Here is a 57671-nt window from a genome sequence, read left to right as displayed (position 1 = left end):
ATGATGGAAGAGATTTCGCGCGATGGCGAGAGATCCGAGCCGTCTTCACTCGAACGAGCGATCGGTTCGGTCAGGGCGGTCACGGTGACCAGGCCGGTGATGTCCGTCCCCGAGTTGGTGATGAAGCACTTCGTGCCGTTGATCACCCACTCGTCGGTGGCCTCGTCGTACCGGGCGGTGGTACGGGTCGCGCCGGCGTCCGATCCGCCCTCGGGCTCGGTCAGGCCGAAGGCGCCCAGCATCTCGCCCGAGGTCAGCCGGGGCAGCCACTCGCGCTTCTGCTCCTCCGTGCCGAAGCGGTAGATCGGCATCGCGCCCAGCGACACGGCCGCCTCGAGTGTGATGGCGACCGAGGAGTCGACCCGCGCCAGCTCCTCCAGCACGAGGCCGAGGGCGAAGTAGTCGCCGCCCATGCCGCCGTACTCCTCGGGGAAGGGCAGCCCGAAGAGGCCCATCCGGGCCATCTCGCGGACGATCTCGTACGGGAACTCCCCGTGCTCGTAGAACTCGCCGATCTTCGGGGCGACCAGGTCCTGGGCGAACTCGGCCACCGTGCGGCGAAGTTCCTCGTACTCGTGGTCCAGTCGGTGGTCGAGCATGGTGATCCTCCTGGATCGCGGCCCGGAAGGCCGGTGTTGTCGATGGGAAGGGCGAGGCCCTGAAGGATGGGGAAGGGCGGGGCCCTCGAGTGAGCAGGGCCCCCAAGTGAGCGGGGCCGTGGAGTGAGCGGCCCGAAGGAACCTGAAGGAAGCGGTCAGGCCGGGTGGCTGTACAGCGCCTGGACGGCCCTGGAGGGGCTGGGACGGCCGAGCTGCTGAGCCATCCACCCGCTGGCCGCGACCAGCGCGCGCAGGTCCACGCCGGTCTCGATGCCGAGGCCGTGCAGCATCCAGACGAGGTCCTCGGTGGCCAGATTGCCGGTGGCGCTCTTGGCGTACGGGCAGCCGCCCAGGCCGCCCGCAGAGGCGTCCACCGTGGTCACCCCGCTGCGCAGCGCGGCGAGGGTGTTGGCCAGCGCCTGGCCGTACGTGTCGTGGAAGTGGACGGCGATCCGCTCGGTCGGTACCCCGGCCCGGGCGAAGCCTTCCAGCAGCGCGGTGACCTGGCCCGGAGTGGCCACGCCGATGGTGTCGCCGAGGCTCAGCTCGGTGCACCCAAGCTCCAGCAGCCGCACGCCGAAGTCGATCACCTGCGCCTGCGGGACCGGGCCCTCCCACGGGTCGCCGAAGCACATCGACAGGTAGCCGCGCGTCGGGACACCCGCCTCGGCCGCCCGCTCCACGACCGGGCGGAACATCGTCAGCACCTCGTCCGCAGAGCGGTTGAGGTTTCGCCGGGCGAAGGTCTCGGTCGCGCTGGCGAAGACCGCGATGTCGGTGACGTGGTGCGCGAGAGCACGGTCGAGACCGCGTTCGTTCGGCACCAGGACCGGCAGTCGCAGGCCGGGGTGACGGCCCGGCAGCTCGCCCAGCTGCGGCATCAGGTCCTCCGCGTCGGCCAGCTGGGGGACCCACTTCGGGTGGACGAAGCTGGTGGCCTCGACGGTACGCAGCCCGGTGGCCGCCAGCCGGGTGATGAACTCGGCCTTCACCTCGACCGGGACGAGCGAGCTCTCGTTCTGCAGCCCGTCGCGCGGCCCCACCTCGTGGATCCGTACCCGGGCGGGCAGGCCCGGCTCGCGCACGGGGGCGGGCAGACCGAGTTCGAGGGCGTCGGGCTCGTGCGAGCCGGCCTGCGGTGCGCCGTTTCGCGCTGCGCTGATCTGTTCTGCGGGGGTGGTCATGATGCAGCCTCGCCGGAGAGGTCCTCGTCGGGGGTCACGACGGCCAGCAGCTCCTCCATGGCGACGGTGGCGCCGGCGGTGGCCCGCAGTTCGGTGACGGTGCCGTCGTGCGGCGCCGAGATCACGTGTTCCATCTTCATGGCCTCCAGGACCATCAGTGGTTGCCCGCGCCGGACCTGCTCGCCGAGGGTGGCCTTGACCACCGTGACGGTGCCTGGCATCGGGGCCGTGAGCGCGCCGTGGTGGGCGGCCGCGGCTCCGGTCCGGTCGGCGACCGGGTCGTACGGGTGCACCGCCCAGGCGTCGCCGTCGACACCGAGCCAGGTCACCGGGCCGACGGTGGTGGCGGGGCCGTTGTCGGTGGCGTGTGCAAACGTGGTCTGCAGACCGTCGACGGTGAGATGCAGCCGGCCGACGGTCCGGGTGGCCCGGGCCTGCCGGATCGGCCCGTCACCAAGACGAACCTGCAGTTCAGGGGTGCTGTCTGAGGAATTGTCAGTGGCCTCGGATACGTTGCGGCCGGCAACGGGTCGTACGAGGACGGAGACCGGGTCGTGTCCCGGGAGGCGGAGCCGGTGGGTGGTCCAGGCCGGTTCGCCGCCCAGGCGCCAGCCGGACGGGACGGAGAAGGGATCGCTCCAGCCGTTGGAGGCGGTGGCCGGAGCGAGCGCCAGGTGCCGGGTCAGCGCGGCCGCGTAGTACAGCGTTTCCACGGCGGAGACGGAAGGAGGCGAAACCTCGGTGCCGCCCTGCTCGGAGGGCGCCGCCCCCGGTGCCGGCAGTTCTGTCGGATGATCGGAAACGGTTCGGGTGTACGGCGAGGCCAGCAGCTCGGGGTGCTGCTCCGCGGTCCGCTCGACCAGGCCGGTGTCGAGTCGGCCGGCTGCGACGTCGGGGTGGGCGAGCAGCCGCCGCAGGTAACCGGAGTTGGTGGTCACTCCGAGGATCCGGGTGTCCGCGAGCGCCGCGCGGAGCCGGCGGAGAGCGGTCGGGCGGTCGGGCCCGTACGCGATGACCTTGGCCAGCATCGGGTCGTAGAGGCTGCTGATCTCGGTGCCCGGGCCGACACCGGAGTCCACCCGGATGCCGGTGCCCCGCGGTTCGTCGAGGACCAGGATCTGGCCGCCGGTGGGCAGGAAGTCGCGGTCCGGGTCCTCGGCGCAGATCCGGGCCTCGATCGCGTGGCCCTGGAAGGAGATGTCCGACTGGGTGAAGGGCAGGTCCTCGCCGGCGGCGATCCTGAGCTGCCACTCGACCAGGTCGAGCCGCTGCGGGTGCGGGGTGTCGGCGCCCACCGCGATGGCCAGCTCGGTGACGGGGTGCTCCACCTGGAGACGGGTGTTCATCTCCATGAAGAAGAAGTCCAGCACGCCCTCGGGGGCCGGCCCGTCGGGGTCGATGCCGGGCACGATGAACTCCACAGTGCCCGCACCGGTGTAGCCGCAGGCCTCGGCCGCGCGGACGGCTGCCGCGCCCATGGCGGCCCGGGTCTCCGGGTTCAACAGGACGGAGGGTGCCTCTTCGATCAGCTTCTGGTGTCGGCGTTGCAGACTGCACTCGCGTTCGCCGAGGTGCACGGTCCTGCCGTGGGTGTCGGCAAGGACCTGGACCTCGATGTGCCGGGGCCGGTCGACCCAGCGTTCGAGCAGCAGGGTGTCGTCCCCGAAGGCCGTACGGGCGACCCGGCGGGCGGCGGTCAGTTCACCGGCGAGGTCCGCCGGGTCCCGGACGAGCCGCATGCCCTTGCCGCCGCCGCCGGCGGACGGCTTGAGCAGCACCGGGTAGCCGATCTCGGCGGCTGCCGCGGTGAGTTCCGCGTCGGTCGGGGCGCCGCCCTGGCTGCCGGGGACCACCGGTACGCCTGCGGCGCGTACGGCCTCCTTCGCATTGATCTTGTCCCCCATCAGCTCCACCGCACCCGGCGGCGGACCGATGAAGACCAGACCGGCCTCCGCACAGGCGCGGGCGAAGGCCGAGTTCTCGGCGAGGAAGCCGTAGCCCGGGTGGACGGCCTGGGCGCCGGTACGGCGGGCCGCCGCCAGGATCTGGTCGGTCCGCAGGTAGGTCTCGACCGCAGAGCTGTCGCTGCGGTCGGCCGGACCGAGCCGGACCGCCAGGTCGGCCTCGCGGACGTGCGGCGCATCGGCGTCGGCGTCGCTGAAGACGGCGACCGACCGCACTCCGAGCTGCCGGAGGGTGCGGATCACCCGAACGGCGATCTCGCCTCGGTTGGCGACCAGAACAGTGTCGAACATGGGAGGCGATCCTCCGGGTCGAGGGGAGCCGTGGGGAAGGGAAGAGAGCGGCGGTGCCGGGACCGACCGGGCGGGGGAGCAGCTGGAACATCGCTGCCCGGCCACCCGGCCGGCCGGGCTCACATCCGGAATACGCCGTACGGGCGCGGTGCGGCCAGCGGGGCGTTCGAGCAGGCGGTGAGCGCAAGTCCGAGCACGGTGCGGGTGTCCATCGGGTCGATCACGCCGTCGTCCCAGAGCCGAGCCGTGGCGTAGTACGCGTTGCCCTGCCGCTCGTACTGCTCCCGGACGGGGCGCTTGAACTCCTCCTCCGCCTCGGTGGGCCACTCCTCGCCGTGAGCTTCCAGCTGGTCCCGGCGGACGGTGGCGAGGACGGAGGCCGCCTGCTCACCGCCCATCACCGAGATCTTCGCGCCGGGCCACATCCACAGGAAGCGAGGTGAGTACGCCCGCCCGCACATCGAGTAGTTGCCGGCCCCGTACGAGCCGCCGATCACCACCGTCAGCTTCGGCACCCGGGTGCAGGCGACGGCTGTGACCATCTTGGCGCCGTGCTTGGCGATGCCGCCCGCCTCGTACTGCCGCCCGACCATGAAGCCGGTGATGTTCTGCAGGAAGAGGAGGGGGATGCCGCGCTGGTCGCACAGCTCGATGAAGTGGGCTCCCTTGAGGGCCGACTCGGCGAACAGCACACCGTTGTTGGCCACGATGCCGACCGGGTGGCCGTGAATCTTGGCGAAGCCGGTGACCAGGGTGGCGCCGTACTCCGCCTTGAACTCGGCGAACCGGCTGCCGTCCACCAGTCGGGCGATCACCTCGCGGACGTCGTACGGCGTGCGCGGGTCGACGGGCACCGCGCCGTAGAGCCCCGCCGGGTCGACCGCCGGGGGCTCCGCCGGGGTGAGTGGCCAGGGCTTGGCAGGGGCTGCGCCCAGCCCGGCGACGATCGTCCGGACGATGGACAGCGCATGGGCGTCGTCCTCGGCCAGATGGTCGGTCACGCCCGAGGTCCGGGAGTGGAGGTCACCTCCGCCCAGCTCCTCGGCGGTGACGACCTCGCCGGTCGCCGCCTTCACCAGCGGAGGCCCGCCCAGGAAGATGGTGCCCTGGTTGCGGACGATCACGGCTTGGTCGCTCATCGCAGGGACGTACGCGCCGCCCGCGGTGCACGAGCCGAGCACCGCCGCGATCTGCGGGATCCCGGCGGCGGAGAGGCGCGCCTGGTTGTAGAAGATCCGCCCGAAGTGGTCGCGGTCCGGGAAGACCTCGTCCTGCATGGGAAGGAACGCGCCGCCGGAGTCCACCAGGTAGAGGCAGGGCAGCCGGTTCTCCAGCGCCACCTCCTGGGCACGGAGGTGCTTCTTGACCGTCATCGGGTAGTAGGTGCCGCCCTTGACGGTTGCATCGTTGGCAACCACCACGACCTCGCGGCCGGCCACCCGCCCGATGCCGGCGATCACGCCTGCTGCGGGGGCCGCACCGTCGTAGAGCCCGTCGGCCGCCAGTGGGCTGAGCTCGAGGAAGGGGGAGGCCGGGTCCAGCAGGGTGTCGACGCGCTCGCGTGGCAGCAGCTTGCCGCGGGCGGTGTGCCGGGCGCGGGCCTTGGCGCCGCCACCCAGGGCCGCAGCCGCGAGCTTCTCGCGCAGCTCGGCGACCAGCGCCTGATGCGCGGCGGTGTTCGCGCGGTACGCCGCCGAGCCGGGGTCGGCCGCGCTCTCCAGTCGGGGAGCGGGCGCGGCGGCTGCGCCGGTGGCGCCCGCGTTGTGAGCGGGCGGACCGGCGAACGGATCCGCGATCGTACCGGCTGCTGGGTCGGTAGCCGATCCGACGGTTGAGAGGACCATCCCAAGAGCTCCCTTGCCCTCGGAGCCAGGCGGGCACGCGGACAGGTAGGTCCGCCGCCCCAAGTTAATGAGCGTTAACTCTTGCGGCCAGGTTAACCGCCGATAACCCGACTGTCTACGATGGGCAGCATGCCGAACGTCCAAGCTGCCTCCGCGCTCCCACGCCGCGACCAGATCCGGAAGGAGGCTGCCCGGCTGTTCGCCGCCCGCGGCTTCCTGGGGGTCGGTGTCGACGAGATCGGCAAGGCCGTCGGGATCAGTGGGCCGGGCCTGTACCGGCACTTCTCCGGCAAGGACGCGATGCTCGCCGACCTCCTGGTCGGCATCAGTGAGCGACTGCTCGAGGAGGGGCGCCGCCGGGCGGGTGACGCCGCGGGCGCGGCCGGCGCGCTGGACGCCCTGATCAGCGGGCACGTCGACTTCGCGCTCGACGACCGGGACCTGATCATCCTGCACGACCGCGAGCTGCTCCACCTCAAGGAGGAGGACCGGCGGCGCGTCCGGCGGCTCCAGCGCGGCTACGTCGAGCTCTGGGTCGAGGTGGTCCGCGAGGCGTTCCCCGCCCTGGCGAAGCCCGAGGCCGAGCCGGTCGCGCGCGCCGCGGTGCATGCGGTGTTCGGCCTGCTCAACTCGACCCCGCACAGTGCGGGCCCGCAGTCCACGCACAGCGAACGGGCCGCCGGGCTGCCTCGCGACGGGATGGCCGCGCTTCTGCACAGCCTGGCGCAGGGGGCGTTCGCCGCAGCGGCCACGACTGCGGAGGCGGAGGCTGCCGCCTGACGCGTCCCGCTGTGCGTGCTCCTCCGGCTGGGACTAGGACCAATGGAGGTGGCGAGCGGGGCCGATGCCGGGTGCGGTGTGCCGCGCCGGTCGTACAAGCTGGTGGAGGCGGGAAGCAGGCGCGGTCCGGCGCTGTTCGGGTCTCATGCACGCCCGTCGAATCACGATGGACGATCGGTCGACGGAATGGTTAGTATCCCTAAATATGCCTGAGACTCACGGATCCACTGCGGAGCTTTCCCAGGGCGGCAGCGCCCACCGCGAACCGTCCGGCCCCTCCTCGGCATCCGGCCCGACGGAACCCCACCCGGAGGCGCCGTCTCACCCCGAGGCGGCGGCACCACCTCGAGCGGGCCGCCGGTCTGCCGGGGCCGGCTGGCTGACCAGGCTCGCCGGTTACTGCTGGCACTACCGCCGGAATGTGCTGTTCTCCTTCGGGGCCTCGCTCGTCGGCATGGCGATCACGTCGGTCGTCCCGCTGATCACCAAGTTGATCATCGACGACGTCATCACCACCCACACCCGGCCGCTCGGCCCGTGGGCGGTGCTGCTGCTGCTCGCCGCCGTCCTCGTCTTCCTCTGCACCCAGGTCCGCCGCTACTACGGTGGTCAGCTCGCCCTGGACGTCCAGCACGACCTGCGCAGCGATCTCTTCCGCTCGCTCACCCGCCTGGACGGTGACCGCCAGGACCGCCTCGACACCGGACAGGTGGTCGGCCGGGCAACCTCCGACCTGCAGTTGATCAACGGCCTGCTCTCCATGCTGCCGATGATGACCGGCAACTTCCTGATGTTCGGCATGTCGGTGCTGGTGATGCTCTGGCTCTCCCCGCCGCTCACCCTGATCGCCCTGGTCATGGGCCCCGCGCTGTGGTGGTTCGCGACCCTCAGCCGCAAGAGGCTGTTCCCCGCGACCTGGGCCGCCCAGCAGGAGGCGGCGGCCGTGGCGGGCGTCGTCGACGGCGCGGTCGGCGGAGTGCGGGTCGTCAAGGGCTTCGGGCAGGAGGCGCAGGAGCGCGCCAAGCTGGAGCGGGCCTCGCACAGTCTGTTCGGGGCCCGGCTGCGCTCGATCCGGCTCAACAGCCGTTACACCCCCGCGATGCAGGCGATTCCCGCTCTCGGGCAGGTCGCGGTGCTCGCTCTCGGCGGCTGGCTCGCCGTCCGGGGCGAGGTCTCCCTCGGTACCTTCGTCGCCTTCTCCACCTACGTGGCTCAGCTGACCGGTCCGGTCCGGATGCTCACCATGCTGATCACCGTCGGCCAGCAGGCCCGGGCAGGCGTGGAGCGGGTCCTCCAGCTGGTCGACGAGCGGCCGCTGGTGCAGGAGAGCACCGACGCGGTGGCCCTCCTCGCACCCGCCACCACAGAGGCCGCCGCCGCCACCTCCACCTCAGGGCCCCCCGCGCTCGAGTTCGACCAGGTCGACTTCCGGTACGGCGGATCGCCGGAAGCGAAGCTCGTCCTGGAGCAGCTGAGCCTCATCCTCGCCGACGGCGAGACGCTGGCGCTGGTCGGCGCGTCCGGTTCGGGCAAGTCGACCGTCGCCCAGCTCCTGCCGAGGTTCTACGACCCCACGGCCGGCGCGATCCGGCTGTACGGCCACGACCTGCGTGACCTCACCCTCGACTCACTGCGCGCGACGATCGGCATCGTCCCCGAGGACAGCTTCCTGTTCTCCGAAACCGTCCGCACCAACATCGCCTACGGGCGCCCGGACGCGACGGACGAGGAGATCGAGGCCGCCGCCAGGGCAGCCCAGGCGGACGGCTTCATCCAGGATCTTCCCGCCGGCTACGAGACCAAGGTCGGCGAGCAGGGCCTGACCCTCTCCGGCGGCCAGCGACAGCGCATCGCCTTGGCCCGGGCGATCCTCAGCAACCCCCGGGTCCTGCTGCTCGACGACGCGACGTCCGCGGTCGACCCGCAGGTCGAGGCGGAGATCCACGAGGCCCTGCGCAGCGTGATGGCCGGGCGTACCACTCTGCTGATCGCCCACCGCCGCTCCTCGCTGCAGCTGGCCGACCGGATCGCCGTGCTGGAACACGGCCGGCTGATCGACATCGGTACGCAGGAGGAGCTCGACGCCCGATGTCCCCAGTACCGGGCCCTGATCACCGACCCTGACGCCATTGCCCCACCGTCCGCCGCGGCCGACCCCGCCTTGGGGACGGTCACTGACGAGCAGCCCGCCGTCGCCCGTGCCGCCCAGCCGAAGGCCCTGGCCGCTTCCCCGGCCTCGCCGGCCGCCCCGGTTTCGCCGGTTTCGCTGGCCTCCCCGGCCCCTGCGGATGCCCAGTCCCAGTCCCAGGCGGCCGCAGCAGCGGACCTGGCCGCCAAGGTGGCCGCGCTCCCGCCGGCCACCGATACCCCCGACATCCCGCTCGCCGACGCCGAGTCCGGCGACCCGGACTTCAGCCTCCGCCGTCTGCTCGCCCCCTTCCGGCGCCCGCTGGCACTGGCCCTGCTCCTGGTGGCACTGGACGCCGCCGCAGGCCTCGCCGTCCCGGTACTGATCCGGCACGGTATCGACGACGGCGTCAGCAAGGCCGCCATGGCAGGGGTTGCCACCGCCGCCCTTGCCGCGCTGGCCGTGGTCCTGCTCGACTGGCTGGTCCAGAGCGCGGAGACCCGGGTGAGCGGCCGCACCGGTGAGCGAGTGCTCTACACCCTGCGGCTGAAGATCTTCGCGCACCTCAACCGGCTCGGTCTCGACTACTACGAGCGCGAGCTCTCCGGCCGGATCATGACCCGGATGACCACCGACGTGGACTCCATCTCCAGCTTCCTGCAGACCGGTGTGGTCACGGCCGTGGTCAGTCTGCTGACCTTCTTCGGCATCTTCGCGGCTCTGTTGATCATCGACGCCGGACTGGCCGTGGTGGTCTTCGCGGTCCTCCCGCTGCTGGTCATCGCCACGCTGGTGTTCCGGCGGAAGTCGAGTACCCAGTACCAGATCTCCCGGGACCTGATCAGCACGGTCAACGCCGACCTGCAGGAGAACGTGGCCGGCATGCGGATCGTCCAGGCGTTCCGCCGCCAGGACGTCAACACCACGCGCTTCGTCACCCGTGGGCTCGAGTACCGCGACGCCCGGGTCAAGGCTCAGCTGTACATCTCGCTGTACTTCCCGTTCGTGCAGTTCCTCTCCAGCGCGGCGGCGGCGCTGGTCCTGATCGTGGGAGCCTCCCGGGTCGACTCGGGCACCCTGACCATCGGCGCGCTGGTCGCCTACCTGCTGTACATCGACCTGTTCTTCGCGCCGGTCAACCAGCTCTCGCAGATCTTCGACGGCTATCAGCAGGCCGCCGTCGGCCTCGACCGGATCAGGGAGCTGTTGCGGACGCCGACCAGCACGCCCGCCGCCGAGCAGCCGGTGGAGGTGGCGCGGCTGCGCGGTGAGGTCAGGTTCGAGAACGTCAGCTTCGCCTACAACGGGGGCGGCGAGGGCAAGCCTGACGTCCTGTCGGGTGTCGACCTGCACATCCCGGCGGGGCAGACCGTCGCGCTGGTCGGCGAGACGGGCGCGGGGAAGTCGACCCTGGCCAAGCTGGTGGCCCGGTTCTACGACGCCACCGAGGGCACCGTCCGGATCGACGGCACCGACATCACCCGGTACGACCTGGCCCAGTACCGGCACCGGCTGGGTGTCGTCCCCCAGGAGGCGTACCTGTTCGCCGGTACGGTGCGCGAGGCCATCGCCTACGGGCGGCCGACGGCCACCGACGCCGATGTCGAGGCGGCGGCCCGGGCGGTCGGTGCCCACGACATGATCGAGCGGCTGTCGGGCGGCTATCAGCACGAGGTCGCCGGTCGTGGCCGAAACCTTTCCGCCGGGCAGCGCCAGCTGATCGCGCTCGCCCGGGCCGAGCTGGTCGACCCGGATCTGCTGCTCCTCGACGAGGCCACCGCCGCACTCGACCTGGCGACCGAGGCAGCCGTCAACCACGCGGCGGACCGACTGAGCGGCGGGCGGACGACCCTGGTCATCGCCCACCGCCTCACCACGGCCCAGCGCGCCGACCGGATCGTGGTCCTGGACCACGGCCGGGTGGTCGAGGACGGCACGCACGACGACCTGCTGGAGCGGGGTGGGGCGTACTCCAAGCTCTGGCAGGCGTTCATCGCCGACGGCCACCCGGCAGCGGTGCCGGCGGGCGGCTGAGCCGGATACCTCGGAGGCGGAGCTGTGCGGAAGCCGAGCAGCTCCGCCTCCGCACAGGTCCGTGCTCGCACAGGTCCGCACCTGCACATGTCCGCACCTGCACATGTCCGTACGGCTCCGCCTCAGGCCGCGATGAGCGCCGCCAGCAGCGCCGAGGCGTCGACCCCGCGCGGCAGGTCGCTGACCTGCCCGTCCCCGACCTCGACGACACGCCAAGCTCCGCTGTCGGCACGCCGGGCGAGGTCGGTGGTGATGAAACGGCAGCCCAGCGCCCGTACCAGTGGCCGGACTTCCGACAGGTCCGGCTCCACGTCGGCTCCCGGATTGTCGGGGTGCGGCCCGATCAGCACCGGTTCGCCGTCCACCCACCACACCCGGGCCTCCACGGTGCGCCCCTCCTGATCCCGCACGAACTCCTCGTACCGGCGCAGCACGACACCACCGGCCAGGAACTCCCCCTGCAGCTCCACGAAGCGTGACACCACCTTGGCAAGCGCCCGCAGGTCGCCCAACTCCGGTACGTAACAGGCCTCGGCCCATTCGTGCTTACGGGACTTGACGTAGTCCTTCACGACCGCCGGGCCCCGGCCGCCCAGTCGGGCCGCGGCGGCGGACAGAGCCTCGGGCGTCGGCTCGCCACCGGGAATCCAGACGCTGGGCGGTGTCGCCCCTTCGAACACCGCGTACCAGCCGGGAAGTTCGTGCGCGTCGGCGTACGCGGCCGGTGTCGTCAGCAGTGTGCAGTCGCGTGCCGACAGGGCGGCCGACAGCGCCGCATACGCGGGCACGGGCACCATCCAGCCCCGGTACCAGAGCGACCCCTGTCCCGTCGGCACCCGCCGCACGGCTGCCGAGGCGTCCCCGGCGAGCAGTGCGTCGTGGTCCAGGAGCGCGTACTCGCCGCCCAACTCGCGCACCTGCTGGGCCTCCCACACGTAGTGCGGGTCGGGTCGCCGGGGTGCGAGCGGGTCGGAGGGCAGCAGGATCACGGGAGCGGGCATGGGCCCCAGGGTAGGGCGCTGGTGAGAGCGCCGGCCGTCAACCACCGGCCCGAGAATCCGCTCGACACGGTCGGTGGGCTCTGTCACGGTGATCCGATGCGAAATCTGCGGACCGTGGCGCGAACCCCGAGGCAGGCGGCGCGAACGGCGGTACTCGACCCCGACGGTGCGGTGTTCCTGCTGAGGTCCGACAACGTCGAGGTCGGCGTGCACTGGACGATGCCCGGCGGCGGCCTGGAGGCGGGGGAGTCCCCGGCCGAAGGCGCGCGGCGTGAACTGTGGGAGGAGACCGGTTGGACGGACCTCGAGCCCGGACCGTTGCTCTGCACCTGGGAGCACGACTTCACCTGGCACGGGATCCCCGTCCGCCAGCACGAGCACATCTTCCTCGGCCGGGGGCCGGGTCGCGGTCCGGTGGGTGACGTCAGCGCCGTCCACACGGCGGACAAGATCCTGGGCTGGCGCTGGTGGACCCCTGCGGACCTGGCGGACGAGAACGGCGACGCCCTGTGGCCCCCGCAGCTGCCGCAGCTGCTGGACAGCGTCCGGGAGGTCTGGCTCGGCGGAGCGGGGTCGCCCGCACCGGTGCAGCCGGTGGACCTCGGCTACGTCCCGAACTCCACACGGCCGGCGGGGCGTTGAACCAACCAGATCACCGGGTGCGGCCTCGCCCCCGTGGCCGGTCGGTCTCCGCCTGCCACGCGTGCAGGTCGAGCTCGCGGTCGTGCAGCGCCTCCGGGTTCATCAGTACGGTCAGCCGGCCGTCCGCGAGCTCGTCCAGGCTCAGCCCCGTTGCCGCCAGGATCTGATGGGTCGGGACCGACACCGCTATGGCCGCTCGCCACGAGGGCAGCACCACCAGGCTGGTGCCCTGGCCGACCCTCACCAGCTCGGCGGGCACCCGCCGCGGTGACGAGATCTCCGGGTGGGCCTGAGGTTCGGTGTAGTCCGCCGAGGCGCCGATCAGGATGCCCAGCGGGGTCTGCGGCTGCATCGCCGCCACCGGCTGCTCCGGTTCCGGCGACCTGGTGAGCCTGCGCTCGGCGCGGGGGTGCAGTCGGCTCAGGCGGCGTGAGGGCGTCGGCCGGCGGACCCGTCGGAGCTGCTGCCGGTCCCGGTCGGCCTGGGTCGGCTGGGTGGTGGTGAACGCGCTGTGACGCCCTGCCGACAGATCGGCCCCGGCAAGTTGCAGCAAGCGCCTGACCTCGTCCTCCGACCGTCGGCACGCCGCCGCGAGCCTGGCCACCTCGGCTCCCTGCTCGTACGCCGCGCGTAGCCGGGCGGCGAGTCCGGTCAGCAGGTTGGCCGCGGTGGCGGCCTCGGCGTCCAGCCCGGCACGGCCGGCCGACGAGGGCTCACCAGAGGAGTTGTCGAACACGGTCCGGTCGAGCGAGGTCATGGGTACGGGCCCTCCGAGATTCGGTTCGGACGATCCTCCCGTACAAGCGTGTGACGGGCCAAGGGGGGAAGGAGGACTGACGGTCCGCCGTACCCTCCGCCCGATGGCCGGACAGAGCCTCGCGCGGGATCGCTGACGCGGATCGCCGCGCCGGAGCCGTCTCGCCGTCTGCCGGAAATTCCCGAGACGCTGCCGCGGCCTCACGGCTAGCCTCGGGTTCATGAAGCATCTGCCGTGCCTGAGCTGGTGGCCGTCTTAGGACGGCCACCACCTCGTGCATGACCACAGGGCCGTCCGTACGGGCGGCCCTGCTGCGTTCCCTTCACGCGGGCCCACCGACCGGACGCGCCGTCAGCCGCCGCTGCGAACCACTGCCGCCACTGCCGCCGCTGCCAATGCAGTGGCCGCCGGCACCGCAGCCACTGCCGCCACCGTGAAGGAGAACCTCCCGTGCAGACCAGCATCGACCTTGTCCGCCGCCACCCCGCCCGCTACCGGGTGCTCACCGGCGACCGCCCCACCGGCCCGCTCCACCTCGGCCACTACTTCGGCACCCTGCAGAACCGGGTCCGCCTCCAGCAGCTCGGTGTCGAGCTCTTCGTCGTCGTCGCCGACTACCAGGTCCTGACCGACCGGGACCTCGCCGATCGCCCCGCCGGGCACGCCGAGGAGCTGGTACTCGACTACCTCGCCGCAGGCGTCGACCCCGACCGGGCCACGATCTTCACCCACAGTGCGGTACCCGCCCTCAACCAACTGCTGCTGCCCTTCCTCAGCCTGGTGAGCGTGGCCGAACTGGGCCGGAACCCCACGGTGAAGGACGAGATCGCCCACTCCCGGCAGGGCTCCGTCAGCGGGCTCATGTTCACCTACCCCGTGCACCAGGCCGCCGACATCCTCTTCTGCAAGGCGAACCTCGTCCCGGTCGGCCAGGACCAACTCCCGCACCTCGAGACCACCCGCACGGTCGCGCGGCGATTCAACGACCGCTACGCAACGGCAGTCTTCCCGGAACCCGAAGCGCTGCTCTCCGAGGCTCCGCTGCTTCTCGGCACCGACGGGACCAAGATGAGCAAGAGCCGGGGCAACGCCATCCCGCTCGGCGCCACCGAGGACCGGACGGCCCGGCTGATCCGCGGCGCCACGACCGACGCCGACCGGCGGATCACCTACGACCCGGTCGGCAGGCCGGAGGTCTCCAGCCTGGTCCTGCTCGCCGCCCTCTGCCAGGGGCGCGAACCGGCCGCGGTCGCCGAGGAGATCGGCAGCGGCGGCGCGGCCGCGCTGAAGCGGCATGTCACCGAGGCGGTCAACGAACACCTGCGCCCGCTGCGCGCCCGACGAGCCGAGCTGGCCAAGGACCGGGCACACCTGCGCGACGTACTTCGAGCGGGCAACGAGCGTGCCAATGCCCTCGCGGACGCCACCCTCAGCGAAGTCCGCCACGCGATGGGTATGGGCTGAGCCGGCCACACGGCCCTCGGCATCCAACTGGCGCGGCCAGGCTGAGGACAGAGGATCGACGCCTCCCGTCGTGATCGAAGGGCCCCGTCGGCGGGGATACCGTGAGCAGCCGAACATCTCGCCCGGGGAGGGACACCGCCGATGGCTCAACTCCAGCCGCTCCGTGCGCTGCGCCGCCCGCGTCGCCTGGTCCCCGGCGACCGGGTGGCGCTGGTCGGCCCGAGCAGTCCGGTCAACCACGAGCGGGTCGCAGAAGGCAGCGAGATCCTCCGGTCCTGGGGGCTGGAGGTCGTTCCCTCCGAGCACCTCCTCGACATCCACCCCGGCCTCGGCCACCTCGCCGGCACCGACGCCGCTCGCGCCGCAGACTTCCAACGCGCCTGGCTCGACCCCACCATCGCGGCCGTCATCTGCGCGCGCGGCGGCTACGGCGTCCAGCGGATGGTCGACCTGCTCGACTGGGAGGCGTTGCGTTCCGCGCCGCCCAAGGTGCTGGTCGGATACAGCGACACGACCGTGCTGCACGAAGCCGTCGCCCAACGCCTCGGAGTTGCCACCCTGTACGGGCCGATGAGCGCGAGCGCGGTCTTCGTCAGCGACCGGCCGTCCGCCGACCACCTGCGCCGGACGCTCTTCGAGCCCGCCACGACCACCGTGCTGACCTCGGACACCGCCACCTCGCTGGTCCCCGGAACCGCTCACGGCATCACGGCAGGTGGCTGCGCCTCCCTGCTGGCCACCGAGCGGGGCACGCCCACAGCCAGGCCGTCCTTCGCCGGGACGATCCTGCTCCTGGAGGACGTCAACGAGTACCCGTACCAGCTGGACCGCATCCTCACGCAGCTGCTCCGCTCGGGCGCCCTGGACGGTGTCGCCGGGATCGTCCTCGGTTCGTGGCACGGCTGCGGTCCGCTGGAACGCGTACGCGAGCTCATGCTCGAGCGGCTCGGCCCGCTCGGTGTGCCCATTCTCTGGGAGCTCGGATTCGGCCATGGCCCGTCCACCCTCACCGTGCCCCTCGGCATGCCCGCCCGGCTCGACGCCGACGCCGACACGCTCACGCTGGACGTTCCGGTTCTCACCGGCGACTCCGGTGAGTAGGGTGCCGCCCATGCACGTGAACGGCCGGCACGACGACACCTTCATCTCTGGGCGGACCGCGCTGCTCGCCCGGACGGTCGAACTGCTGCGCGGCCGCGCAGGCAGCGGGGGCCGGATCATCCTCGGCCTGGCAGGCCCGCCCGGTGCAGGGAAGTCGACGCTCGCCCGGTACCTGGTCACCGAGATCGACCGACTGGAGGGACAGGGCACCGCCGCCTACCTCCCCCTGGACGGCTTCCATCTCTCCAACACGCAACTCGAGCGCCTTGGCCTGCGCGCCCGCAAGGGCTCCCCGGAGAGCTTCGACGCCTGGGGATATGTGGCACTGCTGCGCCGGGTCGCAGCCGAGCGCTTCCGTGATGTGTACGTACCGGACTTCGACCGCGAACTCGACGAGCCGGTTGCGGCGCGGCATGTGGTTCGCCCGCATACCCGGCTCGTCGTGACCGAGGGCAACTATCTGGCCAACGCCCACGCACCCTGGCCGGAGGCCCGCCAACTGCTGCGCGAGCTCTGGTACGTGGACGCTGACGATGCCGTTCGTGAGGAGCGGTTGCTGCAGCGGCATGTGAACGGTGGACGGGACGCAGCGGCTGCGAGGCACTGGATCGAGTCGAACGATCACCCGAACGGCGAGTACGTGAAGGAAGGCCTGGCGGCCTGCACCGGAGTCGTCCGGGGCGGCGATTTGCCTGCCGCGGTGGATGGGCGTACTGTTTCGTAGTCGCTCGGCAGGGAGCACCGGACACGCATCGGCGCGGACGGTCCCGGGGCGGCCACTCCTTGAAACACCACTTCACTTCCCAAACCGGGTCGCGTCTTGTCGCGCTTCGGTGGGAATTGCTGTGTGCGTTTATATGGATTGCGGCTGGATTCGCCTTTCGGGGCGGGGATCGGCTAGAGTTTGAAACGTCGGACAGGCCGTCAGGTCGGTTCCGATGAAAGCGAGTCAGGGAAGAGCGCGAGTTCGGATCTGATAAGCTGGAAACACGAAAGAACGAAGCGCCCGGAGAGACACGAGAGTGTTTTGAAGGAAGTGTCCGTTCCTTGAGAACTCAACAGCGTGCCAAAAGTCAACGCCAGATATGTTGACATCCCCGGCCTGGACCGTTCGGTCCGGGTTGGAGATTCCTTTTGAAGTAAAAACACAGCGAGGACGCAGTGCGCGGGATCACCCTATTCCGGTGGTTGCCGTGCCGCTCAACGCGAGTGTCTCACCCGATTACGGGTAAACATTCACGGAGAGTTTGATCCTGGCTCAGGACGAACGCTGGCGGCGTGCTTAACACATGCAAGTCGAACGATGAAGCTCTTCGGAGTGGATTAGTGGCGAACGGGTGAGTAACACGTGGGAAATCTGCCCTGCACTCTGGGACAAGCCTTGGAAACGAGGTCTAATACCGGATATGACCTGCCTCTGCATGGGGGTGGGTGGAAAGCTCCGGCGGTGCAGGATGATCCCGCGGCCTATCAGCTTGTTGGTGGGGTAACGGCCCACCAAGGCGACGACGGGTAGCCGGCCTGAGAGGGCGACCGGCCACACTGGGACTGAGACACGGCCCAGACTCCTACGGGAGGCAGCAGTGGGGAATATTGCACAATGGGCGAAAGCCTGATGCAGCGACGCCGCGTGAGGGATGACGGCCTTCGGGTTGTAAACCTCTTTCAGCAGGGAAGAAGCGCAAGTGACGGTACCTGCAGAAGAAGCACCGGCTAACTACGTGCCAGCAGCCGCGGTAATACGTAGGGTGCGAGCGTTGTCCGGAATTATTGGGCGTAAAGAGCTCGTAGGCGGCCTGTCGCGTCGGATGTGAAAGCCCGGGGCTTAACCCCGGGTCTGCATTCGATACGGGCAGGCTGGAGTGTGGTAGGGGAGATCGGAATTCCTGGTGTAGCGGTGAAATGCGCAGATATCAGGAGGAACACCGGTGGCGAAGGCGGATCTCTGGGCCATTACTGACGCTGAGGAGCGAAAGCGTGGGGAGCGAACAGGATTAGATACCCTGGTAGTCCACGCCGTAAACGTTGGGAACTAGGTGTTGGCGACATTCCACGTCGTCGGTGCCGCAGCTAACGCATTAAGTTCCCCGCCTGGGGAGTACGGCCGCAAGGCTAAAACTCAAAGGAATTGACGGGGGCCCGCACAAGCAGCGGAGCATGTGGCTTAATTCGACGCAACGCGAAGAACCTTACCAAGGCTTGACATATACCGGAAACGGCTAGAGATAGTCGCCCCCTTGTGGTCGGTATACAGGTGGTGCATGGTTGTCGTCAGCTCGTGTCGTGAGATGTTGGGTTAAGTCCCGCAACGAGCGCAACCCTTGTTCTGTGTTGCCAGCATGCCTTTCGGGGTGATGGGGACTCACAGGAGACTGCCGGGGTCAACTCGGAGGAAGGTGGGGACGACGTCAAATCATCATGCCCCTTATGTCTTGGGCTGCACACGTGCTACAATGGTCGGTACAAAGGGCTGCGATGCCGCGAGGCGGAGCGAATCCCAAAAAGCCGGCCTCAGTTCGGATTGGGGTCTGCAACTCGACCCCATGAAGTTGGAGTTGCTAGTAATCGCAGATCAGCATGCTGCGGTGAATACGTTCCCGGGCCTTGTACACACCGCCCGTCACGTCACGAAAGTCGGTAACACCCGAAGCCGGTGGCCTAACCCGTAAGGGGAGGAGCCGTCGAAGGTGGGACCAGCGATTGGGACGAAGTCGTAACAAGGTAGCCGTACCGGAAGGTGCGGCTGGATCACCTCCTTTCTAAGGAGCAATAGCCGACTGCGAGCGAATGTCTCGCACGGTTGCTCATGGGTGGAACGTTGACTATTCGGCACGCTTGGTTGTGAGTGTGAGTACTGCTTCGGCGTGGAAAGCACATCATCAGTCAGGCGTGTCGGGCACGTTGTTGGGTCCTGAGGGAACGGCCGTATGGTCGTTGCTTCAGAGATGCCGGTCCCACTGAAGAGATCCCTTGGGGTCTTGGGGGTGGGTGACTGGTCGTTGTTTGAGAACTGCACAGTGGACGCGAGCATCTGTGGCCAAGTTTTTAAGGGCGCACGGTGGATGCCTTGGCACCAGGAACCGATGAAGGACGTGGGAGGCCACGATAGTCCCCGGGGAGCCGTCAACCAGGCTTTGATCCGGGGGTTTCCGAATGGGGAAACCCGGCAGTCGTCATGGGCTGTCACCCATACCTGAACACATAGGGTATGTGGAGGGAACGCGGGGAAGTGAAACATCTCAGTACCCGCAGGAAGAGAAAACAACCGTGATTCCGGGAGTAGTGGCGAGCGAAACCGGATGAGGCTAAACCGAGATGGTGTGAGACCCGGCAGGGGTTGCCGTTTCGGGGTCGTGGGAGTGAGCTTGATCGGTCTGCCGGCCGGTCGGCGAGTCAGAAACCGTTGGTGTAGTCGAAGGACATGCGAAAGGTCCGGCGTAGAGGGTAAGACCCCCGTAGACGAAACATCAGCGGCTTGCTTGCTCATTTCCCAAGTAGCACGGGGCCCGAGAAATCCCGTGTGAATCTGGCGGGACCACCCGCTAAGCCTAAATATTCCCTGGTGACCGATAGCGGATAGTACCGTGAGGGAATGGTGAAAAGTACCGCGGGAGCGGAGTGAAATAGTACCTGAAACCGTGTGCCTACAAGCCGTGGGAGCGTCGGACATGCAGTTTACTGTGTGTCTCGTGACTGCGTGCCTTTTGAAGAATGAGCCTGCGAGTTTGCGGTGTGTAGCGAGGTTAACCCGTGTGGGGTAGCCGTAGCGAAAGCGAGTCCGAATAGGGCGTTTGAGTTGCATGCCCAAGACCCGAAGCGGAGTGATCTAGCCATGGGCAGGTTGAAGCGCGGGTAAGACCGTGTGGAGGACCGAACCCACCAGGGTTGAAAACCTGGGGGATGACCTGTGGTTAGGGGTGAAAGGCCAATCAAACTCCGTGATAGCTGGTTCTCCCCGAAATGCATTTAGGTGCAGCGTCACGTGTTTCTTGCCGGAGGTAGAGCACTGGATAGGCGATGGGCCTCACCGGGTTACTGACCTTAGCCAAACTCCGAATGCCGGTAAGTGAGAGCGTGGCAGTGAGACTGTGGGGGATAAGCTCCATGGTCGAGAGGGAAACAGCCCAGAACACCGACTAAGGTCCCTAAGCGTGTGCTAAGTGGGAAAGGATGTGGAGTCGCAGAGACAACCAGGAGGTTGGCTTAGAAGCAGCCACCCTTGAAAGAGTGCGTAATAGCTCACTGGTCAAGTGATTCCGCGCCGACAATGTAGCGGGGCTCAAGCACACCACCGAAGTCGTGTCATTGCAGCAATAGGGCCAACGCCTGCTGTGATGGGTAGGGGAGCGTCGTGTGCCGGGTGAAGCAGCGGTGGAAACCAGTTGTGGACGGTACACGAGTGAGAATGCAGGCATGAGTAGCGATACAAGAGTGGGAAACTCTTGCGCCGATTGACCAAGGGTTCCTGGGTCAAGCTGATCTGCCCAGGGTAAGTCGGGACCTAAGGCGAGGCCGACAGGCGTAGTCGATGGACAACGGGTTGATATTCCCGTACCCGCTTTGAAGCGCCAACGCTGAACCTCTTGATGCTAAGCCCGCAAAGCCGCCCCGGAGTCTTCGGACAAAGGGGAGTGGTGGAGCCGGTGACCCAACGGGGTAGTAGGTGAGCGATGGGGTGACGCAGGAAGGTAGTCCAGCCCGGGCGGTGGTTGTCCCGGGGTAAGGGTGTAGGACGCAAGGTAGGCAAATCCGCCTTGCACATAGTCTGAGACCTGATGCCGAGCCGATTGTGGTGAAGTGGATGATCCTATGCTGTCGAGAAAAGCCTCTAGCGAGTTTCATGGCGGCCCGTACCCCAAACCGACTCAGGTGGTCAGGTAGAGAATACCGAGGCGTTCGGGTGAACTATGGTTAAGGAACTCGGCAAAATGCCCCCGTAACTTCGGGAGAAGGGGGGCCGGATCTGGTGAGGGAACTTGCTTCCTGAGCTGGGGCCGGCCGCAGAGACCAGCGAGAAGCGACTGTTTACTAAAAACACAGGTCCGTGCGAAGCCGTAAGGCGATGTATACGGACTGACGCCTGCCCGGTGCTGGAACGTTAAGGGGACCGGTTAGTCCGATTTCGGTCGGGCGAAGCTGAGAACTTAAGCGCCAGTAAACGGCGGTGGTAACTATAACCATCCTAAGGTAGCGAAATTCCTTGTCGGGTAAGTTCCGACCTGCACGAATGGCGTAACGACTTCTCGACTGTCTCAACCATAGGCCCGGTGAAATTGCATTACGAGTAAAGATGCTCGTTTCGCGCAGCAGGACGGAAAGACCCCGGGACCTTTACTATAGCTTGATATTGGTGTTCGGTTCGGCTTGTGTAGGATAGGTGGGAGACTTTGAAACCCAAACGCCAGTTTGGGTGGAGTCGTCGTTGAAATACCACTCTGGTCGTGCTGGATGTCTAACCTGGGTCCGTGATCCGGATCAGGGACAGTGTCTGGTGGGTAGTTTAACTGGGGCGGTTGCCTCCTAAAGAGTAACGGAGGCGCCCAAAGGTTCCCTCAGCCTGGTTGGCAATCAGGTGTTGAGTGTAAGTGCACAAGGGAGCTTGACTGTGAGACCGACGGGTCGAGCAGGTGCGAAAGCAGGGACTAGTGATCCGGCGGTGGCTTGTGGAAGCGCCGTCGCTCAACGGATAAAAGGTACCCCGGGGATAACAGGCTGATCTTCCCCAAGAGTCCATATCGACGGGATGGTTTGGCACCTCGATGTCGGCTCGTCGCATCCTGGGGCTGGAGTAGGTCCCAAGGGTTGGGCTGTTCGCCCATTAAAGCGGTACGCGAGCTGGGTTTAGAACGTCGTGAGACAGTTCGGTCCCTATCCGCTGTGCGCGTAGGAGTGTTGAGAAGGGCTGTCCCTAGTACGAGAGGACCGGGACGGACGAACCTCTGGTGTGCCAGTTGTCCTGCCAAGGGCATGGCTGGTTGGCTACGTTCGGGAGGGATAACCGCTGAAAGCATCTAAGCGGGAAGCCTGCTTCGAGATGAGCACTCCCACCTCCTTGAGAGGGTAAGGCTCCCAGTAGACGACTGGGTTGATAGGCCGGATGTGGAAGCCCTGTAAGGGGTGGAGCTGACCGGTACTAATAGGCCGAGGGCTTGTCCTCAGTTGCTCGCGTCCACTGTGTTGTTCTGAAACAACGACCCCACACCAGGTCACGGTGTGGTGCGGCGAAAAGTTTCATAGTGTTTCGGTGGTCATAGCGTGAGGGAAACGCCCGGTTACATTCCGAACCCGGAAGCTAAGCCTCGTAGCGCCGATGGTACTGCAGGGGGGACCCTGTGGGAGAGTAGGACGCCGCCGAACAATCATTCACAGAAAGCCCCCTCCCGGGAACGGGAGGGGGCTTTCTGCATTTCCCGAGCGGACAGCGAACAGGGACAGGGACAGCGGACGGCACCACCCAGCACCCACGGCCACTGCCCCGCCAGGGTTTCTTCCGGCGGCGGAACATTCATTGACGCTGGTCGGCGCCACTGGAACGCTGTGAGACGTGAGCCAAGCCGTGAGCCTTGTGGGCCGCCTGCACGTCGATCTCCGACGGCACGCGAGCGCGATCTGTGCCGTCTGTCGCTGACACCTTGCTGTCTCCGCGCTGACGACGTGCACCTCGCGCTGACTCGAACGCGTCTCACCACCATTCCCGGCCCCGCTCCCCGAGCAGAGGGCTGAGGTCCTCCCTATCCGCGTACGCCGTTCCGCCCTGCGGGCCGGTCGCGCTTCCTCATGCCACTCGACGGGCCGATCGGCGCTCGTCCAGCTCGGCGTACCCTGCTGCCCGCAAAGGAACAGCCCATGGCCACCACCTCCCGACGCAACTTCCTGGCCCTCGCCGCCATCGGTGCCGCTGCCGCCGCCTGCGGCCGGGCCACCGCGACAGCGGGCAGCACAGCCGAGACGAAGAGACTCAGATACCAGGGCTCGGTCGGGCAGGTAACCCTGCCTGAACTCGCTGAGGATCTCGGCTACTTCGGCGATGTGAAGCTGGAGTGGGTGGGCAACACCATCAGCGGTCCGCAGGACATCCAGTCCGCTGCGACCGGCCAGACCGACTTCGGCGGGGCGTTCAACGGCGCGGTGGTGAAGCTGATCGCGGCCGGCGCCCCGGTGAAGGCGGTGATCAGCTACTACGGCGTCGACGCCGCCACCTTCAGCGGCTACTACGTGCTGCAGGACAGCCCGATCCGCTCGGCCCGCGACCTGATCGGCAAGAAGGTCGGCATGAACACCCTCGGCGCGCACTCCGAGGCGATGCTCGACATCTACCTGCAGCGCAACGGGCTCTCGCCCGCCGAGATCGCCAAGGTCGAGCCGATCGTCATCCCCCCGGTGAACACCGAGCAGTCGCTGCGTCAGAAGCAGATCGAGGTGGCGGTCCTCGGCGGGATCCTGCGGGACAAGGCGCTTGCCGCAGGCGGAATCCGGCCGCTGTTCAGTGACTTCGAGCTGCTCGGTGCCTTCAGCGCCGGCACCTACGTCCTGACCGACCGGTTCATCAAAGCGAATCCGACCACCGCGCGGACCTTCGTGACCGGTGTCGCAAAGGCGATCGAGTGGAGCAGGAGCACGCCGCGCGACCAGGTGATCGCCCGCTACACCGAGATCATCAAGAAGCGCGGCCGGAACGAGGACACCGCCACCCTCAAGTACTGGAAGTCCTACGGCGTCGCCGAGACGGGCGGACGGATCTCGGACGACGAGTTCAAGCTCTGGATCGACTGGCTGGTGTCGCACGGCGACATCAAGGCCGGCCAGGTCAAGCCGGGCGACCTCTACACCAACGCGTTCAACGGCTACACCGCGGCTGCGAGCGCGCCTGCGGCCGCCTCCCCTTCGGAAAGCAGGAGTTGAGCGATGACCTCGCAGATCAGCTTCCAGCAGGTGACCAAGACCTTCCCCGTACGAGGACGCTCCGGCGTCCGTCAGCGCGCCGAGTTCGTCGCGGTCGACGGCGTTGACCTGGACGTCGCAGCAGGCGAGTTCGTCGTCCTGGTCGGCCCGAGCGGCTGCGGCAAGTCCACCCTGCTCGACCTGCTCGGCGGGCTCACCACGCCCACCTCCGGTCAGATCCTGTTGAACGGCGAGCCGGTCACCGGCCCCGGGCTGGACCGCAGCATCGTCTTCCAGCAGTACGCCCTGCTGCCGTGGCGCACCGCCCAGGGCAACGTCGAGTTCGGCCTGGAGGCCACCGGGGTCCCCCGGCGCCAACGTGCCGCCCGCGCACGGGAGTACCTCGACCTGGTCGGCCTCACCGGCTTCGAGGACCGCCACCCGCACGAGCTCTCCGGCGGCATGAAGCAGCGCGTCGCGATCGCCCGCAGTCTCGCGTACGACCCGAACGTGCTGCTCATGGACGAGCCGTTCGCAGCCCTCGACGCCCAGACCCGGGAGTCGCTGCAGGACGAGCTGCTGCGGATCTGGGAACGCACGGGCAAGACCGTCGTCTTCATCACCCACGGTATCGAGGAGGCCGTGTACCTCGGCCGGCGCGTCGCTGTGCTCACCTCCCGGCCGGGGAGGGTCAAGGAGGTCGTCCCGATCGACCTCGGAGAGCGCAGCGCCGCCCAGGACCTGCGCTCCAGCCCGGAGTTCGCGCGCTATCGGCACGAGATCTGGAGCCTGCTGCACGACGAGGTCAGCCGGGCCCGGCAGTTGGAGAGAGAGGTCAGCCACGCATGAGCACGGACCTGAGCAGCACCCTGACGACCGACCGGAATCCTGACCTGGGCACAGCCGCCGCAGTCCTGGTCCGGCCGGCTGCCCCCCGGACCCGCGCCGTTCCGGCACCCCGCCGCGGCTCCCGAATCCCCGGGCTGTTGCTCTCCGCTCTCACCAAGTCCCTGGCGATCGCCCTGCTGCTCGCGGTCTGGGAGACGGCCCCGCGCCTCGGCCTGGTCGACCGGACCTTCCTTCCGCCGTTCAGTGAGGTGGTGGACGCCTGGTTCGGTCTGCTCGACAGCGGTCAGCTGGCGACCAACACCCAGGCCAGCCTCACCCGTTCGTTCACCGGCTTCGGGCTCGCGGTGACGATCGGAGTTCCGCTCGGCCTGCTGATCGGGTGGTACCGCCCGGTGGCCAACCTGCTCAGCCCGCTGCTTGAACTCTTCCGCAACACGGCCGCCCTCGCGCTGCTGCCGGTGTTCGTGCTGATCCTGGGCATCGGCGAGACCTCGAAGATCTCGATCGTGCTGTACGCCTGCCTCTGGCCGATCCTGCTGAACACCATCAGCGCGGTACGCAGCGTGGACCCGACCCTGCTGCGGCTCGCCCGCTCGCTGGACCTGTCCGCGCCGCGCCTGTTCCAGAAGGTCATCCTGCCGGCCTCGGTGCCGGTGGTCTTCACCGGCATCCGGCTGGCCGGGGCGGTCTCGATCCTGGTCCTGGTCGCGGCCGAGATGGTCGGCGCCAAGGCGGGACTGGGCTATCTGATCAACGCCTCCCAGTTCAACTTCGCCATCCCGCAGATGTACGCGGGCATCGTCTCCATCTCCGTCATCGGCGTGGCCTTCAACCAACTGCTGGTCGCCCTGGAGCGCCGCTTCACGGCCTGGCGGGCCCCGCTCAACAGCTGAAGGAACCCTCCTGAACAGCGCGTACCCACCACCTCCCGAACAACCGTCACCGAGCAGAGAGGTACCACCATGCCCAGCATCGAGATCCACAAGATCGGCGGCCGGATCGGCGCCGAGATCACCGGCGTCGACACCTCCCAGCCCCTCGACGCCGACACCGTCGGCCGCCTCAACGAGGCGCTGCTCGCCCACAAGGCCCTGGTCTTCCGCGACCAGAACCTCGACGACGAGGGCCAGCTCCGCTTCGCCGCCCACTTCGGCACCCTCACCACCGCCCACCCCACCGTCCCGTCCCTGGAGGGCCGGCCCAACGTCCTCCCGGTGGACAGCGAGGACGGTGGCCGGGCCAACCGCTGGCACACCGACGTCACCTTCGTCCGTACGCCCCCCAAGGCCAGCACGCTGCGCAGCCTGATCGTCCCCCCGTACGGCGGCAACACGCTGATCGCCAACTCCCAGACGGCGTACCAGGATCTCCCGGACGCGCTGCGCGAGCTGGCCGACCGGCTCTGGGCCGTGCACACCAACGACTACGACTACGCACAGGGCAAGGAACTGGACGAGGCCGACGCCGAGCGCCGTCGGGTCTTCACCTCGCGCAAGTACCGGACCGCCCATCCGGTGGTCCGGGTCCACCCCGAGTCCGGCGAACGCGGGCTGTTCGTCGGCGGGTTCGCGCAGAGCATCATCGGTCTGCCGTCCGCCGAGTCGCACGACCTGCTGCGCAGTCTGCAGGCGTACGTGACCCGGCCTGAGAACGTGGTGCGCTGGCGGTGGTCCGTCGGGGACCTGGTGCTCTTCGACAACCGCGCCACCCAGCACTACGCGCCGGACGACTACGACGACCTGCCCCGGCGCCTGCACCGGGTCACCGTGGCCGGTGACGTGCCGGTCGGCGTCACGGGTGAGCCCAGCTATGTGATCGAGGGCGACGAGGCGGCTCACTACACCTCCTGACCCCGGACATGACCGTGCGCCGCGAGATCCTCGCGGCGCACGGTCATGTGTCAGGCGGAGTAACGCCCGGCCGGGCGCGGCAGCCCGTAGTGCTCCCGCAGCGTGCGGCCGGTGTAGCCCTCGCGGAACAGGCCGCGCTTGCGCAGGATCGGCAGCACCTGCTCGATGAAGTCGTCGAGCCCGTCCGGCAGGATCGGCGGCATGATGTTGAAGCCGTCCGCCGCGCCCTGGGTGAACCAGCTCTCGATGTGGTCGGCCACCTGCTCGGGCGTACCGACGACCAGCTGGTGACCGCGGCCGCCACCCAGCCGGCCGATCAGCCGGCGGAGCGTGAGCCGGTCGCGCTCGGCGAGGTCGCGGATCAACTCGAAGCGGCTCTTGGCTCCGTTGATCTCGGTCACCGGCGGCAGCGGCGGCAACGGTTCGTCCAGCGGGTGGTCGGTCAGGTCGACGCCGAGCACGGTCGAGAGGACGCCCACCGCCCGGGACGGGTTGATCAGTTCGTCCAACTCCCGGTCCAGTGCTTGGGCTTCGGCCTCGGTGGAGCCGAGCACCGGCACCACGCCGGGCAGCACCTTCACATGGCCGGGGTCGCGCCCGAGCGCGGTGGCCTGGAGCTTGAGGTCGGCGTAGAAGGACTGCCCCTCCTCGAGCGTCTGCTGCGCGGTGAACACCGCCTCTGCCCAACGAGCCGCGAAGGCACGGCCGTTGTCCGAGGACCCGGCCTGGACCAGCAGCGGGTGGCCCTGCGGGCTGCGCGGGATGTTCAGCGGGCCGCGGACCTGGAAGTGCTTTCCGACGTGGTTGATCTCGTGCACCCGCTCCGCCTCCGCGAATGCCCCGCTCTCCCGGTCCAGCAGCAGCGCGCCGTCCTCCCAGCTGTCCCACAGTGCCGTTGCGACGTCGAGGAATTCGGCCGCGCGCTCGTAGCGGAGGCCGTGCTCCTGGTTGGCGCTGCGGTTGAAGTTCTGTGCCGACCGCTCGCCGGCCGAGGTGACGATGTTCCAGCCGGCCCGGCCGCGGCTGATGTGGTCCAGCGAGGCGAACTGCCGAGCCAGGTTGTACGGCTCGGAGAAGCCGGTGGAGACCGTGCCGATCAGCCCGATCCGCTCGGTGACCACGGCGAGTGCCGTCAGCAGGGTGAAGGGCTCGAAGTGGCTGATCAGGCAAGGCGGCCGTGACCACCTGCCCCGGCTCGGGCCGGGAGTGCTCCATGATCTGCTCGCACAGGTAGCCGCCCAGCTCCGGCACCACCATCAGCCCGGCCTCGCTGACCACCAGCACCTCGGGGTTGACCATGTTCAGCAGCAGCGCTGCCGCCGGGGCGGCGAGCCGCAGCCGCTCCTCGATCAGGCGCAGGGCTCGCGGGTCGCCCGCTCCGGCCAGGCTCAGCAGCAGCTCGAAGACCGGGGCGGGGATCAGCTCCTGTTCGTGGGCCCGTCGGGCGATGGTCCGCTCCGAGACGGTCGCCTGGAGGCAGCCCTTCCGGCCGCAGACGCACGGTTCGGTCGAGCCCGGCACCGGCAGGTGGCCGACGTCCCCGGCGCGGGAGCGGAGGCCGCGCAGCACGGTGCCGCCGGTGGCGATCGCCGCGTCCACCACATTGCCGACGAACAGCTGCACCAGCTCGGTGGCCCCGCTGCCCGCGCCGAACAGCAGCTCCGCCTGGGCGAGCGCCCGGGCGTGGCTGTCCACGTGCACCGGCAGCCGGGTCACCCGGGCGAGCTCGCCGCGCACCGGAACGTCACGCCAGCCGAGCGGGCCGTGCTCCACCACCGTCCCGCGCTCGGAGTCGACCCAGCCGCCGGTCACCACGCCGAGGCCGAGCAGTGAGCGGCCGGCGGTCCGGCGGGCCAGGAAGTTCGGCAGGTGGTCGCGGATCGCGCCCAGCACCGCCGCCGCGTCGCCCTGCCGGGGGAGCCGTTCATGGGCGATCACCCGGCCGCGCAGGTCCAGCAGCGCGAAGGTGAGCCAGGGGACGCCGATGTGCACCCCGCAGGCCAGGTGATGGCGGGTGTCCACGTCCAGCGGCAGCTGCGGGCGGCCGGCCCGGGGCGGACCGTCCGGCGGCGGCAGTTCGCGCAGCAGGCCGAGGTTGATCAGGTCGGCGGTGTGCCGGGAGACGGCGGCCGGGCTGAGCCCGGTGGCCCGTCCGACGGCGGTACGGGCCAGCGGGCCGCCGGCCAGTACCGCGCGCAGTACCGCACCGGCACCGCCGCCCTCGACCGGCAGCGGGCCGCGGCCGAGTGTGGGGGGAGCGACGAGTGACAGCATGCGGTCGATGCTCCCAGCGGGGTGTTGCGTGGGCGTGGCGGCGGCATGAAGGCAGAACCCGGCGGTGGACCGTCAAAAAGCCGCTAAAACTATCCGTCTACTACTCCGATCAGGGGAAATTAAGCCGGAAAGCCGTAGTCTCGAAACCGGCGAACAGGTGTCCGGAGACCGGACCCGATCGAGAATGGTGCACATGGCACGCGGCAGGCTGCGGATCTACCTCGGGGCGGCCCCCGGGGTCGGTAAGACGTACGCCATGCTCGCGGAGGCCCACCGGCGCGTCGCCCGGGGCACGGACGTGGTGGCCGGGTTCGTCGAGTACCACGGCCGGGAGAACACGCTGAAGCTCGGCGAGGGTCTGGAGACCGTCCCGCGCCGCGAGCTGACACACCGGGGCGCCGTCTTCACCGAGATGGACCTGGACGCCGTCCTCCGTCGGAGGCCGGCCGTCGCCCTGGTCGACGAGCTCGCCCACACCAACGTCCCCGGCTGCCGCAACGCGAAGCGCTGGCAGGACGTCGAGGAGCTGCTCGCGGCCGGCATCGACGTGGTCTCCACCGTCAACATCCAGCACCTGGAGTCCCTCGGCGACGTGGTCGAGGGCATCACCGGCGTCCGGCAGCGCGAGACCGTCCCGGACGAGGTGGTCCGCCGGGCCGACCAGATCGAGCTGGTCGACATGTCCCCGCAGGCGCTGCGCCGCCGCCTGGCGCACGGCAACGTGTACGCGCCGGACAAGATCGACGCCTCCCTCTCCAACTACTTCCGCCCGGGCAACCTCACCGCCCTGCGCGAACTCGCCCTGCTCTGGACGGCCGACCGGGTCGACGAGTACCTCCAGCGCTACCGGGCCGAGCAGGGCATCGAGGGCACCTGGCAGGCCCGCGAGCGGATCGTGGTCGGCCTGACCGGCGGCCCCGAGGGTGCCACCCTGATCCGCCGCGCCGCCCGGATCGCCACCCGGGGCTCCGGCGGTGAGGTCCTCGCGGTCCACATCTCCCGGTCCGACGGTCTCGCCGGCGCCGGCTCGCCGCAGGCGCTGATCGAGCAGCGGGCCCTGGTCGAGAGCCTCGGCGGCAGTTTCCACACCGTGCTGGGCGACGACCCGGCGTTGGCCCTGCTGGACTTCGCCCGGGGCGTCAACGCGACCCAGATCGTGCTCGGGTCCAGCCGCCGCCGTGCCTGGCAGTACATCTACGGGCCCGGCGTCAGCGCCACCGTCACCCGCGACTCGGGCGACATAGACGTGCACATCGTCACGCACGAGCATGCCGCCAAGGGCCGCGGCCGGATCCCGATCCGCAAGATCACCGACCTCGGCCGCACCCGTACCGTCGCCGGCTGGCTGATCGGCGTCGCCGGCCCGCTCCTGCTGGCCGTGCTGCTCACCCATGTGGACGGGCTCGGCCTCCCCACCGACATGCTGCTCTTCCTGTCGCTGACGGTCTGCGCAGCGCTCGTCGGCGGGCTCTTCCCGGCCATCGCCTCCGCCCTGGTCGGCTCCTCGGCGCTGAACTACTACTTCACGCCCCCGGTGCACACCTTCACCATCTCCGAGCCGCAGAACATCGTCGCGGTCGGCATCTTCACCGCCGTCGGCATCGCCGTGGCCTCCGTGGTCGACCTCGCCGCCCGCCGTACCCAGCAGGCGGCCCGCAGCCAGGCCGAGGCACAGTCGCTGAGCGCCCTCGCCGGTACGGTCCTGCGCGGCGCACCCGGCGGTGACGGGCTGCTGACGGCGCTGCTGGACCAGGTCAGGGAGACCTTCCAGGAGGACTCGGTCGCGCTGCTGGAGCGGCGGCACGAGTTCGACCCGTGGCACACCATCGCCGCCAGCGGCCCGCACCCGCCCGAGCACCCCGAGGACGGCCAGGTGGACGTCCCGGCCGGCACGTACCTCACGCTGGTGCTCCGCGGCCGGGTCCTCCCCGCCGAGGACCGCCGCCTGCTCGGCGCCTTCGCCGCTCAGGCCGCCGTCCTGCTGGAGCGGCGCCGGCTGGCCGGGGAGGCCGCCGCGGCCCGCCGGGAGGCCGAGGGCAACCGGATCCGTACCGCCCTGCTCGCGGCCGTCTCGCACGACCTGCGCACCCCGCTGGCCGGTATCAAGGCCGCCGTCAGCTCGCTGCGCGCCGACGACGTCGAGTGGGACGAGGCCGACGAGGCGGAGCTGCTCGCCGGCATAGAGAGCGGCGCGGACCGCCTCGATCATCTGATCAACAATCTGCTCGACATGAGCCGCCTGCAGACCGGCACGGTGACCCCGCTGATCCAGGAGACCGACCTGGACGAGGTCGTCCCCTTCGCGCTCGGCGGCGTGCCGTTGGACGCGGTGAAGCTGGACGTCTCCGAGACGCTGCCCATGATCCACGCCGATGCCGGGCTGCTGGAACGCTCGCTGGCCAACCTGATCGAGAACGCCGTCAAGTACAGCCCCGACGGCGTGAAGGTGCTCGTCAGGGCCGATGCCCTGCACCCGGCGGGCGCGCCCGGCCGGGTCGAGCTGCGGATCGTCGACCGCGGCCCCGGGGTGCCGGAGGAGGCGAAGGAGCGGATCTTCGCCCCCTTCCAGCGCTACGGCGACGCCCCGCGCGGAGCGGGCGTCGGCCTCGGCCTCGCGGTGGCCCGGGGCTTCGTCGAGGCGATGGGCGGCACCGTGGCCGCCGAGGACACCCCGGGCGGCGGGCTGACCATGGTGGTCACCCTCCCCGCCGTCGACCTGCCCGAACACTCACAGCTGAACCGAAAGGCGGAGCCCGTATGACCCGGGTCCTCGTCGTGGACGACGAACCGCAGATCGTTCGCGCCCTGGTGATCAACCTCAAGGCCCGGAAGTACGAGGTCGACGCGGCCCATGACGGCGCGAGCGCCCTGGAGCTGGCCGCCGCCCGCCACCCCGACGTGGTCGTCCTCGACCTCGGCCTGCCCGACATGGACGGCGTCGAGGTGATCAAGGGCCTGCGCGGCTGGACGAGGGTCCCGATCATCGTGCTGTCCGCCCGGCACGCCTCGGACGAGAAGGTCGAGGCCCTGGACGCCGGCGCGGACGACTACGTCACCAAGCCCTTCGGCATGGACGAGCTGCTGGCCCGGATGCGGGCCGCCGTCCGCCGGGCCGAGCCGGTGGCCGGGGAGGACGACTCGGTGGTGGCCACCGAGAGCTTCACCGTCGACCTGGCCGCCAAGAAGGTCAACCGCGGCGGCACCGACGTCCGCCTCACCCCGACCGAGTGGCACCTGCTGGAGGTGCTGGTCCGCAACGCGGGCCGGCTGGTCAGCCAGACCCAGCTCCTGCAGGAGGTCTGGGGCCCCGCCTACCGCACCGAGACCAACTACCTGCGGGTTTATCTCGCCCAGCTGCGCCGCAAGCTGGAGGTCGACCCCTCGCACCCCCGCCACTTCATCACCGAGCCGGGCATGGGGTACCGCTTCGAGGCGTGACGGGGCGTGGGTTCTCGCCGCCCGGACCTTCGGCCCTGCCGCTGGGACCCGTGAAACCGGTACCCTTCGGGCATGAGTGGTGACAACAGCAGCGACCAGCCGCAGGGCCGCTTCCGACGCATGCTCAGCCGTCTGACCTCCTCCTCCGAGGAGCTCGAGGCCGAGGAACTGCGCCAGGACACCGCGGAGTCGGGCTGCACTCCGATAGCCAGTTGCGGCGACCGCGAGGTGGTCACCGTCGCAGGCACCCTGCGCACCGTTACCCTCCGCCCCCGGGCCGGCGTGCCGGCTCTGGAGGCAGAACTCTTCGACGGCAGTGACGCGCTGGACGTGGTCTGGCTCGGCCGCCGTTCGATCGTCGGCATAGAGCCGGGCCGCCGGCTCATCGCCACCGGCAGGATCAGCCATGCACGCGGGCGCCGCGTGCTGTTCAACCCCCGCTACGAACTGCGTCCGGCCGGACACGGGAGCGAGTGAGAGTGACCAACCTGCCCGGCGGCGAGCCCGCCGCCCAGCTCGACCTGGCCCAGCGCGATCCGGATCACCGGGCCGAGCCCGCGGAGTCGGCCGAGGCCGCCGCCGCCCGGGAGGCCGCTGCCTCGAAGGAGGCGGCGGACACGGTCATGAAGGCCTTCGGCGGTGTCCGCGGCATGATCGACATGACGCTGCCCGGCCTGGTCTTCATCATCACCTTCAACCTCACCCACCAGGTCGCCCACGCGGCCTGGGCCGCGCTCGGACTCAGCGGCCTGTTCGTGGTGGTCCGGCTGCTGAGGCGGGAGACCATCCAGCACGCCTTCAGCGGCGTCTTCGGGGTCGCCCTCGGCGCCTGGATCTCGATGAAGACCGGCAAGGCCGAGAACTTCTACCTTCCCGGCCTGCTCTGGAACGTCGGCTACTGCCTCGGCCTGGCCGTCTCCGCCCTGGTCCGCTGGCCGCTGATCGGCGTGATGCTCGGCCCGATCACCGGCGAGATGTTCACCTGGCGCAAGCAGAACCCCGGCCGCCTGGCCGCGTACACCAAGGCCACCTGGGCCTGGGTGGTGATCATGGGCATCAAGCCGATGATCCTCTTCCCGCTGTACCTCGCCGGCAACGTCAACCTGCTGGGCTGGCTCAAGGTCGCGCTCGGCATCCCGCCGATGCTGCTCGCGATGTACGTCACCTGGCAGATCCTGCTCAAGGCCCCGCCGCCGATCAAGGCCGAGCTCGACGAGGACGGCAGCTGACACGAACGAGGGCCGTACCCGGGATCCCGGGTACGGCCCTCGTTCGTGTCCGTGCGTGACTACTGGGCGCCGGCGTCCGCGGACAGCAGGCTCTCCAGCTCCTCCTCGCGCTCCTGCGCGGCCACGAAGAGCAGCTCGTCGCCGCCCTCCAGGGTGTCGTCCTTGCCGGGTACCAGCACCCGGCCCTCGCGGATGATCGTCACCAGCGCGGTGTCCACCGGCCAGGTCACGTCCCCGACCCGGGTGCCGACCAGCTCGGCGTCGGCCGCGAGCGTGAGCTCGACCAGGTTGGCGTTGCCCTGGCTGAAGCGCATCAGCCGGACCAGGTCGCCGACGCTGACGGCCTCCTCGACCAGCGCCGACATCAGGCGCGGCGTGGAGACCGCGACGTCGACGCCCCAGGACTCGTTGAAGAGCCACTCGTTCTTCGGGTTGTTCACCCGGGCGACCACCCGCGGCACGCCGTACTCGGTCTTCGCCAGCAGCGAGACGACCAGGTTGACCTTGTCGTCACCGGTTGCGGCGATCACCACATGGCAGCGGTGCAGCGCGGCCTCGTCCAGCGAGGTGATCTCACAGGCGTCGGCCAGCAGCCACTCCGCCGTCGGCACCCGCTCCACCGAGATGGAGCTCGGGTTCTTGTCGATGAGCAGGACCTCGTGGCCGTTCTCCAGCAGCTCGCCCGCGATCGAGCGGCCGACGGCACCGGCTCCGGCAATTGCGACACGCATCAGTGCTCACCCTCCTGCGGACCCTGCATGAACGCGGCCTCTACGGCCGCCAGGTCCGCCCGGCGCAGCGTCACATGCACCAGATCGCCTTCCTGCACCACCATCTGCGGGGTCGGCAGGACACCCTCGCCCAGCCGGGTGACGAACGCGACCCGGGCGCCGGAGGCCTCCTCCATCGCGCTCAGCTTGTGCCCGATCCAGGACGGGGCGTAGGCCACCTCGGCCAGCTGGATGGTGCCGCTCGGGTCCGACCAGAGCGGCTCGCCCCCGCTCGGCAGCAGCCGGCGCAGCATCTGGTCGGCCGTCCAGCGGACGGTGGCGACGGTCGGGATGCCCAGGCGCTGGTAGACCTCGGCACGCCGGGGGTCGTAGATCCGGGCCGCGACGTTCTCCACGCCGAAGTTCTCCCGGGCCACCCGCGCGGCGATGATGTTCGAGTTGTCACCGCTGGAGACCGCAGCGAAGGCACCGGCCTCCTCGATGCCGGCCTCCCGCAGGGTGTCCTGGTCGAAGCCGACACCGGTGACCCGGCGTCCGTTGAACCCGGCGCCGAGCCGGCGGAAGGCCGTCGGGTCCTGGTCGACGACGGCCACCGAGTGACCCTGTTTCTCGAGCGCTCTCGCGAGGGCGGAACCCACGCGTCCGCAGCCCATGATGACGATGTGCACGGGACGCTACCTCACCCAGTCCGTTGGGGTCATGACCTGCGCAGACACCGCTCATCATCCTTCCGCACCCCGCATTCGGGGGTGATCTCTCGAGCACGCCTTCGGTTCGGCGTGGCGGGGCAACTGGGGTGTTGCCCGCAAGCTCATCATCCGACACGCTAGCCGGTCCACCGAACGCAGTCTCGATGAAGGTGGCACCAGGAGGAAGCACCTCGCGCCGGACCCCCTACGATTCCTTAACGTGCCTATGCCTGCTGACCTACCGAAACGCATCCTGATCGGACGCGCGCTGCGCAGCGACAAGCTGGGGGAGACGCTGCTCCCCAAGCGGATCGCGCTGCCCGTCTTCGCCTCGGACGCGCTGTCCTCGGTCGCCTACGCCCCCGAGGAGATCCTCCTCACGCTCTCTCTGGCCGGGGCCTCGGCGATCCACTTCTCCTGGCAGATCGGCGTCGTCGTCGCCATCGTGATGCTCGCGGTGGTCGCCTCGTACCGGCAGAACGTGCACGCCTACCCCAGCGGCGGCGGCGACTACGAGGTCGCGACCGTCAACCACGGGTCGAACTCCGGCCTGGTGGTGGCCAGCGCCCTGCTGGTCGACTACATCCTCACGGTGGCCGTGTCCACCACCTCCGGCGTGGCCAACGTGGTGTCCGCCGTCCCCGCGCTGCGCGGCCACGAGTTGGGCATATCCGTCCTCCTGGTGATCGTGCTGATGGGCATGAACCTGCGCGGCGTACGGGAGTCGGGCACCGCCTTCGCCGTCCCGACGTACGCCTTCATGGCGGGCGTGATGGGCATGGTGCTGTACGGCCTGGTCCGGCACTTCGTCTTCGGGTCGGACATGCCGGCGGAGAGCTCCGGCTTCCACCTGGCGGCGACGCCCGGCAACGAGTCGCTGGCCGGGTTCGCGCTGGTCTTCCTGCTGCTCAAGGCGTTCTCCTCGGGCTGTGCCGCGCTGACCGGTGTCGAGGCGATCAGCAACGGTGTGCCCGCCTTCCGCAAGCCCAAGAGCAAGAACGCCGCGACCACGCTGCTGATGATGGCGAGCATCGCCGTGGTGATGTTCATGGGCATCATCTATCTCGCCCATCTGACCGGCGCCCAGATGGCCGAGGACCCCGCCACGCAGCTCGGTGGCGCCCCGGCCGACTACCACCAGAAGACCGCGCTGGCGCAGATCAGCGAGGCAGTGTTCTCCAACTTCACGCCGGGCTTCTACTTCATCGCCGCCGTCACCGGCCTGATCCTGGTGCTGGCCGCCAACACCGCCTTCAACGGCTTCCCGGTGCTCGGCTCGATCCTCGCCCAGGACCGCTACCTGCCGCGCCAGCTGCACACCCGTGGCGACCGGCTGGCCTTCTCCAACGGCATCATCCTGCTGGCCGCCGCCGCGATCCTGTTCATCGTGGCCTTCGACGCCGATCCGAACCGGCTGATCCAGCTCTACATCGTCGGCGTCTTCGTCTCGTTCAACATGAGCCAGTCCGGCATGATCCGGCACTGGACGCGGTTGCTGCGCACCGAGACGGACGCGAAGAAGCGCGCCCACATGCAGCGCAGCCGGGCGATCAACACCTTCGGCCTGGTGATGACCTCGGCGGTGCTGATCGTGGTGCTGGCCACCAAGATCAGCCACGCCTGGATCGCGATCGCCACCATGATCGTGCTGTTCGTGATGATGAAGGCGATCCGCCGCCACTACGACCGGGTCTCCCGGGAGCTGGTCGCCGCCGAGGAGCCGGACGACGTGGTGCTGCCCACCCGCGTCCACGGCATCGTGCTGGTGTCCAAGCTGCACAAGCCCGCCCTGCGCGCGCTCGCGTACGCCCGGCTCGCGCGCTCGCACACGCTGGAGGCCGTCACCGTCAACGTGGACCCCTCCGACACGGCTGCGCTGCGGCAGGAGTGGGACGAGCGGGGCATCGAGGTCCCGCTCAAGGTGCTGGACTCGCCCTACCGTGAGATCACCGGCCCGGTTCTCGACTACGTCAAGAATCTGCGCCGCAGCAGCCCGCGCGACGTGGTCAGCGTCTACATCCCCGAGTACGTGGTCGGCCACTGGTACGAGCACCTGCTGCACAACCAGAGCGCCCTGCGGCTCAAGGGGCGGCTGCTGTTCAAGCCCGGAGTGATGGTGACCTCCGTACCCTGGCAGCTGGAGTCCTCCGAGCGGCGCAAGCCGCAGAAGGCGTGGTCCGCCCCCGGCGCCGTCCGGCGCGGCGAGCCCAGGCCGGAGCGCGTAAAGTCGGGGAATTCCGGCACCGATCTCACCGACGCCAGCAAGGACGCCTCTTCGTGACCCGCAACAACCCGCCCCGCCCCTCCGGCAAGTCCGGGGGCTCCGGCAAGTCCGCCAAGGCGGGCAAAGCCTCCAAGCCGGGGCAGGTCGCCCGTCCGCGCTGGGGCGCCAAGCCCGCGCGCCCGGCCGCCACCGACCGCGACGGTTTCACGGCGCAGACCGCGCCGCTGGCTCCGGGGGAGGAGCCGGCGAAGCCCGTACGCGAGCCGAAGGGCCCCGGGGCCTCGAAGGCCGAGCGGCCGCGCAAGCAGGCCGTCCGCCCGCCCAAGGTGCTGCGCACCGCGAAGCCCGTGGCGAAGGCGGTCAAGGCTCCGGCCGCGCCGCGCGTCCCGGCCGGCGACCCGCTGGTCGGCGAGCGCTACGAGGTCGAGGTCGGCGCGGTCGCGCACGGCGGCGGGCACTGCGTGGCCAGGCACGAGGGCCGGGTGCTGTTCGTCCGGCACGCGCTGCCCGGCGAGCGGGTGATCGCCCAGGTCACCGAGGGCACCACCAAGTCCCGCTTCCTTCGTGCGGACGCGGTGGAGATCCTGGAGGCCGCCAAGGACCGCATCGCGCCGCCGTGCCCGTTCGCGGGCCCCGGCAGGTGCGGTGGCTGCGACTGGCAGCACGTCACCCCGGGCGGCCAGCGCAAGCTCAAGGTCGCGGTGCTCACCGAGCAGCTCGCCAAGCTGGCCGGGCTGACCCCGGCCGAGGCGGGCTGGGACGGCAGCGTCGAGCCGGTCGGCGGCAAGCTCCCGGCGGGCGAGGTCCCGGCCTGGCGCAGCCGGGTCCAGTACGCGGTGGACCCGGCCTCGGGCAAGGTCGGTCTTCGCAAGCACCGCTCGCACGAGATCCAGCCGATCGACCGCTGCCTGATCGCCGCCGAGGGCGTCACCGAGCTGGGCATCGAGGCGCGGGACTGGCCCGGTATCACCTCGATCGACGCGGTCGCCGCCACCGGTTCGTCGGACCGTCAGATCATCCTGACGCCCGCGCCGGGCGCCCAGCTGCCGCTGGTCGAGCTGGACAAGCCCGTCTCGATCTCCCGGATCGACGAGCACGACAACTTCCACCGGGTGCACGGCCGCACCTTCGTCCGCGAGGTCGCGGCGGGCCGCACCTGGCGGGTCAGCAACGGCGGCTTCTGGCAGATCCACCCCGAGGCCCCGGACACCCTGGTCGACGCCGTCCTGGACGGCCTCGACCCGCAGTGGGGCGAGAACGCCCTCGACCTGTACTGCGGCGTCGGCCTCTTCGCGGGCGCGCTGGCCGACCGGGTGGGCGAGGACGGCGCGGTGCTCGGCATCGAGTCCAGCAAGCAGGCCGTCGTCGACGCCCGGCACAACCTGGCCGCCCTGGACAACGTCCGGATCGAGCACGACAAGGTCGAGAGCCTCCTCCCGCGCACCGGGATCACCTCGACCGACCTGATCGTCCTCGACCCGCCGCGTGCGGGTGCCGGCCGCGAGACCGTCGCGCACCTGGCGGGCCTGGAGGCTCGGCGCATCGCGTACGTCGCCTGCGACCCGGCGGCCCTCGCCCGCGACCTGGCCTTCTTCCGCGAGGGCGGCTACCGGCCGGTCTCGCTGCGGGCCTTCGACCTCTTCCCGATGACCCACCACTTCGAGTGCGTGGCCATCCTGGAGCCCATCGCGGAGTGACGATCCGAAGGGCCCGGGTGAGCACCTGCCGGCAGAACCGCCGAGGTGCCCGCCCGGGCCTTCGTGTTTCCGCTGGGGCGTGAGCGGACATCTGTGGGGAGCGGGGGAGGCCGGAATGCGCCCTTGTTGTGCTAGCGCTTCGGCGCTAGCTTGAAGTATGGCAAAGAAGCAGCTGAACGTCCGGGTGGATGCCACGACCGCCGAGATGGCCCGTGAGCGGGCCGAGCAGCAGGGGATCAGCATGAATCAGTACATCGAACGGCTGGTGCAACAGGACATGGGCGAGGCCGGGCGGCTCTTCGTCGACACCGCCGCCCAGTTCATGAAGGAGTACGAGACGGCCTTCCTGGCCGAGTTCGCCGAGCACGGCCCCAACGACCTGCAGGACGTGCGCCGTTGAAACTTGAGGTCGACCTCTCCTGGCTGCTCATGACAGCCGAGCAGTACACCCCGGGCGATCCCCAGGTCACCGACTACGGGTCGCTGCTCGCGGCGGTCGCCCGGCACCAGGCCGAAATCTTCGACATCGCCGTCTACCCGGAGCCGCAGGACCGTGCGGCGGCCCTGATGCACCAGCTGATCCGCGTCCCGGCCCTGGAGCGGACCAACGAACTGTTCGCCACCGCCGTCGCCTACTCCTACCTGGTGGCCAGCGGCTGTACGGTCGCCACCACCGCGCGCGAGGTGCGCAGCCTCGCCCGGGCGATCCGGGAGGGCAAGCTCGGCGTGAGCGGAGTGTCCGAGCGCCTGGCCGGCTGGGTCGTGGAGGACCCCGAGGACGAGGAGGTCAGCGGCGAGGACGAGGGGGAGGACGGCGACTCGGACTGAGTACCCTTGGGGTCCACCCCACACGGCGAGGAACCACGGACGTTGCTGCAGGACATCGAGCGCTATCTGGCCTGCCCGCACTGCGCACAGCAGCTGACCCTCGAAGGCCGCACCCTGCGCTGCGCCGCAGGCCACAGCTTCGACCTCGCCAAGCAGGGTTACGTGAGCCTGCTCGCCGGTGACGCGCACACGGGCACCGGCGACACCGCCGACATGGTCGCCGCCCGCAGCGGCTTCCTGGCCGCCGGCCACTACCTGCCGATCGCGGACGCGCTCGCGGCGGCGGCGGACGGTGCTGCGGGCCTGGTCGCCGACCTGGGGGCGGGCACCGGCTACTACCTCGCGCACGTCCTGCAGCGGGCCGGGAGCGCGGGCGCGGCACTCGACATCTCCAAGTACGCGCTGCGCCGGGCCGCCAAGGCGCACCCCCGGATCGGCGCCGTGGTCTGCGACGCCTGGCGCCCGCTCCCGCTCAGGGACGGCTGCGCGGACCTGGTGCTCAACGTCTTCGCCCCGCGCAACGGCCCGGAGATCCGCCGGGTGCTGAGCCCCGGCGGCCGGCTGCTGCTGGTCTCGCCGACCTCCCGTCATCTCCGGGAACTGGTGGCGGAGTTGGGTCTGCTGTCGGTGGACGAGGACAAGGAACGGCGGATCGAGGAGAAGCTCAGCCCCTGGCTCACCAGGGTCGACCGGGTGGAGGTCGAGTTCCGGCTGAGCCTCTCCCGGGCCGATGCGGCGGCGGTCGTCGCGATGGGCCCCAACGCCTGGCACACCGACGGCGGCCGGCTCGCCGCGGCCCTCGCCGAGCTGCCCGAACCCGTCGAGGTCACCGGGTCGGTACAGGTGGCGACGTACCGCTGACGTGCAGGGACGTACCGCTGACGTGGAGGGATGTACGCGGCAACTCCTTGGGATGAATCTCTCGTGCAGGCACGTTTCGCCTCTTCCGACGAGGGCTAAGGTCCCCCGAGTGACCAGCGAAGCCTCCTCCAGCCTTCGGCCGGGGGGACCCTCATCGTCCGCCGTCCGCCCCGCCCTTCGCCCCACCGTCGAGGAGCTCCGGCTCACCTCCTTCAAGTCCTACCGCCGGACCACCCTCCCGCTCGCCCCGCTGACCGTCCTGCACGGGCCGTCGGGCGTCGGCAAGTCGAACGCGCTGGACGCGCTGGCCGTACTCTCCCGCCTCGCCCTCGGCGAGCCGATCGGTCCGTCGCTGGACGGCCTCGGCGGCACGGCCGGGCCGCTGGCCCTGCCGGTCCGCGGCGGGCTGCTGGGCTGTGTGCCGCACGGCCGTAACGCGATCATCCTGGGCTGTACGGTGCGTTCCTGCGCCGGTCCGATCCGGCTCGAACTGGTGGTCCGCACCGACGGCCCGGTACGGGTCGCCCGGGAGTGGCTGACCTGCGACGGGCAGACCCTGGTCGAGACCGGCGAGCAGGACGTCGCGCACGGGAAGGTCAACGTCACCTGGCACAACGACACCCGGCAGGGGGACATCCGGGCGCCGTTCCCCAGCGACAGTCTGATCACCGCGCAGATCCCGCTCCGGGTTGCCGGCTCCTCGCCCGGCGAGCGCCAGGTGCTCGCCGCCGGCGAGCAGCTGCTCACCGCCCTGCGCGAGGTCTTCCCCCTCCACCCGGTACCCGCGCTGATGCGCGGCTGGACGCGGCCGGACCCGGACGCCCGGCTGCTCGGCTCGGCCGCCAACATCTCCGCCGTGCTGGCCAGGGTGAAGAGCGACTGCACCCGCCGCTACGGCCGGCTGCTGAAGGCCGTCCAGGCGGCCGCGCCCCACCCGCTGCTCGGCCTGGACGTGGCCCGGCGCGGCCCCGAGGCGCAGGAGAAGCTGCTCGCGGTCTTCGACGAGGGGGTGCTCGGCCGGACGGGCGCGGACCAGGCCTCGGACGGCATGCTGCGGCTGCTGGCCTTCGCCGCCGTGCTGCTCACCGGGGCCGGGGTGCTGGACGTCGACCCGGCGGGCGAGGTGCCCTCGGCGCACCGGCAGCTGACGGTGCTGGCGGAGGACCTGGGGGCCGGCCTGGGCGCGGAGCAGGTCGCCTCGCTGTTGCGTGTGGCGCGCGAGGTGTGCGAGAAGGAGGACATCCGGCTGCTGGCCGCCCTGCAGGACCCGGCGGCGGCCCGCGAGGCGGGCGGGGCGGAGCTGGTCGAGTGCCGGCGGGACCCGGCCTCCGGGCACAGTGTGCTGCTGCCCGAGTCACCACGGGTGCCACCGCAGTCCCTACGCCGGGACGGCGTGGATGCGGTAGACCTGGGTGCGTGAGTGATCAGGAGACCGGCCCGGTGGGCAACCCCTTGGACGAGCTGCAGCAGCGGCTGACGGAGTTCGCGGCGGCCCGGAGCTGGCAGCCGTTCCACACCCCGAAGAACCTGGCGGCCGCGCTGAGTGTGGAGGCAGGTGAGCTGCTCGAGATCTTCCAGTGGCTCACGCCCGAGCAGGCGGCCGAGGTGATGACCGATCCGGACAGTGCGCACCGGGTGCGGGACGAGGTCGCCGATGTGCTGGCCTACCTGCTGCAGTTCTGCACGGCGGTCGGGGTGGACCCGGCGGCCGCGCTGGCGGCGAAGATCGAGCGGAACGAGGTCCGCTTCCCGGTGCCGGGCAGGCTCCCGGTGTCGGGCGAGGACAGTCGCGGGGACGCCGACAGCAGGTGAGGTCCCTCGTGTGGGTGACCTGAGTTATCCACAGGCCGGAGTTGTCCACAGCTTTCGAGAGGGGTGCTGCGCAAGGACGCTCCGCGCAGCACGCTTGCGCCGTGACTCACCGTCGACACCGGCGGTCCGACGCGAGCGAGGGGAGCGGCGAGGCATGGACGCGCTGCGATTGATCAAGACGGCTCGGCACGCCCTGGCGGAGGCCAGGACCGTACCGGACGTGCTGGCGGAGGCCTGGCAGGCGGGCCTGCTCACCGAGGCCGTCGGCGCCAGGATCGCCGAGCGGGAGGACGGGGAGATCGGCGCGCTCGGCCAGCTGCTGTGCGACGCCGGGGCGCACGCGGTGAGCTGCCTGGACCAGCCGCCGACGGGCCCGGCGGCTGACGACGGCACCGATCCCGAGTGGAGTCGTACCGACTGGGTCGGCAGCGGCCGAGCGGGCCGTCTCGACGAGGTCGGCGAGCTCGAACCGGCGCTGGAGGAGCTCGGCCGGCTGCTGCACGAGGTCGCCGAGACACTGGTGGTGCTGGCCTGCGGAGCGGACGCGGAGAGCCTCTACTGGCGGTGCATCGACGGCGTGGACGCCGGGGCCGAGTGCAAGGACCTGGTGGCGGAGCTGCTCCGCACGGTTCGCAAGGAGACGTACCAGGACGAGGGGCAGGGCGAGGGAGAGGGCCCGGACCGGATGGGGCCCGGGCCGTCGATGATGGTCGTCCCGTTGGGGCCGCCGGTCTCTGGGAGCGGTTACCGACCCCGCGCGGACGAGTCCGTGGGGCTGTCGGTCGCTCCGGGCTCGGTGCCCCGGGCGCCTGAGGAGTGCAGGTCGGCGTCGAGCCCGGCCAGAGAGGCGTTGAGAGAGGCGAGCAGCTCCTGCATCTGCTCCAGCAGGCTCTTGGGTGTGGCAGCGGAGGCGGTCTGCTGCGGTGTGACGGGTGCCTCGGACCAGGGTTCGGACATGAGGGGACCCCTCCAGCTCGGTAGTGCGGTGTGATGCGACGGTCGTCGGGGCAGTTGCCCGGGCACATGGCCCCGCCGGTCCAACGACCCGTCCTCGCGCCCGGTCACCGCAGACCACTCGTTGAGGTCCAACACCCGCCCCCGGTCAGCCCCAGGAGTGAGCCCGGCTTGCCGCACGACGCCCCGCTCGGCTAGGCACGCACAGACCTCAGGGGCGCGGGGAACTGCGCGAGACCGGAAGGCAACGACCTGTGCCCTACCGCTTCGCGCCGTTCCCCGCGCCCCCACTGGATTCCGAGTGCACAGGACGTCAGTTGTGCGCGTGCAGCTCCGCGTTGAGGCCGCCCCACGAGCCGGAGCGGGCGATCACCTCGACCGCGCCACTCTGGGAGTTGCGGCGGAACAGCAGGTTGTCCTGGCCGGACAGCTCGACGGCCTTGGCGATCTTGCCGTCCGGCGTGGTCACCCGGGTCCCGGCGGTGACGTACAGGCCGGCCTCGACCACGCAGTCGTTGCCCAGCGAGATGCCGATCCCCGCGTTGGCACCGAGCAGGCAGCGCTCGCCGACCGAGACGACCTGCTTGCCGCCACCCGAGAGCGTGCCCATGATCGAGGAGCCGCCACCGATGTCGCTGTGGTCGCCGACCACGACGCCCGCGCTGATCCGGCCCTCGACCATCGAGGTGCCGAGCGTGCCGGCGTTGAAGTTGACGAAGCCCTCGTGCATCACGGTGGTGCCGACGGCCAGGTGCGCGCCGAGGCGGACGCGGTCGGCGTGCGCGATCCGGACACCGCTCGGGGCGACGTAGTCCGTCATGCGCGGGAACTTGTCGATCCCGTACACGGCCAGCTGGCCGCCCTGGGCACGGACGGCGAGCCGGGTCTGCTCGACCAGGTCGACCGGCACCGGGCCGATGCTGGTCCAGGCGACGTTGGCGAGCAGACCGAAGATGCCGTCCAGGTTCTGGCCGTGCGGCTTGACCAGGCGGTGGCTCAGGAGGTGCAGACGCAGGTAGGCGTCGTGCGCGTCGAGCGGCTTCTCGTCCAGCGAGGCGATGGTGGTGCGCACGGCGACCACCTCGACGCCCCGGCGCGCGTCGCCGCGCAGGGCCTCCGAGGCGCCCGGGCCGAGAGCGGCCTCGGCCTCGGCGGCGGTCAGCCGCACCGTGCCGGCCGGGCCGGGCGCCGCGGCGAGCTCGGGCGCGGGGTACCAGGTGTCGAGGACGGTGCCGTCGGCGGCGATGGTCGCCAGACCGGCGGCGACGGCGCCGCTTGCGAGGGTGGAGGTTTCAGCAGTCACATCGTGCACGTTAACGAATCCCGGCCATCGGTGCCGAACACGCTCACCGTGCGGACACCCCCGCCCCGCGTAAAACCCCGTGCCTTCGCGATCAAGGCTCCGGGATACTCGGGCGGGTGTTCATCTCGATCTCCACCACAGGAACGGCCGAGCGCCCAGCCACTGACCTGGGCTTTCTGCTTCACAAGCACCCCGACAAGGTGCAACGGTTCTCGACGTCCCACGGCGAGGCCCACGTCTTCTACCCCGAGGCGACCGAGCAGGCGTGCACGGCGGCCCTGCTGCTGGACATCGACCCGATCGCCCTGGTGCGTCGGGGGAGGGGCAAGGGCCGCGGTGGCTCGCCGGACTTCGCGCTGGCCCAGTACGTCAACGACCGCCCCTACGCCGCGTCCTCGCTGCTCGCGGTGGCGCTGCGGACGGTGTTCCGGACGGCGATGAAGGGCGTCTGCGAGACCAGGCCCGGGCTCGCCGACCAGCCGCTGCCGCTGCGGATCGCGCTGCCTGCCGTGCCCGCCAACGGTGCGGGGGAGGGCGGCGGTGCAGCGATGGTGCGCCGGCTCTTCGAGCCCCTCGGCTGGCAGGTCGAGGCAGCGGTGATCCCGCTGGACGAGGCCTTCCCCGAGTGGGGCGAGTCCCGGTACGTCCGGGTCGAGCTGAGCGCCACCGTGCGGCTGGCCGACGCGCTCCAGCAGCTGTACGTGCTGCTGCCGGTGCTCGACGGCTCCAAGCACTACTGGGTTGCGCCGGACGAGGTGGACAAGCTGCTCGACGCGGGGGAGGGCTGGCTGGGGGACCACCCGGAGCTGGCCCTGATCACCCGCCGCTACCTGGCCCGCCGCTGGTCCTTGGCCCGCACGGCGATGGAGCGCCTGGAGCTGGCCCGGCTCGCGGAGGCCGACGACCGCGAGGCCGAGGAGATCGACAACGCGGTGGACGACAGCGCGGTGGACGACACCTCGGAGCAGGGCCCGGAGCACGCCTCGCAGCAGGAGGAGAAGCCCGTCTCGCTCGGCGTCCAGCGACGCCAGGCCATCCTGACCGCCCTGAGCGAGGTCGGCGCGGCCAGGGTCCTCGACCTCGGCTGCGGCCAGGGTGAGCTGGTCGGTGCGCTGCTCAAGGACGTCCGGGTCACCGAGGTGCTCGGCGTGGACGTGTCCTCCCGGGCACTCTCGGCGGCCGCACGCAAGCTGCGCCTCGACCGGATGCCGGAGCGCCAGGCGGCCCGGGTCAAGCTCGTCCAGGGCGCGCTCACCTACACCGACGCACGCCTCAAGGGCTACGACGCGGCCGTGCTCTCCGAGGTCATCGAGCACCTCGACCTGCCCCGGCTGCCCGCCCTCGAGTACGCGGTGTTCGGCGCGGCCCGGCCGACCGCCGTGGTCGTGACCACCCCCAACGTCGAGTACAACGTCCGCTGGGAGACCCTCCCGGCCGGGCATGTCCGGCACGCCGACCACCGTTTCGAGTGGGACAGGGCGCAGTTCCTGGCCTGGGCGGAGCAGGTCGCCGACAAGTACGGATACACCGTCACCGTCCGCCCGGTGGGCCCGGTGGACGACGAGGTCGGCGCGCCGACCCAGCTCGCCCTGTTCCGCATCGGCACCACCGAGGCCACCACCGAGGCCACCACCACCGAAGCCACCACCGAGACCACCACCACCGAGACCACCACCGAAGGGAGCGCGGCCCGATGACCGATGCCACAGCGCCCACCGAGGTCCGCAGCCTCCCCGTCACCGACGTCTCGCTCGTCGTCCTGGTCGGCACCACCGGCGCGGGCAAGTCCAGCTTCGCCCGCAAGCACTTCCTGCCGACCCAGGTGATCTCCTCGGACTACTGCCGAGGCCTGGTGGCCGACGACGAGAACGACCAGTCGGCCTCGACCGAGGCCTTCGAGCTCCTGCACTACATCGTCGGCAAGCGCCTCGCCGCCGGCCGGCTCACCGTCGTGGACGCCACCAACGTCCAGCAGGAGGCCCGCAAGCAGCTGATCAAGATCGCCCGGGACCACGACGTGCTCCCGATCGCCATCGTGCTCGACATCCCGCCCGCCGTCTGCGCCGAGCGCAACCTGACCCGGCCCGACCGGCAGCTGCCCGCACACGTGATCCCCCGTCAGCAGCGCGAGCTCCGCCGCTCGCTCAGAGGCCTGGAGCGCGAGGGCTTCCGCAAGGTGCACATCCTGCGTGGCGAGGCCGAGGTCGACGCCGCCGAGATCGTCATCGAGAAGCGCTACAACGACCTGCGCCACCTCACCGGCCCGTTCGACATCGTCGGCGACATCCACGGCTGCCGCTCCGAGCTGGAGACCCTGCTCACCCGCCTCGGCTACACCCTGACCAGGGACGAGCAGGGCCGTCCGGTCGACGCCGCACACCCCGAGGGCCGTACCGCGGTCTTCGTCGGCGACCTGGTCGACCGCGGCCCGGACACCCCCGGCGTGCTGCGCCTGGTGATGGGCATGGTTGCGGCCGGCCACGCCGTCTGCGTCCCCGGCAACCACGAGAACAAGCTCGGCCGCCACATGGACGGCAGGAAGGTCACCGTCTCGCACGGCCTCCAGGAGTCGCTGGACCAGCTGGCCGGGGAGAGCGAGGAGTTCCGTACGCAGGTGCGGGCCTTCATGCGGGACCTGGTCAGCCACTACCTCCTGGACGGTGGCAACCTCGTGGTCTGCCACGCCGGCCTGCCCGAGAAGTACCACGGCCGCAACTCCGGCCGGGTCCGATCGCACGCGCTGTACGGGGACACCACGGGCGAGACCGACGAGTACGGCCTCCCGGTCCGCTACCCGTGGGCCGAGGAGTACCGCGGCCGCGCCCTGGTGGTGTACGGCCACACGCCCGTCCCGACGGCGAGCTTCGTCAACAACACCATCTGCCTGGACACCGGCTGCGTCTTCGGCGGCAGCCTCACCGCCCTGCGCTACCCCGAGCGCGAGCTGGTCAGCGTCGAGGCGGAGCAGGAGTGGTACGCGCCGGTCCGCCCGATGCACGCGGACGCACCGGGTGCCCGGGAGGGCCGTCCGCTGGACCTCGCCGACGTGGCGGGCCGCCGGATCGTCGAGACCACGCAGCACGGCCGCGTCTCGATCCGGGAGGAGAACTCCGCCGCCGCACTGGAGGTGATGAGCCGCTTCGCGCTCGACCCGCGGCTGCTCGCCTACCTCCCGCCGACCATGGCGCCCTCCGCCACCTCGCGCCGCGAGGGATACCTGGAGCACCCCGAGGAGGCCTTCTTCGCGTACCGCAACGACGGCGTCCAGCACGTCATCTGCGAGGAGAAGCACATGGGCTCCCGCGCCGTCGTCCTGGTCGCCCGGGACGGTGCGGCACTGGAGAAGCGGTTCGGCATCGAGGGCCCCGGCGCGATCTGGACCCGTACCGGCCGTGCCTTCCTCAACGACGACGAGCTCACCGGCGCGGTGCTCGACCGGGTCCGCGCCGCCGCCGAGCGAGCCGGTCTCTTCGAGGAGCTGAACACCGGCTGGCTGCTGCTGGACGCCGAGCTGATGCCCTGGTCGCTCAAGGCGGTCGAGCTGCTGCGCCGCCAGTACGCGGCCGTCGGTGCGGCGGCGGCCGCGGCGCTGCCGCAGGTGCTCACCGCACTGGACCAGGCCTCCGGCCGAGGACTGGAGGTCGGCGCGCTGGCCGACCGGCAGCGGCAGCGGGCGGTGGACGCCGAGGCCTTCACCGCCGCGTACCGCCGCTACTGCTGGCCGACCGAGGGGCTCTCGGGCATCCGGCTCGCACCCTTCCAGGTACTGGCCGCCGAGGGGGCCAACCTCGCCGTGCGTCCGCATGACGAGCACCTCGGGTGGATCGACCGGCTGGTCGCCGCGGACGACCCACAGGCGCCGATCCTGCAGCGCACCGGCCGCCTCGTGGTCGACACCTCCGACGAGGCGTCGATCGCGGCGGGCCTCGCCTGGTGGGAGGAGCTCACCGGGGCCGGAGGCGAGGGCATGGTGGTCAAGCCGCTGGCCTCCCTCGCCCGCGGGAAGGCGGGGGAGGGGCGTCCGGGCGGGTTGATCCAGCCGGGCGTCAAGGTCCGTGGCCGCGAGTACCTGCGGATCATCTACGGCCCGGACTACACCCGGTACCTGGACCAGCTGCGCCAGCGCTTCCTCGGCCACAAGCGGTCGCTCGCCCTTCGCGAGTACGCCCTCGGCCTGGAGGCCCTGGACCGCCTGGCGGCCGGCGAGCCGCTCTGGCGGGTGCACGAGCCGGTGTTCGCCGTGCTCGCCCTGGAGTCCGAGCCGGTGGACCCGAGGCTGTGACCGAGGGCTGACCCCGCAGCGACTGCGGGGTCAGCCCGCTCACATCAAACCCCTGCATATAAATTCGGAGCGTCGTATACACTTCCCCTCTCAGTGTCCCCGTCACCCCAGGAGCCCGGCATGGCCCTCAACCTCCGGAACCGGCACTTCCTCAAGGAGCTGGACTTCACCCCGCAGGAGTTCCGCTTCCTGCTCGACCTCTCCGCGCAGCTCAAGGCCGCCAAGTACGCCGGGACGGAGCAGCAGCGGCTGCGCGGCAAGAACATCGCGCTGATCTTCGAGAAGACCTCGACCCGTACGCGCTGCGCCTTCGAGGTGGCGGCCCACGACCAGGGCGCGAGCACCACCTACCTGGACCCGTCGGGTTCGCAGATCGGCCACAAGGAGTCCATCAAGGACACCGCCCGCGTCCTCGGCCGGATGTTCGACGGCATCGAGTACCGGGGGCACGGCCAGGAGATCGTCGAGGAGCTGGCCGCCCACGCCGGTGTCCCGGTCTGGAACGGCCTGACCGACGAGTGGCACCCCACCCAGATGCTGGCCGACATCCTGACCATCCAGGAGCACAGCAGCAAGCCGCTGGCGGACGTCACCCTCGTCTACCTCGGGGACGCCCGCTGCAACACCGGCAACTCACTGCTCGTCACGGGCGCCCTGCTCGGCCTGGACATCCGGATCGTGGCGCCCAAGCAGCTCTGGCCCACCGACGAGGTCCAGAAGGCCGCCCAGTCGCTCGCCGAGTCCACCGGCGCCCGGATCACCCTGACCGAGGACGTGGCGGCCGGGGTGGCGGGTGCCGACTTCCTCTACACCGACGTCTGGGTCTCGATGGGCGAGCCCAAGGAGGTCTGGGCCGAGCGGATCGCCCTGCTGAAGCCGTACCAGGTCTCGATGGAGACCGTGCGCGCGACGGGCAACCCGGCCGTGAAGTTCCTGCACTGCCTCCCGGCCTTCCACGACCTGGGCACGGTGATCGGCCGGCAGATGTACGAGACCACCGGCATGACCGAGCTGGAGGTCACCGACGAGGTGTTCGAGTCCCGCCACTCGGTGGTCTTCGACCAGGCGGAGAACCGGCTGCACACCATCAAGGCCGTCCTGGTCGCCACCCTCGGGGCCTGACGGGAGATCAGTAGCGCGGGGGTTCAGAACTTCACGTTCACGCAGGCCACCCGGTCGGCCGTGCCATGCGCACCGGCCGGCCGGCCCGCGTGCAGCACGATCGAGCGGGCCCCGCCCTCGCGGAACGACCAGTCCACCGCCGCGCTCGCCGTGCCCCGCCCCTCCTTGTCCGTACGGACCGTCAGCCGCATCTCGTTGCGGTCGTTGGCGTACGCGGGGTCGATGGACGGCTGAACCGGGTCCGCCACGTTCTGGTAGTGCGGGCCGGAGGTCGCCGCGTCGGTCCCGCACCGCCCGGTGTGCACATGTGCCGGGAACTCGTGACCGGCCGCCACACCGGACATCCGTACCTCCACCGAGGTCTGCCCGGCCCTGCGTGTCACGGAGACGCGCACCTTGGAACCGTAGGGAACGAGATCCGGCGCGTAGCTGACGGCCGTCGGCGGGACGAAGCCCGAGGCGCGGTCGAAGGTGGTCTCGATCACCGTCGTGGACGGGACCAGGGACGGCAGCAGCGCGAGCGGCACCAGAGCGGCGGGGAGCGGGGCGGGCATCGGGATCGACCTTCCGGCAGGACGAGCGTGAACACCGCTCACCGTGCCGTCCCGCCCCACCGGGACGCACGCCGCCGTGCCGCACAGTCACCCTTATGAGGTCACCCCTGTGAGCTCGCGGCCGGCCCGATCCCGCGGATCTCGCAGCGCGGCCCGCTGGCGCGCATCAGCCGCAGGTCGGCCGTCACCAGGGGCGCCCCGAGCTGCTCGGCGACGGCCACGTAGGCCGCGTCGTCGGGCGTCAGATTGTCCTTGAGCTCCCAGATCCGGCCGAGCAGCGGTGCGACCTCCACCTTGCGGATCGCCAGCCCCGGCAGCTGCGCCGCCAGCTCGGCCACCCGCGCCGCGCCGAGCTCGCGCGCCAGATACAGCCCCCGCAGGGACTGCATCACCTCGATCACCACATGCTCGGGGGCCACCCACTCGCCGTCCGCCGCCAGCGCGGCCCGCGCGGCCTCGCCGCGCTCGCCCTCGTCGGCCAGGGCGAGCACCAGCGCGGACGCGTCCACCACGATCATCTGTCGGCCCCCGGCCTGTCGGTACCTCGGTGCGGCATCGCCTGACTCCCTCGTCACGTCAGGTGTACGGCCACGGTAGTCCGTGGGCCCCGTCCCGCAGAGCCGAGTGCGGCCCGCCGGCGTGCACGCGCGAAGTTGCGGTACGCCATCGGCAGGTGAAGTTTGGAGAGGTATCGCGGCGGGGCCGTCAGATGGGCATGCCTGACGTCACACTCAACCGGGCATGCATTATGGTTTATCTCGACATCGAGATAACTCCGCGCTATGATTTATCTTGACGTCAAGATACTTGCCGAGAGGCGTACGCCCCCACCATCAAAAAGGTAAGGCTTACCTTACCAGTAGGTGGCGCCGGCGGGCCGGACCGGCTCGGATCGTGTGGTCCACCCGAACCCCACGCACCGCACGAAGCACTTAGAAGGAGTCAGTCGTGTCCGCGAACAGCTTCGACGCCCGCAGCTCGCTGCAGGTGGGCGACGAGTCGTACGAGATCTTCAAGCTCTCCGCCGTCGAGGGTTCCGAGCGGCTGCCGTACAGCCTCAAGGTGCTGCTGGAGAACCTGCTCCGCACCGAGGACGGCGCGAACATCACCGCCGCCCACATCAGCGCGCTGGGCAACTGGGACGCCGCCGCAGAGCCGAGCGAGGAGATCCAGTTCACGCCGGCCCGCGTGATCATGCAGGACTTCACCGGTGTGCCGTGCGTCGTCGACCTCGCCACCATGCGTGAGGCCGTCAAGGAGCTGGGCGGCGACCCGGCGAAGATCAACCCGCTCGCCCCCGCCGAGCTGGTCATCGACCACTCCGTCATCGCCGACAAGTTCGGCACCCCGGACGCCTTCGTCCAGAACGTCGAGATCGAGTACGGCCGCAACAAGGAGCGCTACCAGTTCCTGCGCTGGGGCCAGACCGCGTTCGACGAGTTCAAGGTCGTCCCCCCGGGCACCGGCATCGTGCACCAGGTGAACATCGAGCACCTGGCCCGCTCGATCATGGTCCGCAACGGCCAGGCCTACCCCGACACCTGCGTCGGCACCGACTCGCACACCACCATGGTCAACGGTCTGGGCGTGCTGGGCTGGGGCGTCGGCGGCATCGAGGCCGAGGCCGCGATGCTCGGCCAGCCGGTCTCCATGCTGATCCCGCGCGTGGTCGGCTTCAAGCTCAACGGCCAGCTCCCGGCCGGCGCCACCGCCACCGACCTGGTGCTCACCATCACCGAGATGCTGCGCAAGCACGGTGTGGTCGGCAAGTTCGTCGAGTTCTACGGCGAGGGCGTCAGCTCCATCCCGCTGGCCAACCGCGCCACCATCGGCAACATGTCGCCGGAGTTCGGCTCGACCTGTGCGATCTTCCCGATCGACGCCGAGACCATCACCTACCTCAAGCTCACCGGCCGCAGCGAGCAGCAGCTCGCCCTGGTCGAGGCGTACGCCAAGGAGCAGGGCCTCTGGCACGACCCGTCGGTCGAGCCGGTCTACTCCGAGTACCTCGAGCTGGACGTCTCCACCGTCGTCCCGTCGATCGCCGGCCCGAAGCGCCCGCAGGACCGCGTGGTCCTGGCCGAGGCCGCCGCCAAGTTCGCCGAGGCGCTGCCGGCCTACTCCGCCGAGGCCTCGAAGCCGACCGCGGTGACGGCCCCTGACGGCTCGTCGTACGAGATCGACAACGGCGCGGTCGTGATCGCCTCGATCACCTCCTGCACCAACACCTCCAACCCCTCCGTCATGCTGGGCGCCGCCCTGCTGGCGAAGAAGGCCGTGGAGAAGGGCCTGCACGTCAAGCCCTGGGTCAAGACCACCCTGGCCCCCGGGTCCAAGGTCGTCATGGACTACTACGAGAAGGCCGGCCTGCTCCCCTACATGGAGAAGCTGGGCTTCAACCTGGTCGGCTACGGCTGCGTCACCTGCATCGGCAACTCGGGCCCGCTGCCCGAGGAGGTCTCGAAGGCCGTCAACGATGCCGACCTGGCCGTCGTCTCGGTGCTTTCCGGCAACCGCAACTTCGAGGGCCGGATCAACCCCGACGTCAAGATGAACTACCTGGCCTCCCCGCCGCTGGTGGTCGCCTACGCCCTCGCCGGCAACATGAACGTCGACATCACCCGTGACGCGCTCGGCCAGGACGCGGACGGCAACGACGTCTTCCTCGCCGACATCTGGCCGACCGAGCAGGAGGTCGCCGCGGTCGTCGCCGGCTCCATCGACGAGGCGATGTTCGACAAGGGCTACCAGGACGTCTTCGCCGGCGACCACCGCTGGCAGTCGCTCCCCGTCCCGACCGGCAACACCTTCGAGTGGGACGCCGAGTCCACCTACGTCCGCAAGCCCCCATACTTCGAGGGCATGGCGAAGGACCCGAGCCCGGTCACCGACATCGCCGGTGCCCGCGTGCTCGCCAAGCTGGGCGACTCGGTCACCACCGACCACATCTCCCCGGCCGGCAACATCAAGCCGGGCACCCCGGCCGCGCAGTACCTCACCGAGCACGGTGTGGAGAAGCGCGACTTCAACTCGTACGGCTCTCGCCGTGGCAACCACGAGGTGATGATCCGCGGCACCTTCGCCAACATCCGCCTGCGCAACCAGATCGCGCCGGGCACCGAGGGCGGCTACACCCGCGACTTCACACAGGCCGACGCGCCGGTGTCGTTCATCTACGACGCCGCGCAGAACTACCAGGCCGCCGGCGTCCCGCTGGTCATCCTGGCGGGCAAGGAGTACGGCTCCGGCTCCTCCCGTGACTGGGCTGCCAAGGGCACCGCGCTGCTGGGCGTCAAGGCCGTCATCGCCGAGTCGTACGAGCGCATCCACCGCTCGAACCTGATCGGCATGGGCGTCCTGCCGCTGCAGTTCCCCGAGGGCCGGACCGCCGACTCGCTGGGCCTGACCGGCGAGGAGACCTTCTCCATCACCGGCGTGACCGCGCTGAACGAGGGCGGCATCCCGCAGACCGTCAAGGTCAAGGCGGGCGAGGTGGAGTTCGACGCCAAGGTGCGCATCGACACCCCCGGTGAGGCGGACTACTACCGCAACGGCGGCATCCTGCAGTACGTGCTGCGCAGCCTGATCGGCTGACAAGCAGCGGTTGCACCATCCAGGGGCGCGAGGAACTGTGCGCCGGCCCGTAGAGGGCTGGTCGAGCAGTTCCTCGCGCCCCTGCCGTGTTGCCCGACCGCCTCGGCGGAGCTCCGAGCGGCCGGGCCGTCTTCGTGTTACCACGGAGGTATGAGAACCGACCCGTGGTCGCTGATCCACGCCGAGCGCCGCGCCCTGCTGGCGGACGTGCAGGAGCTGACCCCGGAGCAGTGGGCGACGCCTTCGCTCTGTGTTGGCCGTACGGTCCGAGACACCCTCGCGCACATGGCGGCGACCGCCCGGATGACGCAGGCGGGCTTCTTCCTGAAGCTGGCCAAGGCCGGCTTCCGCTTCGAGGTGATGACCGCCCGGGAGATCGCCGAGCTCACCCGGGGGACGTCCCAGGACACCCTGGACCGCTTCGCCGAGCAGCTGAGCTCGACCAGCCACCCGCCGGGCCCGGACGACAGCTGGCTGGGCGAGACGGTGGTGCACGGCGAGGACATCCGGCGGCCGCTGGGGATCGTCCACGACTACCCCGCCGAGGCGCTGACCCGCTGCGCCGACTTCTACCGCAGTTCGAACCTCCTGATCGGCGGCAAGCGCAGGGTCGCGGGGCTGACCCTGCGGGCGACCGACGCGGACTGGTCGGCGGGCAGCGGTCCCGAGGTGTCCGGCCCGATGCTGTCGCTGCTGCTCGCGGTCACCGGTCGCCCGGCGGGCCTGACGGATCTCACCGGAGAGGGACTGTCCGTCCTCACGGCCCGGATGTAGGACGGCCCTCTTGTGCGAAGCGCCCTCAGTGGACTAAACCTCTGTTTCAGCTTGGTCCAGACCAATTGACGCTGACTCAGAGAAAGCCACGGGTCTTCTCGCATGCGCATGCCCAGACGCACCTCAGCACTCATCGCGGCCACGACACTTGCCGCGCTCGTCTCCGCCCCCACCGCCCAGGCGCACGACACCCACCGCCTGAAGGGCCAGCGGGTGGGCTACTTCACCCAGTGGGGCATCTACGGCGGCTTCTCCGCCAAGAAGGTGCAGACCTCCGGCCAGGCCGGCAAGCTCACCGTCCTGAACTACGCCTTCGGCAACGTCTCCGCCGACGGCACCTGCTTCGAGGCCAACGCGGCCGGTGTCGGCGACGCCTGGGCCGACTACCAGCGGCCGGTCGGCGCAGAGGAGTCGGTGGACGGCGTCGCCGACGCCGCCGAGCAGCCGATGAAGGGCAACTTCAACCAGCTGCGCAAGCTCAAGGCAGCCAATCCGCAGCTCAAGGCGGTGATCTCACTGGGCGGTTGGACCTGGTCCAAGTACTTCTCGGATGCGGCCGCGACCGACGCCTCACGCAAGAAGTTCGTCTCCTCCTGCCTCGACCTGTACCTCAGGGGCAACCTCCCGCAGCTCGGCTCGGCCGAGGGCGGTACGGGCGCCGGAGCCGGGGTGTTCGACGGCATCGACATCGACTGGGAGTACCCGGGCGGCGGCGGTGACGCCGGCAACGTCGTCCGCCCCGAGGACGGGCACAACTACACCCTGCTGATGCAGGAGTTCCGCCGGCAGCTCGACGAGCTCGGCGGCAAGGCGCGGACGCACTACCTGCTCACCGCCGCCGTCCCGGCGAACGAGGCCAAGGCGGACCGGCTGGAGATCGAGAAGGTCGCCAGGTCGGTGGACTGGCTGAACCTGATGACCTACGACCTGCACGGCTCCTGGGAGTCCCTCGGCCCGACCGACCACAACGCCAACCTCTACTCGGACCGCGCCGACCCGGCCACCGACAACCGCGGCTACAGTGCGGACCGGGTCGTCCGGCACTACCTGGACCGCGGCCTGCCGTCCGAGAAGGCCGTCCTCGGCGTCCCGTTCTACGGCTACGGCTGGACGGGCGTGCCGGCCGGCGACAAGTTCGGCCTGTACCAGCCGGCCACCGGTCTCGCCAGGGGAGGCAGCCTGCCGTACAACCAGATCAAGGACCTGCCGGGTACCGTCCACTACGACTGGTTCCACGGTGCGACCTGGAAGTACGACGGCACCGACTTCTGGTCCTACGACACCCCGGAGCTGCTCACCCGCAAGGCGCAGTACTCCCGCTGGAACGGCCTCGGCGGTGTGATGATCTGGTCCCTGGACAACGACGACGCCCAGGGTTCGCTGGTCTCCGCGCTGGACAGGGGTCTGACGTACTAGACGTACCGGCCAGACGTACCGGAAGCCCTCGTACGCGCAGCTTCGCACATCACAGATCTGCTTCGTGATGCGCGAAGCTGCGCGTTTCTATGTTCAAACGCGCAGGATCGCGCTAGATTCTCCGTCGTCAGCGGGTCATCAGGCGCAATATGCAGACTCCCTGCGCATTGCACATGCTGCACCGCCGACAACGCTTTGACCTCCAGGGGTCACATCCGGCGGTCTGACTATTGCCGCCAGATGAACAGTGGACTATACCTTTGCGCATCACAGAAACCGCCCCTGACCGGCACCTCTGCCGTTAGGCGCGCCTGACTCAACAGGAATTGACGATCCGTCAACACCTGCCAGCAATCCTCAGATCTTCTGGACACCCGAGGGGTTAGGGCACTCATGGGCTCTGCAACCGAGTACAACCGCCGTGACATCTTCAAGCGGGCAGCCGGCATCGCCGTGCTCGCGGCCGGCGGCGGCTCCCTGCTCGCCGCCTGCGCGGGTGGCACCGGCAGCAGCAACGACAAGGGCGGGAAGTCCGGCGCCACCAACCTCAGCGACCCGAAGAACCCGTTCGGCGTCAAGGACGGCGACGGGCTCGAGGTCTTCATCTTCGACGGCGGCTACGGCAACGAGTACGCCAAGGCCTTCGAGGCCATCTACTCGAAGAGCTACCCGGGCGCCAAGGTCAACCACACGGCCGACAAGGACGTCACCGGCAAGCTCCAGCCCCGCTTCAACGCGGGCAGCCCGCCGGACGTCATCGACGACTCGGGTGCCCACAAGATCGCGCTGGACGTGCTGGCCGACTCGAACCAGCTCACCGACCTCGCCCCGCTGCTGGACGCGCCGTACATCGACGACCCGTCCAAGAAGATCCGCGACGTGCTGATGCCCGGCACCATCGAGTCCGGCACCGTCAAGGGCAAGCTCGTCAACCTGTCCTACGTCTACACCGTCTTCGGCTTCTGGTACTCCAACAAGCTCTTCAAGGAGCACGGCTGGACGGCGCCGAAGACCTGGGTCGAGTTCATCGCGCTCTGCGAGAAGATCAAGGCCGCCGGTATCGCCCCGCTGGCCCACCAGGGCAAGTACCCGTACTACATCAACGTCGTCATGATGGACATGATCGCCAAGCAGGGCGGCCTCGACCTCATGAAGCGGATCGACAGCCTGGACGCCGCCGCCTGGGACGAGCCGGCCGTGAAGACCGCGGTCGAGGCCTTCTACCAGGTCGTCGACAAGGACTTCCTGCTCCCCGGCACCAACGGCATGACCCACACCGAGTCGCAGACCGCGTGGAACCAGTACAAGGCCGCGTTCATCCCCTCCGGCTCCTGGATCGAGAACGAGCAGCTGGCCACCACGCCCGCCGACTTCGACATGGCCTTCCTGCCGATGCCCTCGCTGGCCGGCGACAAGCTGCCCTTCGAAGCGATCCGCGCCGGTGCCGGTGAGCCGTTCATCGTGCCGTCCAAGGCCAAGAACGTGGCCGGCGGCCTCGAGTTCCTCCGGATGATGCTGAC

The 57671-nt window shown here is 69.8% G+C and carries 42 protein-coding genes, 3 rRNA genes and 2 pseudogenes (2 of these 47 only partly in view); 34 read left to right on the top strand and 13 right to left on the bottom strand.

Annotated elements, in window-relative coordinates:
• The 4 genes from FB465_RS11815 to FB465_RS11800 all read right to left on the bottom strand — a co-directional run.
• Positions 1-599 carry the 5' portion of an acyl-CoA dehydrogenase family protein gene (locus tag FB465_RS11815; RefSeq protein WP_145790135.1) on the bottom strand. The gene continues 592 nt to the left of window position 1, outside the view, so the window shows 599 of its 1191 coding nt (coding positions 1-599); it begins with the start codon at positions 597-599; the stop codon falls past the left edge of the window.
• Positions 600-754: 155 nt separating this feature from the next.
• Positions 755-1783 carry a hydroxymethylglutaryl-CoA lyase gene (locus FB465_RS11810; protein WP_145790134.1) on the bottom strand — a complete coding sequence of 343 codons (1029 nt, stop codon included), beginning with the start codon at positions 1781-1783 and terminating at the stop codon, positions 755-757.
• Positions 1780-4038: an acetyl/propionyl/methylcrotonyl-CoA carboxylase subunit alpha gene (locus FB465_RS11805; protein ID WP_145790132.1), complete on the bottom strand. Its 2259-nt coding sequence runs from the start codon at positions 4036-4038 to the stop codon at positions 1780-1782. Before FB465_RS11805 ends, FB465_RS11810 begins: the two co-directional genes overlap by 4 nt.
• A gap of 119 nt (positions 4039-4157) precedes the next feature.
• Positions 4158-5882: a carboxyl transferase domain-containing protein gene (locus tag FB465_RS11800; RefSeq protein WP_246192622.1), complete on the bottom strand. Its 1725-nt coding sequence runs from the start codon at positions 5880-5882 to the stop codon at positions 4158-4160.
• A gap of 129 nt (positions 5883-6011) precedes the next feature.
• On the opposite strand from FB465_RS11800, the gene FB465_RS11795 reads away from it, so the two are divergent.
• Positions 6012-6662 carry an SACE_7040 family transcriptional regulator gene (locus FB465_RS11795; protein WP_145790130.1) on the top strand — a complete coding sequence of 217 codons (651 nt, stop codon included), beginning with the start codon at positions 6012-6014 and terminating at the stop codon, positions 6660-6662.
• 205 nt (positions 6663-6867) lie between these two features.
• Positions 6868-10824 carry an ABC transporter ATP-binding protein gene (locus tag FB465_RS11790; RefSeq protein ID WP_145790129.1) on the top strand — a complete coding sequence of 1319 codons (3957 nt, stop codon included), beginning with the start codon at positions 6868-6870 and terminating at the stop codon, positions 10822-10824.
• Positions 10825-10946: 122 nt separating this feature from the next.
• On the opposite strand, the gene FB465_RS11785 is transcribed toward FB465_RS11790, so the two are convergent.
• Positions 10947-11825, bottom strand: a complete 879-nt coding sequence (locus FB465_RS11785; protein WP_145790127.1) for an ATP-grasp domain-containing protein — start codon at positions 11823-11825, stop codon at positions 10947-10949.
• A gap of 96 nt (positions 11826-11921) precedes the next feature.
• Between FB465_RS11785 and FB465_RS11780 the strand changes: the two genes are divergently transcribed.
• A complete protein-coding gene (locus FB465_RS11780; RefSeq protein WP_145790125.1) occupies positions 11922-12467 on the top strand; it encodes an NUDIX hydrolase in 546 nt (181 codons plus the stop codon).
• Between the two features lie 10 nt (positions 12468-12477).
• On the opposite strand, the gene FB465_RS11775 is transcribed toward FB465_RS11780, so the two are convergent.
• Positions 12478-13224, bottom strand: coding sequence for a hypothetical protein (locus tag FB465_RS11775; protein ID WP_145790124.1), 747 nt, complete (start codon positions 13222-13224; stop codon positions 12478-12480).
• 450 nt (positions 13225-13674) lie between these two features.
• Here FB465_RS11775 and trpS point away from each other — a divergent pair, with 450 nt between their 5' ends.
• The 11 genes from trpS to FB465_RS11725 all read left to right on the top strand — a co-directional run bounded on the left by trpS (position 13675) and on the right by FB465_RS11725 (position 26369).
• Positions 13675-14688 (top strand): tryptophan--tRNA ligase, encoded by a 1014-nt coding sequence (gene trpS, locus FB465_RS11770; protein ID WP_145790122.1) that lies wholly within the window; start codon positions 13675-13677, stop codon positions 14686-14688.
• A gap of 141 nt (positions 14689-14829) precedes the next feature.
• Entirely contained in the window at positions 14830-15789 is a 960-nt protein-coding gene (locus FB465_RS11765; protein WP_145790121.1) for a S66 peptidase family protein, read from the top strand.
• A 10-nt stretch (positions 15790-15799) separates the two neighbouring features.
• The gene (locus tag FB465_RS11760; protein WP_145790119.1) at positions 15800-16513 is read left to right on the top strand and encodes a nucleoside/nucleotide kinase family protein; all 714 of its coding nucleotides are present in this window, start codon (positions 15800-15802) and stop codon (positions 16511-16513) included.
• A gap of 511 nt (positions 16514-17024) precedes the next feature.
• Positions 17025-18548, top strand: a 16S ribosomal RNA gene (locus FB465_RS11755).
• Positions 18549-18824: 276 nt separating this feature from the next.
• Positions 18825-21946: ribosomal RNA gene (locus FB465_RS11750) — 23S ribosomal RNA — on the top strand.
• A gap of 83 nt (positions 21947-22029) precedes the next feature.
• Positions 22030-22146 (top strand): 5S ribosomal RNA (gene rrf, locus FB465_RS11745).
• The 16S, 23S and 5S rRNA genes sit together here, the layout of an rRNA operon.
• 187 nt (positions 22147-22333) lie before the next feature.
• The gene (locus FB465_RS37920) at positions 22334-22417 is read left to right on the top strand and encodes a putative leader peptide (RefSeq protein WP_425461244.1); all 84 of its coding nucleotides are present in this window, start codon (positions 22334-22336) and stop codon (positions 22415-22417) included.
• A 218-nt stretch (positions 22418-22635) separates the two neighbouring features.
• On the top strand, positions 22636-23691 hold the full coding sequence (locus FB465_RS11740; RefSeq protein ID WP_145790117.1) for an ABC transporter substrate-binding protein: 1056 nt from the start codon (positions 22636-22638) through the stop codon (positions 23689-23691).
• Between the two features lie 3 nt (positions 23692-23694).
• A complete protein-coding gene (locus FB465_RS11735) occupies positions 23695-24519 on the top strand; it encodes an ABC transporter ATP-binding protein (RefSeq protein ID WP_145790115.1) in 825 nt (274 codons plus the stop codon).
• Complete coding sequence (locus FB465_RS11730; RefSeq protein WP_145790113.1) at positions 24516-25412, top strand: ABC transporter permease; 897 nt, start codon at positions 24516-24518, stop codon at positions 25410-25412. Before FB465_RS11735 ends, FB465_RS11730 begins: the two co-directional genes overlap by 4 nt.
• Positions 25413-25481: 69 nt before the next feature.
• Positions 25482-26369 carry a TauD/TfdA dioxygenase family protein gene (locus FB465_RS11725; protein WP_145790111.1) on the top strand — a complete coding sequence of 296 codons (888 nt, stop codon included), beginning with the start codon at positions 25482-25484 and terminating at the stop codon, positions 26367-26369.
• A gap of 50 nt (positions 26370-26419) precedes the next feature.
• Here the strand turns inward: FB465_RS11725 and FB465_RS11720 are convergent.
• Together FB465_RS11720 and FB465_RS37915 are read right to left on the bottom strand one after the other, a co-directional pair.
• Positions 26420-27520, bottom strand: a pseudogene (locus tag FB465_RS11720) (LLM class flavin-dependent oxidoreductase); the annotation flags it as partial.
• Between the two features lie 148 nt (positions 27521-27668).
• A pseudogene (locus FB465_RS37915) lies at positions 27669-28307 on the bottom strand (ROK family protein); the annotation flags it as partial.
• Here FB465_RS37915 and FB465_RS36880 point away from each other — a divergent pair.
• The 5 genes from FB465_RS36880 (at position 28239) to FB465_RS11695 (ending at position 33310) form a co-directional block, all read left to right on the top strand.
• Entirely contained in the window at positions 28239-28637 is a 399-nt protein-coding gene (locus FB465_RS36880; RefSeq protein ID WP_246192620.1) for a hypothetical protein, read from the top strand. The pseudogene FB465_RS37915 and the gene FB465_RS36880 sit on opposite strands and share 69 nt — an antisense overlap.
• Positions 28638-28836: 199 nt before the next feature.
• Positions 28837-31404 carry a sensor histidine kinase gene (locus FB465_RS11710; RefSeq protein WP_145790108.1) on the top strand — a complete coding sequence of 856 codons (2568 nt, stop codon included), beginning with the start codon at positions 28837-28839 and terminating at the stop codon, positions 31402-31404.
• Positions 31401-32081, top strand: a complete 681-nt coding sequence (locus tag FB465_RS11705; RefSeq protein WP_145790106.1) for a response regulator — start codon at positions 31401-31403, stop codon at positions 32079-32081. The genes FB465_RS11710 and FB465_RS11705 overlap by 4 nt, the downstream gene beginning before the upstream one ends.
• Positions 32082-32153: 72 nt before the next feature.
• Positions 32154-32558, top strand: coding sequence for an OB-fold nucleic acid binding domain-containing protein (locus tag FB465_RS11700; RefSeq protein WP_145790104.1), 405 nt, complete (start codon positions 32154-32156; stop codon positions 32556-32558).
• Positions 32559-32560: 2 nt separating this feature from the next.
• Positions 32561-33310, top strand: coding sequence for a DUF3159 domain-containing protein (locus tag FB465_RS11695; protein ID WP_246192619.1), 750 nt, complete (start codon positions 32561-32563; stop codon positions 33308-33310).
• Positions 33311-33369: 59 nt separating this feature from the next.
• On the opposite strand, the gene FB465_RS11690 is transcribed toward FB465_RS11695, so the two are convergent.
• Complete coding sequence (locus tag FB465_RS11690; RefSeq protein ID WP_145790103.1) at positions 33370-34041, bottom strand: potassium channel family protein; 672 nt, start codon at positions 34039-34041, stop codon at positions 33370-33372.
• Positions 34041-34709 (bottom strand): potassium channel family protein, encoded by a 669-nt coding sequence (locus tag FB465_RS11685; protein WP_145790101.1) that lies wholly within the window; start codon positions 34707-34709, stop codon positions 34041-34043. The genes FB465_RS11690 and FB465_RS11685 overlap by 1 nt, the downstream gene beginning before the upstream one ends.
• A gap of 247 nt (positions 34710-34956) precedes the next feature.
• On the opposite strand from FB465_RS11685, the gene FB465_RS11680 reads away from it, so the two are divergent.
• From FB465_RS11680 to FB465_RS37700, 8 genes are all read left to right on the top strand, one after another.
• Positions 34957-37011 carry an APC family permease gene (locus FB465_RS11680; RefSeq protein WP_145790100.1) on the top strand — a complete coding sequence of 685 codons (2055 nt, stop codon included), beginning with the start codon at positions 34957-34959 and terminating at the stop codon, positions 37009-37011.
• A gap of 290 nt (positions 37012-37301) precedes the next feature.
• Positions 37302-38651 (top strand): class I SAM-dependent RNA methyltransferase, encoded by a 1350-nt coding sequence (locus FB465_RS11675; RefSeq protein ID WP_145797278.1) that lies wholly within the window; start codon positions 37302-37304, stop codon positions 38649-38651.
• A 157-nt stretch (positions 38652-38808) separates the two neighbouring features.
• Positions 38809-39051 carry a toxin-antitoxin system HicB family antitoxin gene (locus FB465_RS11670; protein WP_145790098.1) on the top strand — a complete coding sequence of 81 codons (243 nt, stop codon included), beginning with the start codon at positions 38809-38811 and terminating at the stop codon, positions 39049-39051.
• Complete coding sequence (locus FB465_RS11665) at positions 39048-39479, top strand: fic family toxin-antitoxin system, toxin component (RefSeq protein ID WP_145790096.1); 432 nt, start codon at positions 39048-39050, stop codon at positions 39477-39479. The genes FB465_RS11670 and FB465_RS11665 overlap by 4 nt, the downstream gene beginning before the upstream one ends.
• A gap of 42 nt (positions 39480-39521) precedes the next feature.
• Positions 39522-40340 (top strand): putative RNA methyltransferase, encoded by an 819-nt coding sequence (locus FB465_RS11660; RefSeq protein ID WP_145790095.1) that lies wholly within the window; start codon positions 39522-39524, stop codon positions 40338-40340.
• Between the two features lie 109 nt (positions 40341-40449).
• A complete protein-coding gene (locus tag FB465_RS11655; protein ID WP_145790093.1) occupies positions 40450-41760 on the top strand; it encodes an AAA family ATPase in 1311 nt (436 codons plus the stop codon).
• On the top strand, positions 41757-42152 hold the full coding sequence (locus FB465_RS11650) for a nucleotide pyrophosphohydrolase (protein WP_246192618.1): 396 nt from the start codon (positions 41757-41759) through the stop codon (positions 42150-42152). The genes FB465_RS11655 and FB465_RS11650 overlap by 4 nt, the downstream gene beginning before the upstream one ends.
• 154 nt (positions 42153-42306) lie before the next feature.
• Positions 42307-43143: a DUF6099 family protein gene (locus FB465_RS37700; RefSeq protein ID WP_170290569.1), complete on the top strand. Its 837-nt coding sequence runs from the start codon at positions 42307-42309 to the stop codon at positions 43141-43143.
• A 276-nt stretch (positions 43144-43419) separates the two neighbouring features.
• Here the strand turns inward: FB465_RS37700 and dapD are convergent, their stop codons facing one another.
• Positions 43420-44409 carry a 2,3,4,5-tetrahydropyridine-2,6-dicarboxylate N-succinyltransferase gene (gene dapD, locus FB465_RS11635; protein ID WP_425461164.1) on the bottom strand — a complete coding sequence of 330 codons (990 nt, stop codon included), beginning with the start codon at positions 44407-44409 and terminating at the stop codon, positions 43420-43422.
• 116 nt (positions 44410-44525) lie between these two features.
• On the opposite strand from dapD, the gene FB465_RS11630 reads away from it, so the two are divergent.
• The 3 genes from FB465_RS11630 (at position 44526) to argF (ending at position 49813) form a co-directional block, all read left to right on the top strand.
• Positions 44526-46106: a 3' terminal RNA ribose 2'-O-methyltransferase Hen1 gene (locus tag FB465_RS11630; RefSeq protein ID WP_145790086.1), complete on the top strand. Its 1581-nt coding sequence runs from the start codon at positions 44526-44528 to the stop codon at positions 46104-46106.
• On the top strand, positions 46103-48691 hold the full coding sequence (locus FB465_RS11625) for a polynucleotide kinase-phosphatase (RefSeq protein ID WP_145790084.1): 2589 nt from the start codon (positions 46103-46105) through the stop codon (positions 48689-48691). The genes FB465_RS11630 and FB465_RS11625 overlap by 4 nt, the downstream gene beginning before the upstream one ends.
• A gap of 120 nt (positions 48692-48811) precedes the next feature.
• Complete coding sequence (gene argF / locus FB465_RS11620; protein ID WP_145790083.1) at positions 48812-49813, top strand: ornithine carbamoyltransferase; 1002 nt, start codon at positions 48812-48814, stop codon at positions 49811-49813.
• A gap of 23 nt (positions 49814-49836) precedes the next feature.
• Here argF and FB465_RS11615 read toward each other — a convergent pair whose 3' ends face one another.
• Together FB465_RS11615 and FB465_RS11610 are read right to left on the bottom strand one after the other, a co-directional pair.
• A complete protein-coding gene (locus tag FB465_RS11615) occupies positions 49837-50367 on the bottom strand; it encodes a superoxide dismutase family protein (RefSeq protein WP_145790081.1) in 531 nt (176 codons plus the stop codon).
• A 101-nt stretch (positions 50368-50468) separates the two neighbouring features.
• Complete coding sequence (locus tag FB465_RS11610) at positions 50469-50885, bottom strand: type II toxin-antitoxin system VapC family toxin (RefSeq protein WP_145790079.1); 417 nt, start codon at positions 50883-50885, stop codon at positions 50469-50471.
• A gap of 430 nt (positions 50886-51315) precedes the next feature.
• On the opposite strand from FB465_RS11610, the gene acnA reads away from it, so the two are divergent.
• The 4 genes from acnA to ngcE all read left to right on the top strand — a co-directional run.
• Complete coding sequence (gene acnA / locus FB465_RS11605) at positions 51316-53961, top strand: aconitate hydratase AcnA (RefSeq protein WP_145790077.1); 2646 nt, start codon at positions 51316-51318, stop codon at positions 53959-53961.
• A gap of 150 nt (positions 53962-54111) precedes the next feature.
• Positions 54112-54735 carry a maleylpyruvate isomerase family mycothiol-dependent enzyme gene (locus tag FB465_RS11600; protein WP_145790076.1) on the top strand — a complete coding sequence of 208 codons (624 nt, stop codon included), beginning with the start codon at positions 54112-54114 and terminating at the stop codon, positions 54733-54735.
• A gap of 108 nt (positions 54736-54843) precedes the next feature.
• Complete coding sequence (locus tag FB465_RS11595; protein WP_145790074.1) at positions 54844-56151, top strand: glycoside hydrolase family 18 protein; 1308 nt, start codon at positions 54844-54846, stop codon at positions 56149-56151.
• A gap of 393 nt (positions 56152-56544) precedes the next feature.
• On the top strand, positions 56545-57671 hold the 5' portion of the coding sequence (gene ngcE, locus FB465_RS11590; RefSeq protein ID WP_145790072.1) for an N-acetylglucosamine/diacetylchitobiose ABC transporter substrate-binding protein. The gene runs 280 nt beyond the window's last position; the window shows 1127 of its 1407 coding nt (coding positions 1-1127); it begins with the start codon at positions 56545-56547; its stop codon lies off the right edge, out of view.

The sequence above is a fragment of the Kitasatospora atroaurantiaca genome (genome assembly GCF_007828955.1).
GTDB classification, from domain to species: Bacteria; Actinomycetota; Actinomycetes; order Streptomycetales; family Streptomycetaceae; genus Kitasatospora; species Kitasatospora atroaurantiaca.
Note: the sequence above shows the minus strand (reverse complement) of the source record. Positions and strands in the feature narration are given on the sequence as shown.

What these genes read in the sequence shown, in the direction of transcription:
- FB465_RS11810 (WP_145790134.1), bottom strand. Translation starts at nt 1,783, where the DNA reads ATGACCACCCCCGCAGAACAGATCAGCGCAGCGCGAAACGGCGCACCG.
- FB465_RS11805 (WP_145790132.1), bottom strand. Translation starts at nt 4,038, where the DNA reads ATGTTCGACACTGTTCTGGTCGCCAACCGAGGCGAGATCGCCGTTCGG.
- FB465_RS11800 (WP_246192622.1), bottom strand. Translation starts at nt 5,882, where the DNA reads ATGGTCCTCTCAACCGTCGGATCGGCTACCGACCCAGCAGCCGGTACG.
- FB465_RS11795 (WP_145790130.1), top strand. Translation starts at nt 6,012, where the DNA reads ATGCCGAACGTCCAAGCTGCCTCCGCGCTCCCACGCCGCGACCAGATC.
- FB465_RS11790 (WP_145790129.1), top strand. Translation starts at nt 6,868, where the DNA reads ATGCCTGAGACTCACGGATCCACTGCGGAGCTTTCCCAGGGCGGCAGC.
- FB465_RS11785 (WP_145790127.1), bottom strand. Translation starts at nt 11,825, where the DNA reads ATGCCCGCTCCCGTGATCCTGCTGCCCTCCGACCCGCTCGCACCCCGG.
- FB465_RS11780 (WP_145790125.1), top strand. Translation starts at nt 11,922, where the DNA reads ATGCGAAATCTGCGGACCGTGGCGCGAACCCCGAGGCAGGCGGCGCGA.
- FB465_RS11775 (WP_145790124.1), bottom strand. Translation starts at nt 13,224, where the DNA reads ATGACCTCGCTCGACCGGACCGTGTTCGACAACTCCTCTGGTGAGCCC.
- FB465_RS11765 (WP_145790121.1), top strand. Translation starts at nt 14,830, where the DNA reads ATGGCTCAACTCCAGCCGCTCCGTGCGCTGCGCCGCCCGCGTCGCCTG.
- FB465_RS11760 (WP_145790119.1), top strand. Translation starts at nt 15,800, where the DNA reads ATGCACGTGAACGGCCGGCACGACGACACCTTCATCTCTGGGCGGACC.
- FB465_RS11740 (WP_145790117.1), top strand. Translation starts at nt 22,636, where the DNA reads ATGGCCACCACCTCCCGACGCAACTTCCTGGCCCTCGCCGCCATCGGT.
- FB465_RS11735 (WP_145790115.1), top strand. Translation starts at nt 23,695, where the DNA reads ATGACCTCGCAGATCAGCTTCCAGCAGGTGACCAAGACCTTCCCCGTA.
- FB465_RS11730 (WP_145790113.1), top strand. Translation starts at nt 24,516, where the DNA reads ATGAGCACGGACCTGAGCAGCACCCTGACGACCGACCGGAATCCTGAC.
- FB465_RS11725 (WP_145790111.1), top strand. Translation starts at nt 25,482, where the DNA reads ATGCCCAGCATCGAGATCCACAAGATCGGCGGCCGGATCGGCGCCGAG.
- FB465_RS11710 (WP_145790108.1), top strand. Translation starts at nt 28,837, where the DNA reads ATGGCACGCGGCAGGCTGCGGATCTACCTCGGGGCGGCCCCCGGGGTC.
- FB465_RS11705 (WP_145790106.1), top strand. Translation starts at nt 31,401, where the DNA reads ATGACCCGGGTCCTCGTCGTGGACGACGAACCGCAGATCGTTCGCGCC.
- FB465_RS11700 (WP_145790104.1), top strand. Translation starts at nt 32,154, where the DNA reads ATGAGTGGTGACAACAGCAGCGACCAGCCGCAGGGCCGCTTCCGACGC.
- FB465_RS11690 (WP_145790103.1), bottom strand. Translation starts at nt 34,041, where the DNA reads ATGCGTGTCGCAATTGCCGGAGCCGGTGCCGTCGGCCGCTCGATCGCG.
- FB465_RS11680 (WP_145790100.1), top strand. Translation starts at nt 34,957, where the DNA reads ATGCCTGCTGACCTACCGAAACGCATCCTGATCGGACGCGCGCTGCGC.
- FB465_RS11670 (WP_145790098.1), top strand. Translation starts at nt 38,809, where the DNA reads ATGGCAAAGAAGCAGCTGAACGTCCGGGTGGATGCCACGACCGCCGAG.
- FB465_RS37700 (WP_170290569.1), top strand. Translation starts at nt 42,307, where the DNA reads ATGGACGCGCTGCGATTGATCAAGACGGCTCGGCACGCCCTGGCGGAG.
- FB465_RS11625 (WP_145790084.1), top strand. Translation starts at nt 46,103, where the DNA reads ATGACCGATGCCACAGCGCCCACCGAGGTCCGCAGCCTCCCCGTCACC.
- argF (WP_145790083.1), top strand. Translation starts at nt 48,812, where the DNA reads ATGGCCCTCAACCTCCGGAACCGGCACTTCCTCAAGGAGCTGGACTTC.
- FB465_RS11615 (WP_145790081.1), bottom strand. Translation starts at nt 50,367, where the DNA reads ATGCCCGCCCCGCTCCCCGCCGCTCTGGTGCCGCTCGCGCTGCTGCCG.
- FB465_RS11610 (WP_145790079.1), bottom strand. Translation starts at nt 50,885, where the DNA reads ATGATCGTGGTGGACGCGTCCGCGCTGGTGCTCGCCCTGGCCGACGAG.
- FB465_RS11600 (WP_145790076.1), top strand. Translation starts at nt 54,112, where the DNA reads ATGAGAACCGACCCGTGGTCGCTGATCCACGCCGAGCGCCGCGCCCTG.
- FB465_RS11595 (WP_145790074.1), top strand. Translation starts at nt 54,844, where the DNA reads ATGCCCAGACGCACCTCAGCACTCATCGCGGCCACGACACTTGCCGCG.